Source organism: Streptomyces sp. NPDC004721 (assembly GCF_053601495.1).
On record NZ_JBSGBZ010000051.1, the window covers coordinates 1 to 56,654 of the forward strand.

The window sequence follows — 56,654 nt, forward strand, 5'->3', positions numbered from 1 at the left end:
TCGATGTCGATCGCGTCCGCGGTGACGCCGGGCAGGTCGAAGGCCACCACGTACTCGTCGCCCTCGCGGTAGGCGTCCATCGGCATCGCCGACGGCCTCGACCAGGTACCCGGGCCCATCAGCTGCTGCGCCAGCCGGTCCAGCTCACGGAAGGGGTCAGTGCGCATCAACATCGTGAAAACACCTCCAGCAGGTTCAGGCAGTAACTGCCAATGCGCCTCACTGACACCGTTGTAACATGTCATCCAATGGATGACAAACATGATGTCGTCTACATGATGACGATCCGAGGGGGGTGCCCGTGACCGCAGCCGACCAACCGCCCACGACCAGTACGAACGCCCACAGCCCGGCGTCATTCCTCGCCGCCGCGGCGGCCCTTGACGCCATAGACGACGCCCTGCGCGACGCCCAGCGAGAGTCCCCGGACACGCCCGAAGGTCCCGGTCCCGGGCCGGAGCAGGCGCTGGCCTCCCTGATGCTGCTGCGGCAGGTGCGCGAGCAGCTCGCCGGGTGGGAGACCGGCCTGATCGAAACGGCCCGGGACGCGGGAGCCAGCTGGGCCGACCTCGCCGCTCCCCTGGGTGTCGCCAGCCGCCAGGCCGCCGAGCGCCGCTATCTGCGCGGCCGTCCCGGCCCGGCCGGGACCACCGGAGAGCAACGCGTGACGGCCACCCGCCAGGCCCGGGCTGCCGAACGCAACACCGCCACCTGGGCCCGCGCCAACGCCGCTGACCTGCGCCGCCTCGCCGGCCAGATCACCGCCCTTACCGACCTTCCCCCGGCCGCCCGCCGCCCGCTCGGTGAGCTCCACGCGGCCCTCGCCCACGACGACCCCGCCGACCTCATCGCCCCCCTGACCGCTGCCCGCCCCCACCTGGCCGCCGCCCACCCCGACCTCGCCGCCCGGCTCGACACCCTCACACCCCCCTGAACCCACCCGTTGTCCCAAGGCATGGCGCGAGATCCCCCCGGGCGTCGCGTGGCACAACTCTGCGCTTCTTCACACGAGGAACTGGTGAGCAAGGATCGTTCTGTCTCTCTCCAGGCTGCCCCGTCTACCACATGGGGTGATGCTCTGGGCTGGAATCGGGGATCACCGAACGCCCCGCCGGGGCACCTGGCATTGTCGCGCGCGAGTCACGCCGATGATCCAGGAGCGGGCGGTGCCCACCAATTCTCTGAGCGAGGAACAGCGCAGGCGCTTCGGCCACTTCACCGAGGACCCGGACGAGGGACAGCTCGCCGGGTCCTTCCTGCTGGATCAGACCGCGCGCTGCAGGGCGATGGCCGCCCGTGGCGCGCGGAACCGGATCGGCTGGGCAGTCCAGCTCGGCACCATCCGCTACCTGGGCACCTTCCTGAACAACCCCGAAGAAGTACCCGCCGTGGTGTTCGCCTACGTTGCCGAGCAGCTCGGGCTGGAGCCGGCCGCGTTCGCCGGGTACGGCAGCAGCGAGGCCCGCTGGGACCACCAGGAGCAGATCCGCGCCGACTACGGGTACACGAAGTTCGAGTTCGACCAGTGGTTCGCGCTCGCCCGCTGGCTCTACCAGCGTGCCTGGATCGGCAACGAACGCCCCACCCTGCTTGGTTCGACCTTGCGACCAAACGCCTGGTGGACAAGAAGGTGGTGCTGCCCGGGGTGACCGTGCTGGAAAGGCTGGTCTCCGGCACCCGCGAGCGGGCCGAGAAACGCTTGTGGGCGACGCTGGCCGCCGCTCCCACCCCGGTGCAGGCCGAACGCCAAACCCCCACCTGCTGATCACCCAGAAGACCGCCGTCGAACTCGGCCCGGCCGCCAAACTCTGGACCACCCGGGCCACCCGCAACCTCACCGCCACCCCGGAACGGCTCCGCGTCGACCGCCAGCCCGAAGAGGCCCTCGCCCACGGTTCCGACCCACTCCACCTCGCGCTCGTCTTCGGCATCGACGAGAAGACCGCCGTCCGCTACGCGGACTCTGCGCGGGCACTGCTGGAACAGGCAGCCGAGCACTCGACAGGGCCCTCGGCAAAAGAACTTGGCCCGGAGCGCGGAGCCTTGAAGAATGACGGCCATGCGGATTCGACAGGCAGGGCCTGATGACGCCTCGGCGGTCGCTGGTGTCTACGTGCGCTCCTGGCAGGTGGCTTTTGCCGGTCTTGTTCCGCAGCACTACCTCGACGCCACGGACTCAGGCCACGAAGAGTCCGGCTGGAAGTCACGTATCGCAGAGACACGGTGGCCATCGTCGGGAATGCTCGGCGCCGAGCGGGGCGCCTTCCTTGCGTCCGGCTTGCCGGGCGGCTATTCGCCGCCCGGACTCCAACGGGGTTCTCGCGTTCCACACATGCAAGATGCGACTGGATTGGGTGCCCCCTATACCCCGGGACTGGCGGTGTCCTCGCCTGCTTCCAGGTCCCACAGGCTCGCCTGACGCCTTTCAGCGTCGAGTCCTCTCTCCGCCTTCGTGCACACCAGCGACGGAGTGTCAGTTACGAGGCATCTACAGGGGTTCATTCTCATTCACCCGCCCAGCCTTCCCCTCGCCTGTTGCGCCTTGATGGCCAAGGCACTCTTGGGCTTGAACACTCGGCTTCACACTCCGCCGTTACCAGCGACGCATGCGAGCGCGGGGATGCGGCCTGGACACAGGCCGGGGAGGCGTCTCTTTCTCCTCTTTGTGACTATTTACCTCCACTTATCATGTGCGACTTCGCGCCGCACCCTATCTCTGACCCCAGCCGCAAGGTAGCGATCAGGGTTTCGTGACTGCTGGCTTCTTGGGCTGGCTGGGCACGGTCTTGGTCTTATCGAGGTGCCCGTACACCGTCGACCGGGGGACGCCCTCCAGCACCAGGCATTCGCCGCCCTGCGCGTCTCGCCCGGCGCCCGCCGCTACTACGACAAGCAACGAGCCCGCGAAGCGGGCTACAACCCCGCCCTCCGCCAAGTCGGCAACCGCTGGGGGCGGAATGCCGCCATGGCGGTTTCACGCAACGTTCGAACCCCGCCGTTACCATGCTTTTGACGGTAGATCATCTGCATGACGTTCATTCCCCCCTCCGCCTCCGGGCGGGCGAGACCCGCTCGTGCGCGACACAGGGCTCTGCTCATAGCGACCTCGGTCGCCCTGGTGAGCGGCGCACTGCTTCCCGCGGCGGGCTCCGTGTCCGCCGCCCCGGCCCAGCCCGCGCCCACCGGCCACCAGGCCGCCACCCCCGTCAAGGAGTACGACATCACCCTGCTCACGGGCGATGTCGTGCACTACACCGACGGCGCCGGCAAGCAGGACACCGTCACCGTGGACCGCCCCGACGGCGCCGTCGGCGGCGTGCACATCCAGCAGGCCGGCGACGACATCTACGTACTGCCCGACGAGGCCACCGCGCTGCTCGCGGCCGGGAAGCTGGACCGCAGGCTGTTCAACATCTCCACGCTCGCGAAGATGGGATACGACGACAAGCGCTCGGGCGGCATCCCGGTGATCGCTACCTACCCCGCGCGCAAGGCCCGTTCGCTGCCCGCCACCCCGCACGGCGCCGAGAAGGTCCGTGACCTCGGCAGCATCCACGGCGCCGCGCTGAAGGCGGACAAGCACAAGGCCCGCACCTTCTGGAACGGCATCACCACCACCCCCGCGGCCCGCACGCTGGACGCCGGCATCACCAAGCTGTGGCTCGACGGCAAGGTGGAAGCGGCCCTCAAGGACTCCGTGCCGCAGGTCAACGCCCCGCAGGCCTGGGCCGAGGGGTACGACGGCAAGGGCACCAAGGTCGCCGTCCTGGACACCGGCATCGACGCGACGCACCCGGACGTCAAGGACCGCATCCTGGAGACCAAGAGCTTCGTGCCGGGCGAGGAGGTCACCGACCGGCACGGCCACGGCACCCACGTCGCCTCCACGATCGCCGGCTCCGGCGCGGCCTCCGCGGGCGCCAACAAGGGCGTCGCCCCGGGCGCCGGCCTGATCATCGGCAAGGTGCTCGGCGACGGGGGCTCCGGCTCCGACTCCGGCATCATCGAAGCCATGGAGTGGGCGAAGGCCGAAGGCGCCGACGTCGTCTCGATGAGCCTCGGTTCCCCCGTCCCGGACGACGGCTCCGACCCCATGTCCCAGGCGGTCGACGCCCTCTCCACCGACGGCGGTCCGCTGTTCGTGATCGCCGCGGGCAATGCGTACGACGAGGGCACCATCGGCTCGCCCGGTTCGGCGGAGAAGGCGCTCACCGTCGCCGCCGTCGACAAGAAGGACAACCGCGCGGACTTCTCCTCGATGGGCCCGCTGGTCAAGTCGTACGGACTGAAGCCCGACCTCTCCGCGCCCGGCGTGAACATCAACGCCGCCGCCTCGCAGTCGGTCCCCGGCGTCAACGGGATGTACCGGTCGATGTCCGGTACGTCGATGGCGACCCCGCATGTCGCGGGCGCGGCAGCCATTCTGAAGCAGCGCCACCCCGACTGGTCCGGCCAGCGGATCAAGGACGCGCTGATGAGCTCGTCCAAGCAACTGCCCGATTACACCCCGTACGAGCAGGGCACCGGCCGGCTCGATGTGAAGGCGGCGATCGACACCACGATCGAGGCCACCGGCTCCGTCCCGGTCGCCTCGTACAACTGGCCGCACTCCCCGTCCGACCCGGTCGCCGAGCGGACCATCACCTACCGCAACACCGGCACGGAGGACGTCACGCTCGACCTGGCGACGGACACCGACTCCGACGCCTACACCCTCTCGACGAAGCAGCTCACCGTCCCGGCCGGCTCCACCGCCGAGGCCGTGCTCTCGCTCGACCCGTCCAAGGTCGCGAACAACACGCAGTTCTCCGGCCAGGTCGTCGCCAAGAACGCGTCGGGCACCACCGTCGCCCACACCGGCTTCGCCCTGCACAAGGAGCGCGAGCTCTACGACCTGAAGCTCCAGCTCAAGGACCGCTCCGGCAAGCCGATGGACGGCCTCGTCATCATCGGTGAGCTCGGCGACCTGAACCCGGCCGGCATCCGGGTGCCGGGCGAGACCACACTCCGGCTCCCGCCGGGCAACTACACCGCGTGGGCGATTCCCGACATCACCGGTGACCGCGCGGACTCCAAGGCCGTCGCCTTCCTCGCGGCCCCCGAGATCATCCTGGACAAGGCGACCACGGTCACCCTCGATGCCTCCAAGGCCCGCAAGGTCAGTGCGCGGACGCCCAAGGAGACCGAGACCCGCCAGCTGCGCTACGACATGGCACGTACCGCACCGGACGGCTCCGTCCTGCGCGACGCGTACCAGATCCCGGTGATGTACGACCAGCTGTGGGCGAGCCCCACCGAGAAGGTCACCGAGGGCAAGTTCTCGTTCCTGACCCGCTGGCGGCAGGGCGAGAAGCTCATCGACCTGACGGTCGGCGGCAGTGATGTCCCGGTGACCGCGCAGGGCGGTGCACCGGTCGCGGAGAGCGGCACGCAGCAGCTCCCCGCCGTCTTCGCGGGCAACGGCGCCGCGGCCGACTACAAGGGCCTGGACGTCAAGGGCAAGGCGGTCGTCATCCGCCGCAGCGACGCGGTCGCTCCCGAGGACCGGGCCGCCAACGCGGTGGCCGCGGGAGCCAAGGCGCTCTTCGTCGTCAACGACGGCGACGGCGTCGACATGGACTGGTACGCCCCCTACGGCTCCGAGACCACGATCCCGGTCGCCTCGGTCCAGCGCCTCGCGGGCGAGAAGCTGATCGAGTCGGCCCGGCAGGGCTCGAAGGTGACGGTCACGCAGCGGAAGTTCGCCCGCTACGTGTACGACCTGGTCGACCGCCACGACGGCGTCATTCCGGACCGCTCGCTGGAGTACGCCCCGTCGGAGCGTCAGCTCGCGAAGGTGAAGAACACCTTCTACGGCCACAAGGACGCTCTCGGCGCCGGCTACCGCTTCGACATCCCGGAGTACGGTCCGGGGCTGGGCGGCGAGGAGTACGAGAAGTTCCCCGGCACCCGCGAGGAGTGGGTCACCCCGCTTCCGGGCGCCTCCTACTGGTACGAGAACCACTCGGTCCTCAAGGCCGACGAGAGCACCGCGCAGCAGATGCGCAGCGGCGAGCTGGACTACACGGCGGGCCGCACCTACCCGGCCCAGTGGTTCGCGCCGGTCACCCGCCCGCGTCTGGGCACCGCCTACTGGGGTCCGAACCGGTCCATCTACAACGACATCCAGTTCAACCTCACCCCGTGGACGGACTCCGGCGCGGGCCACTCCGGCGCCATGTCGGAGGACGAGTACGAGACCACCACCACGGCCGTCTACGCGGGCGACACCCTGATCAAGAAGGTGTCGGGCCGGGCGGGTGCCGCCTGGGGCGTCTCGCCCGAGAAGCTGCCGTACCGCTTCGTCCTCGACGCCACCCGGGACAGCAACGAGTGGCGGACGTCCACCCGCACCCACACCGAGTGGAGCTTTGTCTCGGGTGCCATGGACAAGAACGGCCCGTTCCTGGCCAGCATTCCGTTGCTTCAGCTGGACTACCAGGTAGACACTGACCTGGCCGGTGACGTCAAGGCCGGCCAGTGGACCGAGGTCGGGCTCTCCTCCGGTACGCAGGAGTGGCTGGACGGGGCGGTCAAGGCCACCGGGGCCTCGCTGTCGGTCAGCTACGACGACGGGAAGACCTGGGAGGCGGTGGAGCTCCGCAAGGACGCGGCCGGTTCCTGGACCGCCCGGTTCAAGACCCCGAAGAAGCCGGGCTCGTTCGTCTCGCTCAAGGCGCACGCCGAGGCGGCCGACGGGCTGGGCATCAACCAGGAGATCATCCGGGCCTTCGGCCTGAAGTGACTCGCTGAGCTTCGCTCTTGAGACGGCCGTACACCCCTGCCGGGGGTGTACGGCCGCCTCGTCTTGCTGCTGCGGGCGCACCGGGAGTCCCGCCGGTCACGCACGGCTGACCGAACCGCGATCCGTCGAACCGGGCACGCGGTGCGGGCGACGCGGCTGCCGCACTCCGGCATCCGGCAGCGGTGAACGCGTCGAGCTGCCGTTCGAGCTTCTGTCCGCCGGTCGAGACCCGCGCGTATCCGATCTTGATTTCGGTGCGGACGAGTGGCTCGGCGACGAGGAGGTCCGGCCCGTCGGCCGGTTCGAGGGCGGTCATGGCTCCGGCGGCTTGCGGCGGGTCGGTCCGGCGAACCATCGCTCCACGGGGTTCATCCAGGGGGCCACGTCGAGTTCGCGACATGGCGAGAACGCGACATCGCGAACGATTGATCGGCCAGGGTGGCGCGAGCTTTGATCTCTGGTCGTGAACAGACACTCCATCACCGTGGCGGCCGCCTTCCTGCTGCTGCCACTCGCCGTGCCCGGCAGCCCGGCCCACGCTGCCACGGACGACCTGTCCGGGCCGTCGGTCACCCGCATCGTCACGCTCGACAGCGCACCTGCCGCGCAGCAGACCTCGCCCAACAGCCGTGCTGCGGCGCGCCGCGCCGTCGCGGACTCCCAGCGAGTGCTGGTCGATGTCGCGAAGCAGGCCGGGATTACGCTGACCGTCCACCGCCACTACCGTAACGTCGTCAACGGACTTGTGGTGAAGGTCCCCGCGGCGCAGGCTGCCCGGCTCACCGCGCTTCCCGGCGTGGCCTCCGTCTCGAAGCCGGTCGTGTACGAAGCGCCGGAGGCGCCCGTCCCGGTGTCCGAAGACGTCCTCAAGAAGGCCGTCGCCCAGGCCGGCGGCACCGCCCGGTTGGCCGACGGCGCGCCGTCCGGCCGGGAAGTCGTCACCACCACGGATCTGACCGGCGTCCCCCAGGCCCATCGCCAGGGCCACACCGGCAAGGGCGTCACCGTCGGCATCGTCGACAGCGGCATCGCCTACGACCACCCGGCGCTCGGCGGCGGAGGCTTCCCCAACGGCAAGGTCCTGGGCGGCTACGACTTCGCCGACGAGGACGCCGACCCCTACGACGACACGAACACACCCGCCGCCGGGCACGGCACCCACGTGGCCGGCATCGTCGCCGGCGACGACACCCACATCAAGGGGGTCGCCCCGGAGGCGACCCTCCGTTCCTACCGGGTCTTCGGCAGCAAGAACGCCGCGACCGACGACCTCATCATCGCCGCGCTCGACCAAGCCGCCGCCGACGACGTGGACGTCGTCAACATGAGCCTGGGCTCGAAGGGCGAGCGCAGCAGCAGCGTGCTCTCCCTCGCCGTCAACAACCTCGTCGCCTCCGGCACTCCCACCGTGGTCGCCGTCGGCAACGGCTACGCGGGCCCGTTCAACGCCGCGGCACCGGCCATCGCCGACCATGCGATAGCCGTGGGCAGCACCTACAGCAACCGCTACCCGTACCTGGCCCTCACCCTCGACGACGGCTCCGCCGCCCCCGTCCCGTACCAGCCCTCCGGCCGCGGCCCGGTCCCGCCGACGACCGGCAGCAGCCCGATCACCCCCATCGCCTCCAGCTGCGACCCGCTGCCCGCCGGAAGCCTCACCGGTCGGATCGCCCTCTTCGCACCGGTCACCGACCCGGCCCAGTCCTACAAGTGCCGCCCGCTGGACATCGCCCGCACCGCGGAGGCCGCCGGGGCGGTCGGCGCGCTCTACCACAACCCGTCGTACGGCGACGACACCATCCCCGGGTCGCCTTGCTGTGACGGCACCGGCATCCCACTGGTGTCGATCCGTGAGAGCGACGCCCGGCGCATCCTCGCCGCACCGGCCGGGACCAAGCTCACCTGGGGCGCCTACGCCGGCAGCTCGCTGAACGCCGACGCCGCCGGGCTGATGGACCAGGGCTCCTCCTGGGGCCCCGGCAACGAGCTGGAGTTCAAGCCGGACATCGCCGCTCCCGGTGGCTACATCCTCTCGGCAGTGCCGCCGAAGCTCGACTGGTACGGCGTGAACTCCGGTACCTCGATGGCCGCCCCGCACGTCGCCGGTGTCGTAGCTCTGCTGCTCCAGGCCCACCCGGGCCTCACTCCGGACCAGGTGCGGACCGCTCTGCAGAACACCGCCACCCCGCTCGCCATGACCGGCGCCCACGAGCGCGGTCGGCAGCCCGTCGCCCAGCAGGGTGCCGGACGGGTCGACGCGGTCGCGGCCCTGGCTTCGGTGTCCGGCGTCCGGGCCACCGCCACCCCCTCCAAGCTGGCCCTGGGCGACCTGGAGGGACGGCAGTTGATCCGCCCCGTCACGGTCCACAACCCGACCGACCACACGGTGACGTACCGGGTCGGGCAGAGCGGTTCGGTCTCCGCCGCGCCGCCCTACACCAGCGCCTGGAAGCCCCTGGACGCCGGCGGCGACGTCCGGGTCCAGGGCGTCGACCGGCTCACCGTCGCCGCGCACAGCAGCGGCGAGGTCACGGTGCACTTCCAGCAGCCCCGCGGAGTTCCCCAGGGCACCCTGTTCGGCGGCTGGGTGGAGTTCACCCCGGTCGGTGCGGCCACCCCGGAGATCCGAGTGCCCTACCTGGGCATGGCGGGCGACTACGACGCGGTCTCCGCGATCAACCCCACCTTCACCGAAGTCAACGACAGGCTGGACAACCCAGCGCTGCGCCCCGGCTACTTCAGCTTCGGCCGGAGCGAGCCGATCACCGTCGACCTCACCGACGCGAGCACCGCCAACGACAAGGCATGGGTGATGCTGTCGCACGGCTACCCCCTGCTGGAGCGGATGCGCCTCCAGGTCCTCGACGCGCGCGGCCGGGTGGTCGCCACGCCGTACGACGCCTCCTGGGTGAGCCGCAACTCCGGTGCAGGCACCGGGATGGACTTCTACGGCTGGGACGCCGACCTGGCTGACGGCTCCCCGGCACCTGCGGGCACCTACCGGCTGCGGTTCGTCTTCGACAAGGCGCTCGCCGACCCCCAGCAGGCACCCGGCACCGAGACCTGGACCTCACCGGAGGTCACCCTGGTCCGCTGAACGCGGCGCACCTCGACGTCGGTCGGCGGGCCCGCTGTGTCCAGCGGGCCCGCCGGCCGCCCTGCCCTGACCCTGCACACCCGGACGAGCTGCGAGAATCCGCCCTGACGGACGGCACGCAAGGACCGGAAGGCGGGTTTGATGCTGGAGGATCTCGGGCTCACCCCCGAGCAGGAGTCCGCCTACCGGGTGCTGATCGCACGGCACGCCGCCACCCCCGGTGAGCTGGCGGAGGCGGCAGCCGTACCGAGTGCGCGGATCGTCACCGTGCTGGACTCCCTGGCCGCCCGCGGCCTGGTTGGCCGGCAGGGCGACGGCAGCTATGCCGCCGCGCCGCCCGCGGTCGCGCTCGGCGCGGAGCTGGCAGCGCACCGCGAACGCCTCCAGCGCGCGGAGCTCGCCGTGGCCGAGCTGGTCGAGACCTACCGCACCGGCAGCATGGGCAGGGCGCAGCGCGATCTGATGGAGCTGGTCGAGGGCCGGGACGCCGTGCAGCAGCGGTATGTCCAGCTCCAACTCGCCTCCCGGCGCAGGATCGACACCTTCGTCACAGGAGACGTCCAGGTGGTCGGCCCGGACAACACGGAGGAGCCGACCGTGCTGGCGCGCGGCCTGAAGGTGCGCGCCGTCATCGATCAGGGGTTCCTGAGCAAGCCCGGCGCGGCCGACAACGTCGACGAGTCCCTCGGCCGGGGCATGCGCGTACGGACGGTCGAGGAGATACCGCTCAAGCTCATCGTTTGCGACGGCGAGGTGGCGCTGCTGCCGCTGCGCGGTCGCGGCAGCGACGTCGACCCCAGCATCATCCTGCGCGGCGGCCTGGTGAACGTCGCCCAGGCGCTCTTCGACACGGTGTGGGAGCGGGCTCGCCCCTACGGCCTGCCGCACCACGGGCTCGACGCCCTGGACACCCGCATCCTCCGGATGCTGCTCGCCGGCCTCACCGACACCGCGGTGGCCGGGCAGCTGGACTTGTCGGCGCGCACCGTGCAGCGGCGCATCCAGGCGCTCATGGTCCAGGCCGGGGTCACCACCCGCATCCAGCTCGGGTGGTACGCCCGCCACCACGGTTGGGCGTGACGGGCGCTCGGTCCTCGGAGGTCGGCGCCGGGCGACGCGCCGGGCCGATCCCGCCCTCGCGCCGGCGCTGGCGGAGCTGCTGGTGGTGCCGGAGGGCAAGCGGGTCTCGGAGCTGGAGCGGCTGCGCACGCCGCCGGTGAAGACGACGGGCACCGCGATGGTGCGGACCATGGAGCGGGTGGAGGAGATCTCCGCGTTCGCGCTGGGCCGGGTGAACCTGTCGCAGGAGCGCGTTCTTCCACCACTCAGGCGGCTCGCCATGCCACCAGACAATGCCCCTGCTGTCTGGCTCTGCGCCTTCGATCACGCCGCCAGGAGGCTCGCCCAACTCGGCGTCGAGGATCTGGCCGACGACCCAGCTCACTGGCAAGTCGTCATCGATCCGGCGGCGCAGACCGATCGTGCCGTCTTCCCACCAGCCTTGATAGGCCACGCAGATCGTGTCTTCGCCCACAGTCCATGAGTCCAGGATTCGTAGATCGCCGTTCTCTTCGCTCGGGCGTGGAACGCCGGCCAGCACGGCCGCAAGGGCTTCCTCGGCTCGGGTCGGCGTAGGCATGGCGAGACCGTACCGCCGTGAAGGCTGCGGACGCTCCGGTCGCGGCATGTCCGGGCGCCCCGCGCACCGGAGGCTAGCGACGACCCTTCGCATAGCGGCTCGGACTTCGTCGGCCTTCGGAGTGCGCGCCCCGCGCAGGTGCGTAGGGCGCGGGCAACCTCGACCAGGTCATCGGATCGCGCGTCGCCGAGGTAGTCGTTGACCCTGAGGTGTTCTGGCGTCCCCCGGTGAAGTGGGCCGACGGGCCGCATCCGGCACGTTCCCGACCGGCATCGCGGTTGCACCTCAGCAGACAGCCCCGGCACGTGCCTGGGTGGCACGGGCCGGGGCTGGTTGGCCGAGGGTCAGCGGAGGGTTAGTTCGTGCCGCCGACCGTTACGTTCTGCTTGTTGTAGTTCTTGCCGTTGCCGTCGGGCTTGTAGTTCTGCTCGTAGTTGCCCGCGAGGTCCATGGAGAACCACTGGACGACGGTGTTCTTGTCGACCGTGATCTTCTCGGCGCCCTCGCGCATGCCCGCGGCGGCGAGCTTCGGCGAGTTCATCGTCGGGCGGCTGCCGTCGAGCGTGTAGTAGATGTTCGCCGGCTCGTCCACGGTGAAGGTGAACGTCGTCGAGGTGGCGGACGCGTCGGTCACCGCGAGCTTCGACGTGGGCTGCTGGTGGTCCTTGTCGTAGGCGCGGGCGACATCGAGGATGCCGATCTGGCCGTTGGAGAACTCCATGGCCTCCTCGTGGCCCTCGCTGAACGGGGGCTGGAAGCCGACCGCGTTGTACTTCTTGGTGGCCGGGTCGTAGAGGTCCGTGCCGACTTCGAAGTCCCAGCCGATGATGCCGTTGTTGTACCAGAACTCGTCGGCGCTGTTGCCGGCCGCCGAGTACAGCACGTCGACCACGGGGCCGGTGCGTCCCGGCTGGATGCCGGTGCCGCGCCAGTCCTGGACGGCGGACAGGATGTGGGTGGAGGCGTTCCAGAAGTAGTTCTCCGTGCCCATGTCCGTCCGCGGCAGCACCTCACGGCCGGCGGACTTGTACGCTCCCGGGGGCCACATGAAGTAGCCGCCGTAGGAGTGGGTGTTCATCGCGAACTTGATGTTCTTGAAGTTGTTCGCGAGCCACACCTCGTTGCGCGCTTCCGGCTCCGACAGCTCCGACGGACCTGAGTAGGTCTCGCCGGTGCAGCTGGTGCTGCCGCCGGTGTAGCCGTCGAAGCCACTGCCGACGGAGAAGTTGCGGTTGAGGTCGACGCCCCAGGAGTTGCGGCGTGCCGGGTCCGAGTTGTCCGCAGCGCAGTAGTTGACCATGTTCTTACGCTGCATGTTGTAGTCGTACATTGAGTAGTGGGCGCCGTCGGGGTTCATCGTCGGGATGATGAAGATGTCAAGGTCGTCCACCAGCTTCTTGGTGTTCGCGTCCTGCGCGTAGTTGCGCAGCAACCGTTCGGCGGTCTCCACGCAGGTGATCGGGGTCACCCACTCGCGCGCGTGCTCCTGGCAGTAGAGGAACACACCGGTCTTCGAGCCGTCCCGGTGCTTGCCGATCCGGATCGCCTTCATCTGGAACGGCTCACGCGAGACGCTCGCCGGCGCCTTGAGGCCGTCGGTCAGCGGGGTCGCCGGGGCCGCGGCCACCACACCGGTGCCATTGCTGGTCCGGTAGAGGCTGGCGGTCACCAGCGTCGACACCGCCGCGTTGGCGTTGATGGCGTTCACGACCTGGCCCGCGGTGCTGGTGATCGCGCCGGAGGCGTCCGTGGCCAGGTTGACCACGAATTCCTTGCCGTTGACCGCGACCGACAGCGGAGCGTTGTTCGCTCCCGGGTCCTTCAGCGTGATGCTGAGGTCGTTGCCGCCCTCACTGCCGTACGCCTTGGAGGTCACGTAGAACGTGCTCGCCAGCGCGGTCCCCGAACCCGTGCCGAACTGCGCCTGCGCCTGGCGGCGGTAGCCGTTCGTCTTGTACGGGAGATTGATGATCTCCGAGATGTTCGGGAATTCCTTGGCGAGACCGACGACCCGGTCGGTGACCTCGGTCGGGTCCATGTAGTGGTCGACGAAGTCCGACACGTAGTTCGGGCTCGGCGCCTTGACCGGGTCACCCAGCCACTTGGTCACCGGCACGGTGATCGTGCCGCCGCGGCTGCTGGTGACGGTGACCGTGGCGGGGGCCTCGGTGATCGCCAGCGGCGCGCTGAACCGGTGGTACATGTACTCGCCGGCGTCGGTGAAGCGGGACATCGTCGCCGTCCCGCCGGAGCCGGGCTCGGTGCCCTTGCCACTGTCCCAAGAGGCGGTGAGGACGGTCTGGGCGTCCGTCGCGCTGGACTTCACCTCGACCGACAGGAACCGCTGGTCGTTGAGGCTGGTGAACCACTCGGCGCGCAGGGGCGTGAGTGTGTCAGCCTCGGCCGCGTCGGCGGCCTCGATCGCGACCGCCTGCGAACGGGCGCGCATGTTCGCGTTGTAATCGCCCTGGTCCGAAATGGGGTTCTGGACGTCGAAGCCCTGGTCACGCAGGTTCTCGGTCTCATCAGGGCTGAGGACGGCGTGCACTTCGATGCCGTTGTCGACCGGCTTACTGTATTCGGCCAAATCGACACCCATGGCGTCAAGCTTGTCCACCCCCGACTTATCGGGGACGACGATGCGCATCAGTGCGACACCGTTCTGGGCGGTGCTGGAATCGCGGTCGGGTGTGACCGGTTGGCTCGTGGGGGCGCCGAGCGCCGGAAGGGCACTCATGGTGACCGCCAAGGGAATTGCGAGCAAGAGCGCGTAATGCCGCGCTCTGCGGGGACTCCTCATCGAGTTTCCTCCATCTGGCGCGCCCTCCCGAGACGGGGGTGTCAGTCGGGCGAGGCACCCAAGTTGTGGGAAGTCTGTTGGGAAAGGTAAAGCGCCGTCAAGATCTCCGCGACCCAAATTGGGACACTTCGCAACGGGGCTATTCACCCTGGGTATTCAGCGGAATTGGGCGATCTGAGAGGACGTTAAGTCCGGTTTTCCTCCGTTCGTGATCGCTCGATCGTGGGACTGTTCGTCTTACGAGCCGACCATCGGTCATGCGCATGCTGGGATGCGGGCATGGGTCGAAGACCGTATCCGAGTGACTTGTCGGACGAGCGTTGGGCGTTGATCGAGCCAATGATCACGGCCTGGAAGCAGGACAGGGTGGCACGGTCGGCGACCGGTGATGCCGGGGCCTGCGATCTGAGGGAAGTCGTGAACGCGATCTTCTATCAGAACCGGGCGGGCTGTCAGTGGCGCTACCTGCCCCACGACTTCCCGGCCTGGTCAGCGGTGTTCTATTACTTCGGCCTGTGGCGCGAAGACGGTCTTGACCAGCGGATCCAGGAACTTCTGCGCTGCCAGGTGCGGGAGAGGGCCCGGCGATTAGAGGACCCGTCCCTCGTGATCACCGATACCCAGTCCGTCCGCGCGGCCGCCGGTGTCCCGAAGACCACGACGGGACTGGACGCCAACAAGAGGTTGTCGGGCCGCAAGCGGGGACTGGCCGTCGACGTTCTGGGGCTGATCATCGGCGTCGTCGTGCTGGCCGCATCCGCCCACGACAACGCCGCCGGCACCGCCCTGCTCGACCAGGCAGCCGAGCGGTGTGGGATGCGCCTGGAGAAGGCGCTGGGGGACCAAGGCTTCAAGGACGAGGTTCTCATCCACGGTGCCCTGCTGGGCATCGACGTCGAGGTCGTCCGCCGCAACTCGGACGATCAGGGAAAAGGCTTTGTCCCGCAGCCCAAGCGGTGGGTCGTGGAGCAGGTCAACGGCACGTTGATGCTGCACCGCCGTCTGGCCCGCGAGTACGACCACCGGCTCGACACCTCCACCTCGCGCGTCTACTGGGCCTCGATTGCGAACATGGCCCGCCGACGCACCACACCGAGTCCGGCCTGGCGCGACACCCTCGGGCTGGCCGCGTGAACGTCATCGAGCTCGTCGCCGACCTCCAGGACCAACACGACGAGATCACAGCCCGGATCGGTGAACTGCGCGACCAGATTCAGTACTTGACCGCCGTCCTGGCCGAGTCCGAAGCGCGACTTGCGGACCTGGCCACCACCCGGAAGGTCATTGCCGAACTCGCACCGGCCGGAGGCGAACCCGCGCCACCCGAGATGAAAAACGCCTACCAGGACATCGTGAACACCTTCAACCAGCACCCTGATCAAGAGTTCCGAGCCCGTGAGCTGCACGAACTCCTCGGCATGCCCACCGGCGAGGCATCCGTCAACATCACCCGCAGCCGTCTCGGACGCCTCACCCGCCAAGGCTTCCTCACCCAGCCCGGACGAGGCCGTTACCAGAAACGGACTTAACGACCTCTGACGTCCCGGTAGCAGAAAGGTGCCGCTGGCCTGCAAGGATGCGAGTGTCGACGTCGTATCCGCTGCGAGAGTCAGGGCACCAATCTGGTGAGCGAGCCTACGGGGTGGGACCGGCGGTTGTCCGTGGTCGCCGACGGCAAGGGGCTGATCGGGCATGCCGGGGCGGTACTGCTGCGCCGGCTGGCCGACCGTACGGGGTTGACGGTCGCGCTGGCGGCCGTGCTGCCCGCCGGGACCGGAACCGGCTGGCGAGACCGCGCGGCCGTGGTCGTGCAACTCGCCATAGCGATCGTGCTGGGGGCGGTGAATCTGTCTGACGCCGAGCAGTTGCAGGCCCACCACCAGGGCCTGTTCGGGCCGGCGGTGTCCGACTCGACGACCCGCCGGACGCTGGAGGCGATGGAGGAGGAGGTCCTGGCGAAGATCGCTCGGGCGCGGGCTCAGGTGCGCCGGGGTGTGTGGTCGCTGCTGCATCTGCGGCCGGGCGGGTTCCCGTGGCTGACGATCGCCGGGAAGCGGCTGCACCGCTGGGTGGTGATCGACATGGACGCCACGATCATCACGGCAGCGTCGAAGAAGCAGGGTGCCGCGGCGACCTGGAAGAAGTCGTTCGGGTTTCATCCCCTGGCCGCGGTGGTGTGCGAACACCTCCGAGTGTCTGGCGATGCTGCTGCGTGCGGGCAACGCCGCTCGAACACGGTGGCCGACCACATCCGGGTGCTGCGTGAGGCGCTCGCCCAGGTCCCCGGAGCCTCGACGGCGAAGATCCTGGTGCGGGTCGACGGCGCGGGCGCCACCCATGGCCTGCACGAACACCTGCGGGATCTGAACACCATGCGGCGCACGGTCCGCTTCACCACCGGCTGGACCATCACCGACGAGGACGAGAAGGCCATCGCCCTCCTGCCCGAGACTGCCTGGGAGACCTCGATCAAGCAGGACGGCAGCCTCCAGGACGGCTACTTCGTCGCCGAGTTGACCGGGCTGAACCGCCGGGAGGGCTGGATCAAGGGGATGCGGCTGATCGTCCGCCGGGTCAAGCCGTCCGGCCGGCAGATGAAGGACTTCACGCCCTTCGAAAAGAAGACGGGCTGGAAGTACTCGATCACCGCCACCAACATCTCCAGGATGACCCGGATCGCCGGCTCCCATCAGATCCAGTGGTTGGACGCCCTGCACCGCCACCACGCGGCAGTGGAAGACCACGTCCGGACGAACAAGGCCATGGGCCTGCACAACCTGCCCGCCAAGTCCTGGACGATCAACGAGGCATGGATGTTGAGCGCAAACCTCGCCGCCGACCTGGACGCCTGGCTCCGTCTGCTCACCCTCCACGATCACCCCGACCTGGCCGACGCAGAGCCGGACACCATGCGTTTTAGGCTCTACCAGCTCCCGGCCCGCCTCGCGAAGCACGCCCGCCACCGATGGCTGCGGATCGAGACCACCTGGCCCTAGGCCGACGCCTTCACCACCAGCTGGCGACGGCTCGGCGCACTGCCCGCCGCTCCATGAACCGGGTGCCACCACCCCGACGCAGGCCAGGAAGGAGCAGCCCCACCCCGGAAACCGTGGAAGCCCGGCGCAGCCGCAGCGACACGCGAAGATCCCACCCGGCACCGGCCGGGACAAACGGGATGAACCGATCACCTCAACTGGCAGCAATCACGCCTGAAGGATCGAGGTTGGTGCCCTTTCCTCAAGATCACGCTGCCGATATCCTCTTCGCCGGTCAATCAAAATGAAAGAGGGCTAGCATGCGCAAAATAATCTCAGGAATCGCGGCAGTATTCGCTCTGTTGATCTCGGGCGTCGTTTTCGCCCCCAGCGCCGGCGCTGCCGATTACCAGGGGGAGACGGCGGAGGCCGCGTCGGCGGCCGCGCTGGCGACCACTACATACAAGGTCGCGCCGGGTGTCCAGGTCAACGTCCGCAGCGGCCCCGGCACCACGTACAGCATCGTCAAGACACTGCCGGAGGGCGCGAGCGTATCGATCGTCTGCCAGAAGCCGGGCACGACGGTGACGGGCCCCTACGGCACGACGAACCTCTGGGACTACATCGGAAGCGGGTACGTCTCGGACGCGTACGTGTACACCGGATCCTCCGGCTACGTCGCCCCGCGCTGCGCCTGATCCCGCCGACGGGCCGCCGTAACGCCGGTGCGTGCGACACGTCCGCCTGAGGCGGTGGCGGTCGGGGTCGGCTGATGACCGAGCCAGGTGTGAAGGGCGCCGGCCGCCGGGGAGGACGGCGCCTGTACGGGGCCAAGGCTTTGAGGTCTGGCCTCTACCTGATGCGGTGGATGCGCAAGAAGTTCAAGCGGCTGCGGGGACGCAAGAAAGCCCAGGACGCATGGAACCAGGCCGTCGCACGACGACCCAGGTTCCACTGGGCCTGGACCACCCACGTCCCCCAGGTCTGGTGACCAGAACGACAAGAGCCGTATGACGGGCGACCGTCACGTACGGATCTGTGAGGGCCGGGAGGTGAGACTCCTCCCGGCTACTCGGCGGCTTTAGCCACCTCCCGGGTCCGGGTCCCGAACCCGCCCCCTGACTTCCATCCGAGGGAAATCAATCTCCACCCTTATCCTCGGCGATAACGGAGCCGGGAAGTCGTCAATTACTGACGCACTTGAGTTCTGCCTGCGAGGTAAGGTCAGCAGAAGAGGGAACGCGGGGATGAAATCGCGCAGGGAAGCCCGCAACCTCTCTCCAATAGGGCGCCCCTAGTAAGCGTAGAACTCGAAGATGGTAGAAAGTACTTTCGTGGACATCCCCGATCCGGAGGGCATTATGGCGACCGATTGACTGGCTTTGCTCCTGGTTGCGCCCTCTGTCCGACCGTACTGAGCAGATCAGACTTCGAGGTTTTCTGGAAGCTCGCCCCTTCTGGGCGAATGAGGTTCTTCTTCGACTATCTCCGCGATAGCCCTTCTCATGCTGGCTACATAGCACTGGACATTGAGCGGTCCGAGATAGAGTTGAGAGAAACAAGGGCGTCACTGCTGGAACATCACACAGCAGGTCTCTGATGATTTCTCGCAAATCGCTAGACTGCCGCATATCAAGAAAATCGAAATTACAGCCTCACAGTCAGGAGGTGGGGATGGCCTCGACATTCGCACTATTCTTCCATCCGGGCGAAGAGTCGACCCAGTGCAGGTTCTGAGCGAGGGGTCCCTGGATCTCCTCGCCCTATTAATCATGCTGGGAGTTGCCCTGGAGTGTGCGAAGGGCGCCGGAAGCACCTGGGGAATGGGGCGTGTCTGGGCATCCCTGTCACTGGTCCGCGACCGTGCCTGGCTTCGCTGACGCCGGGCCGCAGCGCGAGGTCGGACCCGGCTAAACATTGGTGAACGCGAGATGCTCTACCCGAACTCGCCCTTGCGCACACCATCTCGGAAGGCTGCCCATTCTTCTGCAGTGAACCGCAGAGGCGGCAGGTCTCGATGGTCCGAGTCACGGACGGCAACAGCCCCGCCACCAAGGTCCGCCACCTCGACGCAGCCCGGCCGGCAGCCGGAGGGGCACTTACTGCTCTTGACCCAGCGTGCTTGGGTCACGTCAAGCGCGTACAGTTCAGCCTTTGCCGCTTGCATGAGAGCTCCATTTGAACTCGATCATACGTTCTACTTCCACCTTCACGCTCTCTCTCCAACCTCGCAACTGGACCACAGAGGCGGCGCGCGCCCGCGCTGTGCGCGGGCCTGGATGAGGTAGAGAAAGTCGCGCAACAGTCTTCAGGACCGAGGGGCGATCGCGCAGCTCACCCACTCTGACCTGTACGACAAGACCCGGTGAAGCGCACTTCCAGGCTTCTGGCCCACACATGGCTCCCGGTCCCTGAAAAGCCCTACTCGTCACCGCTTACGCGGCTCCATCTGCGCCGTCGCTGTGGCCGGCCGGGCACGACGGAATTGCTGGTCGGCAAGGTCCGCATGGGACGCCGTCGCCGGGCCATGGACGGCGGAATCAACTGAGACGCGGCAGTACCGGGCCAGTGGGCCGTGGCGGGGTACCGCCCTGGGGATCTCGATGATATGAGCGTTTGACCTGCAGAACCTGCGGCATCACCGCCGGAAGCCGGATCGGCGATGCGCACCCGCGATCAGCGGCCACTGCCTCCCACCGCCTATCGGCCGATGCAGGGCCCGGCGAACGGCCGGGCCGCGGTCACTGGGGCCTCGGCCTGTGGGCGGCGAGGCGTTCGCGTGCCTCGGTGTAGGTGTCGGCGTCGATTTCACCGGAGGCGAAGCGGCGGTCGAGGATCTCCTCGGGTGTCTCTCGTGGTGGCTGCCCCGGGCCTTGCCCACTGCCGCGATTCGTGGGGTGCTGCGTGAGGCGGACCACGACCCCCACGAAGAGGCCGAGCAGCACGATCCACACCAGGGGTATGAAGGCCATCCAGACCCAGCCACCACCGTGCCAGTACCACACTGTGCCCACCTCCCAGGGAGGCTTCCTCTTCCTACCTTCCCCCAGTCCCAGAGGTGGTGCCAGGGCTCTTCGGCGCGTGCACCGTGCGGGTGTCGGCGTCCCTGTCGGAGCAGACGAACTGCAGGCGTTTTTATCCCCCGGTCGGCGGCGCGGGCTGGTGATGGGCCGATGGGCTGGTCGTCAGTGGTTGGGGAGAACCCTGTCGGTCCGGGAAGGCACCTGTTCTGGCGCCGTGCCTGCGGCGGTCGGCTCGGTGAGGCGATCAGGGAAGGTTGACTGTGGGACCGACTGAGGTCAATGGAATGTCGGCGCATCCGCTGTTCGCCCATGCTGTGGTGGTTCTTGTTCCGATGGCGCTCGTTGCCGGCGCCGTGCGGGGCGCATGGCTTGCAAGGCTAGGCCTGGCCTTGCCGCTGCTCGCGGCTGTGACGGGCAGTGTGCCCCGGCGGAGACCGCGTGCCGGGGCATCCGGTCGTGTGCAGCCGCTGCGCCAAGGATGGTGAGCAGCGGTTGCACAGCGTCTACAGCTGGGACTGGCTCCACCGTGCTGCCGGGGTCTTGGATCGGGGCCGCAATACGGCTTGGGAAGGACCGCGGCGCTTGTTGTCGAACTGGCGCTTGGACGGCTGAATGGGCAAGTCAGGCCTCGTGGTGGGCTGGTGATGTCCTGCTTCGGAGGACCGGGTCGTTGCGCAGTCGGATGAACGTGACGAGCAGGGTCAGTGCCTGCAGCAGGGCGCATACCCGGATGACGTCGGTGAGATAGGGCGCTGGGGTGAGGGCGAGCAGGATGCCCGCGAGGGGGAAGGGGAGTAGCAGGAGCAGGATGGTCAGGGAGAGGGTCGTGCCGAAGGCCGCGGGTGGGATGACCTGCGAGCGGAGGGTGCGCAGGACGACGGTGAGTCCTCCGTCGGCGGCCATGAAGAGGGCCACGAGGGCGACGTAGCCGGTGTAGGAGGGGGCCTGGGGCACGGCGAGGCAGGCGGCCGCCGCGACGGTTGCGCTGATGACGCCGACCCCCCACAGGCCGAGCCGGTCGAGGCCGGCGCGGCAGCAGGCGACCGCGACCAAGGTGGCGGCCGCGGCGATGGACCAGAGCGCGCCGGCGGCGGCCGCGGAGTGGCCGAAGCGGTCCTCCACGAGGATGGGGCTGGCCGATTGCAGCAGCGCGAGCATGAGGTTGGAGCAGGCCAGTCCGGCCACGAGCCGACGCAGGGACGGCAGCGCGCGCAGGGTCTGCCATCCTTCCCATAGGCCACCGCCCGGCGCCGGTTCGTCACGGCGTGCGGCGCGCAGGGGAGTGGGCGGGGTCTGCAGGGCGAGTCCGGCGGACAGGAAGGACAGCACGCTCAGGCACGCCAGCATGCGTGTCGGGCCGGTGAGTAGCAGGACGCCGCCCAGCGCAGGGCCGACCAGGGTGGCCGTCTGGTCGATGCCGATGAGTACCGACTGCACCTTGTGGGTCTGCCCTTGGGTTTGCCGGCTCACGACGGCGCCGACCGCCTCGTTGGCGATGAAGCTGAACTGCGTCAGCGCCCCGGTCACAGCGGCCAGTGCCATGACGGTGACCGTCTCCGCCGCGCCCGGCGGCACCAGGTGAAGCGCCACACCGGCGCCCGCCACCAGCAGGGCGCGGGCGAGCGAGGCGATGAAGCAGACGATCGCCGCGCCGCTGCGGTCCACCAGGGCGCCGGCGAAGCCGAACGCGGCCACCCGGGGTATCCACTCCAGTGCGAAGGCCAGGCCCGTCAGGGACGCGGAGCCGGTGGTGGCCAGCACCACGAGCGGCATGGCATAGGTGGACATGGAGTAGGCGAGGGCGTCGCACGCGCGGGGTGTGTAGACGCGCCGGAACAGGCTGCCTGTGGGGACGGCAGCGTGCCGGCCGGCTGGCTGGACCTCAGGTAAGGAGACAGTCACGACGTGGGGGTCTTTCGCTGAGTGGGGGAAGGGACGGCCAAGGCGTTGCCCGCCGCTCACGCGGAGGAGAACGCCTCCGTCGCCGAAGCCATGGGAATGACATAACGCCGCACGTGAACTCCACTCGAAATGGCGCGAGATGAACAGAGAGCAGGCCCGCCACGGGGGGTAAACAGGTCTGCCCCTGTCCTCTGCCGCCCGCGTACCTCCCCCGGAGTGCAGGCGGCGTGACCCCGCCCGGGGGTCACTTTGTTCAGCGCGTTCCAGGTGCTGCGTGTCACAGGTGGAGGCCTATAGTGAACAAGATCACTAAGCGTGTCAACTGTGATCGCGTGTTCACATCCGGCAGCCTGGACGGCGCCGGTTCCCCGCCCGTCCGCGGCGTAGTACCCCCTGCTTCCCTGGTCTGTGGCGGCGCTCATGAGGCGGTTCCAGTCGGATGGTGCGTCGCCGTGCCGCGGTAACGCCGTGTGCTCGGTGCTCGCGGGGTGATCGGCTGGATATGTGACAGCCGGGATCCTCGGCCCTTCTGGGCAGAGCGGCTGCCGCCTTGTTCGCGGCGGCCGCAGCACTGGGAGCCTCTTTGAACTCTGACGGCACCAGCCCTACAGCCCCACAACCGCCCGCACCCACCGCCGTCCCCACCACACCCCTCACCGACCCGCCGTCATCCGTGACCGCGCCCAAGACGACGCCACCGGCGTAGCCTCACGGCGACGCCGGATATCACGACCACAGGGGCAAGGAAGGGAAGGGCGGCGGTCGAGGTGAGGACTCTGACGACTGAGCCGCAGGAAAGCTCCGCAGACGTCGCCCGCCAGGTGCACGGCGGTGCGATCGGCGGTTTCGTTCACCGGGATCTGGCCGTACATGGCCACGGCGCCGCTCAACACCCTTGCCCTCCTGGTGCCGACACGAATTTGCAAGCTCTTCGACCGCTGGGACTGGCGGATCGCGCTCGCGGCGCTGTTGCTGGTGTCAGGGGCGGAGGCCTGACGCAGGGTGGGGTAGCAGTTGATGACGGTGTCGAACTGCACGAGGCGCAGGGTGCGAATGACGGTGTCCTAGACGCCCGCCAGGCGCAGCCAACTGCTGGCCTGAGTGAGGGCCTGCTGGGCGGTGATGAGGAGGTTGATGCCGGTGGAGTCCATGAAGGGAGCCTGGCGCAGGTTGACCACGGCGCGGGGAATGGACCCAAGGCGTGAGGGGTCTAGGTCTAAACCTGACGGAGGGGCCCGGCGGTGTTGTGGTCGATGTAGCCGACCACGGTGAGCACCTGGATGCCCTCGGTGGTGGTGGAGATGACCGTCAGCCGACCGGGCACTGCTGGTTCTCCGCTGTCCGCCACTGATGGTCCTCAAGCTTCGTCATTCATATGAATGCGACCGCCGTGCTCCCACTGAGGAGGTCGGCGTGAGTGGCTTAGCGTCGGCCACCGACCCTGTTCGGCGCCGGAGGACTGGCCCGGGGGAAACACCTCCCGGGCGGTCCTCCGGCGCCGCCGTGGATCAGATGGAGACGGACGCGCCGGCCTGGTGGTACTGGCCGAGGACGCCCACGGCCTGGTTCGCGACGGCGCCGACCTGGGCCAGGGCATCGGAGTCGCTGACCGTCGTGGGGCCGGCGACGACGGTGGCGTGCGGGCTCAGGCCGCCGGAGACGTTGTCGAGCTCGGTGTCGGAGATCTCGGCGGTCTGAACCTGGGGAGCGGACATCATGAGGAATTCCCTTCGTATCATGTTCATAAGGGGAGCGGACCCGCTGGGGACATGCGCGGGCCGCGACCGCAGGAGAGCGGCGTCCGGATCCGAACAGCATCCGTCTTCAGACGATGTCCGTTTCCGGACAGCTTCGCGCGAACCGGCGGCGCTAGGGATCAAACCACGATGTTGGCCCGGCATCCATGTCAACGGCTGCTGCTGCCAGAGCTGTTGTACTCCCGGTGACTCATCTGTGTGGGTACGGACACCGCTGGGGAGCAGCTTCTCCACATGCCGTGCGGCATTGGGCGATGGCCGGCGTTGCCCTGACGGTCCGGAACAGGACACTCCGCATCAGTCGAGTGTCACCCGGCCGGGTCCTGTGCGTAATCGACGTACTGCGTGCCGCCGTTGCGCATTGAGTGTGAAGATTCACCGTCCGACTCTCCAGCTGAAAAGATGTCGGCACTTGTGGGACGTAAGCCATTCGGTTGCGGAGCTGGGACGTATTCACTGCTCCCAGGACATCGCCGACGCCTCCTGCGCGGTCAGCCGGGACGGCGGTCTGACGTACGGGCCCGCCATTCCGATGTACTCGCTGCTGGACTGCGGCGGCCTGCACGGGCATGTGAAGGTCGCCCCGGACGGCACGGTGTACGTGCCCAACAAGGGCTGCGGCGGCCATCAGGCCGTGGCCGTCTCCGAGGACAACGGGCTGAGGTGGACCGTCCGCAAGAACCCGTCCAGCACCCGCGGTGACTCGGACCCGAGCGTAGGGATCGGGGCCGGCGGGTCCGTCTACAGGGGCTACCAGAACAGCGACGGCACACCGCGTATCGCTGTCAGCCACGACAAGGGCAAGACTTGGCTGTACGACCAGAACGTCGGCGCGGCCCTCGGCATCAAGAACATCGTCTTGCCGGCCGTGACCGCGGGCGACGACAACCGCGCCGCCTTCGCCTTCCTTGGCACCACCACGGGCGGCAACTACCAGGACGCGGCCGGCTTCAAGGGCGTGTGGCACCTGTATGTGGCCACCACCTACGACGGCGGCCAGTCCTGGGTCACCGCCGACGCCACCCCCACCGACCCCGTCCAGAAGGGGTCGATCTGCACGGGCGGCACCACCTGCGGCAAGGACCGCAATCTCCTGGACTTCATCGACGTCACCATCGACGCCCAGGGCCGCGTGCTCGCCGCCTACGCCGACGGCTGCACCGGCACCTGCGCGACCGGCGGTGCGCAGAACTACGACGCGCTGGCCTCCATCGCCCGCCAGTCTTCCGGCAACACGCTGTACGGCGCGTACGACGCCGCGGTACGCGGCAAGCACAAGAAGCCCGAAGGAAGCCACTAGATGAAGCCATCGCCCTCGGCTGCCGTACTGGCAGGAGCCGTCCTCAGCCTGGCCGCGGTCACCGGATGCTCAGCGGCGAGCAAGCACGCCGAGCACCCGGAGGCGACGCCGTACGCGGCGGAGCAGGCAACCGATCCGCCGGCCGGGAATGCGGCCGGTGCCGCGCCCGGCGGCTGTCCCACTGCCGCCTCACTGCCGCTCCCCAAGGACTTCCCGGAGAACCTGCCGGTGCCCGACGGCGCGGTCGTGACCTCGGTGGAGCACCGCACCGGCGGCCGGCTCGTCGTCGCCACCGTCGTACGGGGCGGCTTCGACACCACCCTGGCGTTCCTGCACCAGCAGCTCCCCAAGGCCGGATACATCCCTGAGGAGGGCGAAGTGGAGGAGGACGACGCCGAGTCGAACTTCTCCTCCACGACCGTTCGGGGCCGCTGGACCCTGCGGAAGATGTCCGACTGCGAGGGAGGGGTGTACCTGACGTACCTGACGTCTGCCGTCTCCTGAACCCGGCCCGGGCGAGCCCTCTTCTCAGTCGGTGAAACTACAAGGGGGCCACCTTTCGTGACGAGCGGAACCACGTGCGCCGTTGACCGAAGGGTGGCCTCTCGGACTGGAAGACCCCTGGTGAACGTGTGCACCGTGAGTCTGACTGGCCGGCCTGCGGGCATGGGCCCCATCCTCGGGGCCGAATTCGTCGTCGCGGCGGGGCGACCTGGCCTCCTATACGGACGCCGGCCACCTGGCCTCGGGCTGGCGCCCGTTCCACGCGATTCCGGGCGCCGCACCGGCAACCTGCACCCGGCCCAAGCGCTACAGCCGCCGTCTGCGCAGAGTGTTCTACCTCTCAGCACAGACCAGCATCATCCGTGAACGCCCCACCCGTGCTTACTACTTGAAGAAGCGCGGCGAAGCGGTTTCCATCCTCCAGCTCGGCGTCGGCCTCACGGATGCCGCGGCATGCTGGAACCGGTGAGGTCATCCGTTCGTCCACCGCGCCCCCACAGCAACACGCTGAGCGCGACGAACCAGACGAAGCCGAGGAAGCGACCGAGCGGGATGAACACCGAGCCGCCCTCGGCGACGAGCGAGCTCATCGACAACACGCCGGCCACTCCGATCACCATGCCGCTCCAGGCGACCCAGGCGGGCAAGGCGTGGCTGGCGCGCCCCGTCGCGGCGACCAGGAAGACCGCCACGCCAAGTGCGGCGATGGCCGGGCCCGCTCCGGTGATGAAGGACAGATCCGAGACGGCCCGATACGTGGACAGCTCCGCCCTGGAGCCGATCTGGGCCAGAACCCAGCTGGTACTCGCGGAGAGCAGGAGGAGAGCTCCGGCGACGGTGGCCAGCGCGCGGACCACGCCCGCCCGGGCGTCGCTGCCGTACCTGCGTACGAACGCGGTCAGACAGGGGACGAACGCCAGCAGCGCGAGGGCGGACAGTCCCTGGAGCAGGCCGAGAACGCGGAAGAGATCCTCCAGCGTGGCTGGATCCTTCAGCCGATACGCCTGTACTTCGGCGTCGCTGGAGTACGGCGTTACCGTGCCGGACGGGCCCAGCGCTCCTGTGATGACGAGACTGGCCACGAAGAACAGGACGTACAGCACGCCTGTCAGAGCGCCAAAGTCCCGGCGCTGGGCGTTCGTGCGGGTGAGCGTGGTGGTGGTCACGGAGGCGACTCCTCCCGAGGAAAGCGGTGGCGACAGAGCCGAAGTCCCGGCCCCGGTTCCTTTACCATCACAGAGCGGCTCCTGTTGGACGTCCCGCGTGGGAAGGCCGTGGGCGTACTCCCGGGGATGTATAGATCCATCCACTGAACTTCTCGGAGCGGCGCCGACCGTACTCGCTTCTGGGGCTGACTCGCTTCCGCACAGGAGACGCAGAACTCTCTACGCGGACGGGTGGAAGGCGGACGCCACCGGCGAGGGCCTCGTCGCGATCGCCTGTCCGGCTCAGTGAAGGCCGTAGGCCGCACCCGTGCTGGCCTGGATTAGGTCCGGTCAGACCCTTCTCGACGACGGCCGAACAGCCGCCGTGGACAACCCTCCTTGGCGCAGTCACGGCATGGGCAGCGAGCTGCTGCACCGCTGAGAGCCGGTGCGGACGGCCCAGCGGTGCGGTCGGACGGGCGAGCCCTCAGACTCATCCAGGGTTGCTGGTCGACCAGGCCGCCGGTCCGTCCACATCCTGCTCACCGATCGGCCCGCGGCCGGTCACGGCACACCAGCTGCGGGCTGTGGGGCAGCCGAACGGCACCCGAAGTCGTCCTGCAAGGCTGGCTTTCGCTGCGGCAGGCCCAGGGGAAGCAGCCGTCGACCACCCCGTTCTCCAGTTCCTCCGCAGCGGTTCGGGCGTCCAGTTGCTGCTGGCGGGCGACGGTGGCAGTGACGTGGTCGGCGGGGCCTGGGCGAGTGGTTCCCGGGAGCGGTGCAGGAACGCCTGCCCGAGCAGCCGACCCGCCGCAGGAAGGCACCCCCCGGTGCGAAATACTCTCCCGATGAGTTCACGCACTTCCCCGATCAGTCAGCCGATCACGATACGGAGGGCCGTCGCGCGGGATGCCAAACGGCTCACGCGGCTCGTGCGTGGCTCAGGCGCCTACGAGGGCAAGTACGCAGCCGCAGTCGCGGGCTACCGGGTCGGTCCTGATTACATCGAGGCCCATCGCGCCTTCGTAGCCGTCGGCGCCGACGAGCATGGAGGCCGGGTCCTCGGGTTCTACTCGCTCGTCCTCGCTCCACCGGAGCTCGACCTGCTGTTCGTCGCCGACGAAGCGCAAGGACGGGGTATTGGACGACTGCTCGTCGCGCACATGCAGTCCGAGGCCCGTGCCGCCGGGCTCGACCGTGTCAAGGTTGTGTCGCATCTTCCCGCCGAGGACTTCTACCACCGCGTCGGTGCAGTGCGGAGCGGGACCGCGCTCGCGAACCCGCCCGCCGTGCTGTGGGACCGTCCCGAATTCGAGTTTCGCATTCCTTCGGAATGACGCGGTGTGCTGGTTCGCAGGGCACCGGCTTCGCCTGCATAGTGGCTGGCATGCAGGAGCCGCTGGACGCCACGCGCTCCGTGTGTGCCGTCGTCTCTGCCCTGGCGGGGGGATCGCCTGCGCCGGCGGCCTCTCCCGGCGACTCCCTGGCCTCCGGCACTCCCACCTCAGCTCGCTCCACACACGATCGAGGTCGGCCGCTGTAAATACGTAGTTTTACACAACCCTGATCTGCGAGACGAAGTGGCCACAGTCCACTGTCAGCGCTTCCTGAGCATGCGCGCGACCACGTCGAGTGACTCCACGGGCGCTGCGGTCTCCGCCGCCGCCAGTGTCCCCCAAGGTCATCGCCCTCCCGGCCAATCCCCTTTCTCCGGAGTACGAGTGGTCGGCCCACCGTCCCCGTCAGGCCCGCATACGGTCACGGTGACTCCTCGCCGCTCGTGGTGCTCAGGGTGTCGTCCCGGGCGCGCGAGGGGCCTGCGCCAAGCCCGGTGCCGGGCAGATGCTATGGCCCCACAGTGCCCTTGAACGGTATTCCCTCGGCCAAGCGCCCGATCCCTCTCACTGGCTGCTTGCTGGATCTGGTCGATGAGGTGGTGCTGTGACGCCGTCGGCGAATGTGCCCGCCTCGGTTATGCCCGGTGGTCTTGTCGCGGGTGACGGCGGCGTACAGGCGGGCGAGGTCCTGCACGCCGTCGCCTGGCGTGACCGTGACGCTCCGGCCACTCCAGAGACCGCCCCCAAGGTGGGAGGACTCCCGTTGAACTGCGGGTTTTCGCGCCTTCAGTCCTTGGGGCATGTTCCCGATGACTCATCATGTGGAGTGCGTTGCCACCCCGGCCTGCTGGGGTGGCTGCGACTCCCGTGCCCGACCTCGGTGCCGGCGGGGCCGCGACCGGAACTGGGGACTGTGCTGCCGTGCTGTGGCTCAGGCGTCGATGATGACGGGGATGATGAGGGGCTTGCGGCGGTGGGTTCGGAACGCCCAGTTCGCCACGGCGCGGGCGAGGAGCTGTTCGAGTTGGCGTGCGTCCCCGACGCCCTCCTCGGCTGCGGTGGCCAGGGTCTTCTCGATGACGGGGATGACCGGTTCGAAGGTGGTGTCGTCGTGGACGAAGCCGCGGGCCAGGAAGTCGGGAGCCTCGGCGAGGGCGCCGGTGTCCGCGTCGACGATCGCCACCACCGTGACCACGCCTTCGGCGGCGAGGGTGAGGCGGTCCTTGAGGGACGCTTCGGTGGCGCCGCCGACTTCCATGCCGTCCACGTAGACGTTGCCGGCGGGGACCTTGCCGGTGATGGACGCGCGCCCGTCGACGAGGTCGACGACGACGCCGTCCTCGGCGATGACGACCCGGTCGGGGTCGACGCCGGTACGGATGGCGAGGTCGCCGTTGGCCCGCAGGTGGCGCCATTCGCCGTGCACGGGCATGACGTTGCGGGGTTTGACGATGTTGTAGCAGTAGACGAGTTCGCCGGCGCTGGCGTGTCCGGAGACGTGCACCTTGGCGTTGCCCTTGTGGACCACGTGGGCGCCCCACCGGGTGAGTCCGTTGATCACCCGGTAGATGGCGTTCTCGTTGCCGGGGATGAGGGAGCTGGCGAGCAGGACGGTGTCGTCCTTGCCGATGCGGATCATGTGGTCGCGGTTGGCCATCCGTGACAGCGCGGCCATCGGTTCGCCTTGGGAGCCGGTGCACACCAGAGTGATCTTGTGGTCCGGGAGCTTCTCCAGCTCCTTCGTGCTCACGACCAGACCGGAGGGGACCTTCAGATAGCCCAGGTCACGGGCGATGCCCATGTTGCGGATCATCGACCGGCCGACGAAGGCGACCTTGCGGCCGTGCTGGTGGGCGGCGTCCAGGACCTGCTGGATGCGGTGCACGTGGCTGGCGAAGCTGGAGACGATGACCCGGCGCGGCGCGGTGCGCATCACCTGCTCGATCGCCGGGTTCAGCTCTCGCTCGGAGGTGGTGAAGCCGGGCACTTCGGCGTTGGTGGAGTCGGTGAGGAACAGGTCCACGCCCTCCTCGCCGAGGCGGGCGAAGGCGCGCAGATCGGTGATGCGGTCGTCGAGGGGGAACTGGTCCATCTTGAAGTCGCCGGTGTGCAGCACCATCCCGGCCCGCGTGCGGATCGCGACCGCGAGGCTGTCGGGGATGGAGTGGTTGACCGCCACGAACTCGCAGTCGAAGGGCCCGAAACCACGCCGGTCGCCCTCCCGCACCCGCACCGTGCGCGGCCGGATGCCGTGTTCCTTGAGCTTGGCCTCCAGGAACGCCAGCGTCAGCTTGGAGCCGACGACGGGAATGTCGGACCGCTCGCGCAGCAGGTACGGCACGCCGCCGATGTGGTCCTCGTGGCCGTGGGTGAGTACCACGGCCACGATGTCGTCCAGCCGGTCCCGGATCGAGGTGAAGTCCGGCAGGATCACGTCCACGCCGGGCTGGGTCTCCTCGGGGAACAGCACGCCGCAGTCGACGATGAGCAGCTTGCCCGCGTGCTCGAAGACGGTCATGTTGCGGCCGATCTCACCCAGGCCGCCCAGGGCGATGACCCGCATCCCTCCTTCGGGAAGGGGCGGGGCGGCTTTCAGCTCGGGGTGCGGATGACTCATACCCTGACGGTACCCGGACAGCGGGACAGAGTGATCCAGTGCCTGTGTGCTCCAACGAGCGCTCGATACGACCCGCCGCCGAAGACGTACCGGCGCTCAGGTCGGCATCCGTCTCATTTGCACGCTGCCCCAGCCCCAAGACAAGCGGGCAGCCGCGACCGCAGCGACCGCCGCGGGTGCCGGGATGGCTTCAGGGGTCGCGCGGGCGGTGAGCACCCCCCGCGATCACGCAGAAGAAACAGGGCGAACCGACGGCCCGGGCATGCACTCACGGCCGCTGAAGTATCGAGGTTGAACGTGATGTCGACCTTCGCGGTCCGTTGTAGTCGGCCAGAGTCGATTTCAGGGTGTTCCAGAGCTGGGATTGAGCATGTTCTGCGGGCTTGGATCGGGGGCCCTGAGTATGGGGAAAATTGGCAGGTGCTGTCCCGCGGCGGGGTCTGACTCTTGAGATCTGTGACCGGGGTCTAAAACTGACGATCATCGTTGACACCTGGGTCTCCGATCACTACGGAGCTCCACATGCCGAAGCCCACTCCTGTCACCCCGCCGCTTGACCGTGAAGCCAAGCGGCGCCTGGCCGTCATACGCCACGTCGAAGAGGTCAGCGGGAACGTCGCGATGTCCTGCCGGTACTACGGGATCAGCCGGCAGGCGTGTTACACCTGGTACCGCCGTTACCAGGCCGAGGGCGTCGAGGGACTACGCACCCGGTCCAAGGCGCCCAAGACCTCTCCGCACGCGACCCACGTCGAGGTGGTCGGGAAGATCATCTACCTGCGGCAGAACTACCACTTCGGCCCCGAGGAAATCGCCATGTACCTCAAGCGGTACCACGACGTCACCATCAGCAAATCGGGCGTCTGGCGCATCCTCGACCGCCTGGACATGGGCCGCCTGTCGGCCTCCCAGCGCTAAAAGCGCCACGACCGCAGATGGCAGCGCTACGAGAAGCAGCTGCCCGGCCACTGCGTGCAGATCGACGTGAAGTTCATCGAGCCACTCGCCTCGATGCCACAAGGCCGACGCGGCGGCCGCAACAAGTACTTCCAGTTCACCGCGATCGACGACTGCACCCGCCTGCGCGTCCTACGGATCTACCCGACGCTGAACCAGACAACCGCCATCCAGTTCCTCGACTACGTGCTGCAGCGCCTGCCGTTCCAGGTCGAGGTCATCCAGACCGACAACGGCGCCGAGTTCCAATCCGCGTTCCACTGGCACGTGCTCGACAAGGGCATCGCCCACACCTACATCAAGCCCCGCACCCCGCGGCTGAACGGCAAGGTCGAACGCTCCCACCGCATCGACGCCGAAGAGTTCTACCGACTGCTCGACGGCGTCGTCATCGACGACGCCGAGGTCTTCAACGACAAGCTGCGCGAGTGGGAGGACTACTACAACTACCATCGCCCCCACGGCGGCCTCGGCGGCCAGACGCCCTACGAACGCCTCAAGCAGAAGACCACGCCCCAGGCGTAATCGATCAACGTCAGTGGCACAGCTAGAGCGTCACGTCCCCGCACAGGTGCACCTCGATGCCCAGCTCGGCGAAGAGTGCCGCCTTGGCGCGCAGCGCCTTGTCGGCGGTTGCCGCGTTGGGGGCGTAGGCGACGTTGAGGTGGTTGGCGCGGTGGCGGGCCATGAACTGGTCGCGGGTGATGCCGTGCAGGATCGCATGCATGATCGGCCACTGGTGGTTGGTGGCCTCCAGCCGGCGCCGGGTCTCCGCCTCGGGCAGCTCGATCGAGGTGGCGCGGCCGAGGTCGACGTGCAGTCGGCCGTCCATCAGGAAGACGCGCGACCAGACGATCTCGCCCGGCTTGGAGACACCGCTGAGGGTGCCGCCGCCGAGCGGGAAGAACATCGGGGGCTGGCGCATGCTGTACGACTTGTCGTAGCCGCCGTTGTGGGAGGCGGGCACCGAGCCGGAGATCTCGAAGACCCAGACGAACCGGCCGTCGTACTCCTCGCCCCAGCGGATGTCGTGCAGCGTGGTGGCCGGGTCGAGGCCCATCGCCGTCCAGATGCGGTTGGTGACGAGGGAGTCGACGGCGACGCCCTCGTCCACCTCGTTGAAGTGGGGCAGCGGCGTGCCCGCGTAGAGCTCACGGGCGCCGTCGCGGCTGAGCACCGGCGGGCGCTGGACGTTGTTGAGCAGCCCCTCGGCGAGGTCGCTGGCCGGGACGGTGTCCTTCAGGCCCTGCTGGTACTGGATGCCGACCGCGTCGAGTCCGAAGTCGTCGGCGATGCGCAGTGCGGCGATGTACATCTTGAACTGGCTGAGCAGCTGCGCGTCGGTGAGCTCGGTGGCCTCGTCCGTGCCGGTGTGGAAGGTCATGCCTGCGTGGTCGAGCCAGACGCGGACCGCCTGTGCCTCCTCATCGGAGACCTTCTTCATCTCGGCGACCAAGGCGCTCTGCGACAGGCGCTCCTTGTAGATGCCGAGCGGGTTGAGGAACTCGTCGTCGATGATGGCGTTGTACATGCCCATGCAGCCCTCGTCGAAGACGCCGATGATCGCCTTCTCCTCGCGCAGCTGCCGGGCCAGGGCCACGCCCAGTTCGGTCTCCGGGTCCTGCGACAGGGGCGGCAGGGGCCGGACGTGGTCGGTGCCGTGGGTGAGGGTGCCCGTCTCCAGCCAGGTGCGCAAGCCCTCGCGCGCCCACTCGTCGGTGAAGTCGGCGCTCCACAGGACGGAGTAGTCGCGTCCCGCCTTGGTGAGGCTGCCGGCGAGGTTGAGCAGGCCGACCAGGCCCGGGAACTCACCGCTCCAGTTGGCCACGATCAGGATCGGGCCCTCGTGGCTGCGTAGACCGGCGAGGACGTGGTGGCTGTACTGCCATACGGCCTCGACGACGATCAGCGGAGCGTCCTTGGGCAGGGTCTTGAAAACCTCGATGCCGGCGCGCTGGCTGTCGATGAAGCCGTGGCCCTTGGCCTCGTCGACCATGTGACCGCGGTGCAGCTTCCAGCCGAGGTCCGTCACGGCCGCGGCGAGGTCGCTCTCCAGCTTCTCCTGGGTGGGCCAGCAGGTGACGTTGGCGGCAGGGCGCAGGTCGCCGCTGGCCACGGTGTAGACGGTGTGCGGCTCGGCGGCCGGCGGTCGGCGGAGCTCGGGCAGGGAGTACGTGGTCATGCGGTCTCCATAGGTTGTGCGTTCGGCCCCGGAGCGGGGCCGCTGTGTCGAGCAGTGGGTGAATCCGGTGTGAGGGCCGACCGCCGCCCCCTCGTTGGCAGGCCGGAACCGGCCTGCCGGCGAGGGCCGGGGGCGGGCGGCGACCGGCCGTCGCCGAGCGGGGGGAGAGGGAGGGCCGTCTGCGGACAGGTGGAGGCGGCCGTCTGCGGGCACGCACGAGGTGCCCGTCAGCGCTCCTGCAGTGCCGCCAGGGCATGGACGACATCCGCACTGTCCGGGTACAGCCGCCGGTAGAGGGCGTACGACGCGTCGTAGCGCGCGATGTGTTCGGCGCGCGGCGTCACCGTCTCGCGTACTGGGTTCCAGTCGTCGATGGACGCGTCCCCGACGAGCTGAGCGGCCAGCAGCGCGTCGCCGTAGCTGGCACCGATGGTGGTGGTGCGCAGTTCCTGCGGGCGGCCGGTGATGTCGGAGACGATCTGTGTCCACAGGGAGCCCTGGGTGCCGCCGCCGACGGCGACCACGCGGCGGATGTCGCCGCCGGCCTCCTCGATGACCTCGATGTTGTGGCGGACACCGAAGCCGGTGGCCTCCAGGGCGGCCCGGTAGAGGTCGCCGCGGGTGTGGGAGAGGGTCAGCCCGGCGATCACTCCGCGGGCGTCCGGGTCCATGACGGGGGTGCGCTCGCCGGAGAAGTAGGGCAGCATCAGCAGGCCGTTGGCGCCCGGGCCGGACTCGGCGGCCAGGCGGGTGAGCTCGGTGTGGTCGGTGACGTCGAACAGATCGCGCAGCCAGTTGGTGACCGCGCCGGAGGTGGCCATGCCGCCCGCCAGGTTCCGGGTCCCGGGCAGCGCGCCGACCGTGCCCCACAGGGACGGGCTGGTGAGCGGCGTGGGCACGGTGTGGACGAGGAACATGGTAGTGCCGTACATCAGCATCAGGTCGCCGGTGTTCTGCGCGCCCACGCTCAGTGCCTCGGCCCAGGCGTCGATGGTGCCGGTGGTGACGGGGATGCTCGCGGGCAGGCCGGTCTCCCGGGCGGCCTCGGCGGTGACGGTGCCGGCCACCTCCCCGGACCAGCGCAGCGGCGGCAGTTCGATGCCGGGGGCCACCTCGGCCGCCCAGGGGGCGTACCACTCGCAGGCGTGCGTGTCGTACAGCGGGGTGCACTGGCTGGCCGAGTGGTGGTCGAGGACGTAGGCGCCGGTGAGCTGCCGGACCAGCCAGGAACTGGGCATGTAGAGGCGATGGGCCCGGGCGTAGACCTCGGGCTCCTCCTCGGCGATCCAGGCGATCTTCGGCCCCGCGGCCTGGGTGGTCAGGGCCGAGCCGCCGCGCCGGATGATCTCCTTGGTGCCGAGCCGCGCCTCGATGCGTTCGATCTGGCGTACCGAGCGGGTGTCCACGCCGTAGAGGACGGCGGGGCGCAGCGGCGTGTCGTGCTCGTCGGTCAGCAGGACGCAGGGTCCCATGCCGCTGACGCCGACGGAGAGGACGATGGTGTCACCCGGGCCGGTCAGCTCGCGGGCGAGTTCGGTGAACTCGCGCCACCACACGGATGCGTCCATTTCGAAGCGGCCGGGTCCCGGCCGAGTGGGTCTGTGCTCCCGTACGGCCGAGCGGATCAGAGAACCGTCGAGGCCGACGAGGACGCCCTTGCTGCTCGACGTGCCGATGTCCACGCCGATGACTGCGTTGCGAGGCATGCCCAGGACCATCGCAGAAATCGATTTCAGGGTCAAGAGTCCACACGCGAGCCACGGTTTTTCCTGGTGAGACGCCTTGGGTGGCACGCGGCCGCCATCTCGGTGCGCCTGGGCGTCTCACCTCTTGACACCCCTGAGGACCCCCTCTACGTTGCGGTGAAATGGATTTCAGAGGTGTTTCTCCGCAGCGTCGGTGCCGCCTCGCTCTTCCCGCGCCCCACGGTGCCCGTGCCGGCCCGCGGCGCGCGCCCCGTACTCCACCATGAGGGCAAGACACGATGACGACCTTTGGACTCGACGGCATCTCCCGCAGGACACGTGCCGTCAGTCGTTCCATCAGCGCCGAGAATTTCACCGGCGCCAAATCCGGCGGCGGCCGTGCCACGGACGGCACTGGAGCGGTGGCGGCGAGCCGGCTCGGGCCGGGCTGGAAGATCTCGCCCAGTATCGACATCGCCGCCGGTGAGTCGGCGGTGCTAGCCGACATCGAGGGCCCCGGCACGCTCCGCCACCTGTGGTGCACCACCGACCCGCACACGGCGTGGCGGGGCACTCTGCTGCGGATGTACTGGGAGGACGAAGAGGAGCCTGCCGTCGAGGTGCCGCTCGGCGACTTCTTCTGCAACGGCTGGAACACGTTCAGCCAGGTCTCGTCCGTGCCGGTCGCGGCCAACCCCAACGGCGGCTTCAACGCCTACTGGCCGATGCCGTTCCGCCGCAGGGCGCGCATCACCCTGGAGAACCTGACCGCCGAGAAGGTCACGCTCTACTACCAGGTCGACTACGAACTGGACGAGGTCGGCGACGACGCCGCCTACTTCCACGCCCAGTGGCGCCGCAGTCACCCGGTCCCGTTCGGCGAGGTGCATACCCTGCTCGACGGCGTCACCGGCGCCGGCAGTTACGTCGGCACCTACATCGCCTGGGGCGTCAACAGCCCGGGCTGGTGGGGCGAGGGCGAGCTGAAGTTCTACCTCGACGGCGACGACGAGTTCCCGACGATCTGCGGCACCGGCACCGAGGACTACTTCGGCGGCGCCTGGAACTTCGACGTCCCCGGCCAGGGCTACACCGCCTACACCACTCCCTACCTGGGCCTCAACCAGATCCTGAGCCCGGACGGGCTGTACCGCAGCCAGCAGCGGTTCGGCATGTACCGTTGGCACATCCTGGACCCGATCCGCTTCTGTGAGGACCTCCGCGTCACCGTGCAGAGCCTCGGCATCGGTCCTGGCCAGGGCAACGGCCTGCCGCACCGCTACCGGCCCACCAGCGACGACATCGCCAGCACCTCGCTGTTCTACCTGGACGCTACGTCTTCCGCGTCCCGCCCGGCCACGCCGGACCTGCTGACGCTAGAAGTCGACTGACCGCTCTCCTCCCGCAGCCCCATCCCACTCCGACAGGAGCGCACGCATGCTCCAGCACGGCAACGACGCCGCGCGTCCAGCCGGACCGCTCGGCACCTCAGGCCGCGTCTGTGACACATCAGGCCTCGGCTCCGCCTCCGGCACCTCACGCCGCCGCTTCCTCACCGCGGTGGCGGGCGCCGGAGCCGCCGCGGCGTCCCCGGCCCTGCTCACCGGTTGCGGCACGGCCCAGGCGAAGGGCGGCAACCTCCAGTTCTGGAACTTCTACGGACCGCAACGCTCGCCCGACCCGGCGGTCAACGCGCAGTCCAAGTGGTTCGTCGACATGGTTGCCAAGTGGAACGCCACCCACAAGGCGCAGATCGACCTGGTCTACCTGCCGCAGCCCACCTACCTCAACGGGTTCAAGCTGCCGTCCGCCTTCGCCACCGGCGAGGGCCCGGACATCTTCCTGCTCTCCCCTGGCGACTTCCTGCGCTACTACAACGGCGGCGTGCTGGCCGACCTCACTCCGTACATGGAGAAGGAGGCCATCGGCGACTTCGGCACCGCGCTCGACAGCCGCAGGGTCGACGGCAAGGTCTACGCCCTCCCCATGGAGATCGAGCCGCTGGCCATGTTCTACGCCCAGGACGTCTGGGAGAAGGCAGGCCTGTCCGAGGCCGACATCCCCACCACCTGGGACCAGATGCTCGACATCGGCGACAAGCTGCGCACGAGAACCCGGGCCGGACTCGTCTTCGAGACCAACCCGGGCTACTACCAGAACTTCACCTGGTACCCGTGGATGTGGCAGGGCGGCGGTGACGTCCTGGACGCGCAGGGCAACGTCGCTTTCGACTCGAAGGCCACCCGCCAGGCCCTCGGGTTGTGGCAGGACGCGGTACGCCACGGCATCGCGCCGCGCACCGTGCCCGCCGCCGGCGACGTGATCGGCGGTTTCAAGGGCGGCAACGTCGCCATGTGGCAGCAGGGCATCTGGAACGTCTCCAGCTTCAAGGCGTTCGCACCCCAGTACAAGTACGGCGTCTTCAAGCTGCCGGTGCCCCCGGGCGGCAAGTACGTCACCACGCTGGGCGGCTGGTCCTTCTGCGCCAACGCGCAGGGCCGCAACCCCGAGGCGGCGGCCGAGTTCTGCGTCTGGGCGCTGGGGTCCATGAAGGACGACTCCATCAACCGGATGGTCGACTGGTGCGTCGGCGCCAAGTCCGACGTGGCGCCCCGTGCCAGCGCCCTGGAGCGCGGCGCCGCCAAGGGTGGCTACGACTCCGAGAGCATGAAGAAGTTCAAGGACGAGATCTTTCCGGGCGGCCGCGCCGAGCCGCGCTACCCCCCGGTCGTCTACAAGGCGATCTCCGACGCCATCCAGGGATCCATGCTCGCCGGCCGCGGGGTGGCCGGCGAGGCGTCCAGAGCCGCCCAGTCCATCGCGGCCTACACCAAGAGCTACAAGGGGGCGAGCCTGATATGAGCAGCGTCGCCGCACAGGAGGGCCGGCGCACCGCCGTCGCCCCGACGCAGGCACCCGCCTCGTCCGACGGGCACAGACTCAGCCGCAAGCACCGCGAGTGGCTGGCCGCAGGCCTGTTCCTCGCCCCCGACGTTCTCGGGCTGCTGGTCTTCGTCGCGATCCCGATGGTGCTCTCCATCGGCCTGAGCTTCTTCCAGGTCAGCGGCTTCGGCAGCTACGAGTGGATCGGGCTCGGCAACTACCGGCGGATGATGCACGACCCGCTGTTCTGGGACTCGATGAAGATCACCGGCGAGTACGTGGTGATCCTCGTCCCCGTCCTGTTCTGCGTGAGTCTCGGCCTCGGACTGCTGGTCAAGCAGAAGCTGCCCGGCGTCGGGGTCTACCGCACCGCGCTCTTCCTGCCGTACGTCATCAGCCTCGTGGTGGTCGGCGTGCTGTGGAAGTTCCTGCTCGACGAGCAGACGGGTGTGGTCAACCGGGCCATGCGCGCCGCCGGGTTCGACGGCGAGTCCTGGCTCGGCAGCCCGTCCCTGGCCCTCGGCTGCGTCATCGCCGTCATGGTGTGGGTGATGATGGGCTACTACATGATCATCTTCCTGGCGGGGCTCCAGGAGATCCCCAAGGAGTTCTACGAGGCCGCGAAACTCGACGGAGCGGGCCCGTGGACCACCTTCCGCACGATCACCTGGCCGCTGCTGCGCCCCACCAGCTTCTTCGTCCTGCTGATGTCGACGGTCGCCGCGATCACCGGCGGTCTCGATCTGATCTTCGTCCTGACCAACGGCGGTCCGGCCAACGGCACCTCGCTGGCGATCTTCTACATCTACCAGCAGGCCTTCGGATTCGGGGAGTACGGCTATGCGTCGGCGATGGGCTCGTTCCTGGTGCTGATCATGGTCGTCGTCTCCGTGGTGATCTTCAAGTTCACGAGAGGCGGGAGGTTCGACGATGGCGAGTGACGCCATGGCGACCCAGGCCACCCCACCGACCGGCCGGCGCCGGCCGCTCACCTCGCGTACCGGGCTGACGGCTCTGGCCGTGGTCCTGTCGCTGATCAGTATCTTCCCGGTGCTGTGGATGGTCACGGCGTCCTTCAAGACGCGGGCCACCGTCACCGACGGAAGCCTGATCCCCCGGGACTTCACGTTCGACAACTTCGTCTACGTCTTCACCGAGGTGCCGTTCGGGCGCTATCTGTGGAACAGCTTCTTCATCTCCGCGGTGATCACCGCGGCGGCGCTGTTCTTCCACTCGATGGCCGCCTACGCGCTGGCCCGGCTGCGCTTCCCGGGCCGCGAGAAGCTCTTCGGCGCGATCTTCGCGACGCTGCTGGTCACCGCGCCGGTGGTGCTGATCCCGCTGTTCCTGGTCGCCCGCGAACTGGGCCTGCTCAACAGCTACGCCGGCCTGATCATCCCGGCGATCTTCAACGCCTTCGGCATCTTCCTGCTGCGCCAGTTCTACCTGGGGCTGCCCAGGGAACTGGAGGAGGCGGCCATCGTCGACGGCTGCGGCCACTGGCGGGTCTACTGGAACATCGTCCTGCCGATGTCCCGGCCGATCCTCTCGGCCCTGGCGATCTTCTTCTTCCTCGCGAACTGGAATGCATTCGTCTGGCCGCTGGTTGCCACCAACGACCAGTCCCTGACAGTGGTCCAGCTCGGCATCGCCTCCTTCCAGACGCAGTACGGATCCAACTGGAACTACATCCTGGCGGCGGCGACGGTGGCGGCGCTGCCCATGTTGGCGCTGTTCTTCGTCTTCCAGCGGCAGATCGTGGAGTCGATCAAGACGTCGGGTATGAAGTAGGGGCACGGTAGCCAAAGGGGGCGCCGCACCGGTCGGATGACCAGTGGGGCGCCCCACGCGTGCGGTGGGCGCCGCGCCTTGTGCCCACGGGTGCGGTACGGGGACGTCCGGAGCAGTTGGGGCGCGTACGAGTGCGTACGGTGCGCGTCCGTCGTGTCCGTCAGTCCGCGACCGGCCCGGCGGTGCTCTCCCGAATCTGGAGCCTGGTGCGCAGCACCACGGTCTGCAATGGTGACGCGCTGCCTTCCATGCGCTGGAGCAGCAGGTCGGCGGCGGTGCGCCCGAGCTCGTACGAGGGCAACTCGACCGCCGTCAGCGACGGTCGCACCAGCGATGCCCAGGGGACGTCGCCGAAGGAGAGGACGCCGACGCCGGGCGGAGTGCGGCCGACCTCGTCCAGGGTGTCGAGGACGCCGATGGTCATGAGGTTGTTGGTGACGAACACCGCGTCGGGCGGCTCGGGCAGGGCCAGCAGCTCGCGCATTGCCGCCCGGCCGCCTTCGACGCGGAAGTCGGCGTGCCGGACGTAGGTGTCCTCGGCCACGGCCTCGTCTCTCCGTGCGGCGCGCAGTGCCGCACGGTAGCCGGCCAGCCGCTCCTCGGAGGTGGAGGCGCCCTCGGGTCCGGTGATGCAGGCGATCCTGCGGTAGCCGGCTTGCAGCAGATGGCGGGTGGCCACCTCACCACCGTGCTGATCGTCGACCCTGACCGCGTCCACCTCGGCGTCGTGCGGCCGTCGGTCTACGGCGACCACGGGCACGCCCCGGGCGATCAGCGGACCCAGGTCCGTGTCGTCCTGAGAGGCCGCCGCGACGATCACACCCGCCATCTGCTCACCGAGCGCGACCTCGAGGTAGCGCCGCTCCTTGCCGGTGTCCTCGTCGGAGTTGCACAGGACGACCGAGAGGCTGGTGCGCTGCGCGGCGTCCTCGACACCGCGGGCGAGCGAGGTGAAGAACGGGTTCTCGATGTCCGGGATGATCAGGGCGATCACGCTGGAGCGCTGCTTGCGCAGCGAGCGCGCCAGCCGGTTGGGCGCGAAGCCGAGGGCCTCGGCGGCCTGTTGCACAGACTGGGCGCGTTCCGGTGTGACCCTGCCGCCGTTGAACACACGCGACACGGTTGCCGGGGATACTCCGGCGGCTCGCGCCACGTCATGGATCGTCACCACCTGCGTCCGCATCCTTTCACCCGGCTTCCGGATCTCCACCCTACCTTGCTGGTGAAAAGGATTTCACCCCCGTATTGAGGGGCCCGGCACCGAGGTCACCGGCCTGCTCGCGCCCCAGTGGCAGTCAAGGGAGCAGTCGACCGGCGTCGGGTAGATCCCGGCCTGACCGGAGGCACCGAGCGTGGTGGACTCGATGAACCGGACGACGGCTTTGCCCGCGCGGGGCCTGGGATGTCACGCAGAACGCACTTGTTTCCCGCGGCAGTGCACGTCAACGTCCGATCGTGGCCGGATCAATCAGGAATTGAGAAGCGCGGACACGGAGCCACTTCCAGCCTGCTCGTTAGGGACATCACCATTCACACGAGCTTCCTGCCGCATGACGACCCGGACGCGTCGCTCGCCTTCTACCGCGACGTCCTCGGCTTCGAGGTCCGCAGCGACGTCGGGCAGGGCAGGATGCGCTGGATCACGGTCGGCCCGGCCGGTCAGTGGTCGGACCAGCGCACGCCAATCCCACTCGCCAGCACCGCAGCCGGGACGGCTTTAACCGGGACGACATCCTCATCGGCTTCGAGCACCGGCAGGTGATCTGCCCGCAGGGCCAGACCAGCCGCAGCTGGTACGGCCCATATCCGACGTCCTCACCTCAAGCGGCACCGCTCATCGTGGTCAAGTTCGCCAAGAGTGCGGACCGTGCCTGGCCCGCGGAGGCGATGGCGCGCACAGGCCGGGTTGCATGCTTGACCACGGTTCGCCCGTGAGTACGAGTCTGGCCACCCCCACGCTCTGGCAAAGAGCCATGAAGGCGCTCTCGGAACAGGAAACCGCCCAGGCCAAGAAGGTTCTGACCTGGGCGTTCGCCGGGCAGGCGACTGAGCGGGTGAGCCCACTATGGCGAACGGTGAGGAGACGGTGGGCACCTCACCGTCCATCCGGCCGGGCGGGAGCAGCGCTTGGTCCTGGGCCGAGCTGCGGTGATGAACCTCAGACGAGGACGGATCCGCCCGCGACGTCTATGACAACGCCGCTGATCCAGGAGGCCGAGTCCGCGGCGAGGAACAGGGCGGCCTGGGCGACGTCCTCGAGGGTGCCGAGGCGGCGGATCGGGTGGGACTCCACCAGGGCCCGTTGGATCTCGGCGGGGATCTGACGCTCGTTGCGCTCCGTCATGATCGTCTCGGGTGCGACGCAGTTGACCCGGATGCCGTACGGGCCGGCCTGGGCTGCGAGGCCCTTGGTGAGGAGCTCTACGCCCGCCTTGGCCGCGGCGTAGGCGAAGGGGGACTGGGGCGTGGGTCGGCGGGCCGCCGCGGAGGAGAGGGTGACGATGCTGCCGTAGCCGCGCTCCTTCATGCCGGGCAGGAAGCTCTTGACCGTCAGGAAGGTGCTCGTCAGGTTGGCGTCGATGCTTGCGTGCCAGCCCTCCTCGCTGATCTCCTCGATCGGCCCGGGCCGCACCGGGTTGCCACCGGCGTTCGTCACGAGGACGTCGACGGGTCCGAACTCGGCCTCGATGTGGGTGCGCAGAGCCTCGATCTCGTCGAAGCGGGTGAGGTCGGCGGTCAGGGCCAGGACTTCGCCGCCTGCGGCGGCGATCTTCGCGCTGACGGATTCGAGCGCGTCTGCGTCGCGGCCGTGGAGGACGACGCGTGCGCCCTCGGTGGCGAAGAGCTCGGCGATGCCGGCCCCGATGCCCCGGGAGCTGCCGGTGACGAGGGCGACGCGGTTCTGAAGCGTGTTCATGGGGCTGGTTCTCCTGGCTGGTGTCGTGCCGGTAGGTGTCGAGTGGGGTGGCTGATCAGGTCGCTGCGGCCGACGGCATCGGCGGGGTACGCAGGCTCAGGTGGATGCCAGCCAGCTTCCATCCGGGACCGCCGGTCAGGGCGAGGGTGGCGCGGAAGGCGCCGTCGGCCGGACGGCCCTGGTAGCTGCCGGACTGCTGCTGGGTGCCGATCACGTAGGCCGTGCCGGCGACCTCGCGGACCTCGAAGTCCGGTTCGAAGTCGAAGGCCGAGTACTGCAGGCCCTCCTCGAAGCGGCGCAGCCACTGCTCGCGGTCGAGCACGAAGCCGAACGGGCCGACCCCGCGGAAATCCTCGTGCAGCAGGGCGTCGAGCTCGGCTGCGTCGCCGTCACGCTCCGCGGCGGCCAAGGCGGAGAGCCAGCCGGCGAGGGGATCCGCCCCGGTTCCGGTGTTCTGGGGAATGCTGCTCATGGTTCATCTCCTGCTGATCTGCGCGGATCGCGTTCGCCTTGTTCGTGATTCCTTCGGCGCCAAGGTGTCGGGCGCCTACGGATCGTGCTCAAGCGTTGCGGCGGGTTTCTGGTCAGGGCATGGCGGGCTGGCTCTTGCTCGTGGAGTTGGTCCGGGGGCGGGTGCGGGGCAGCAGGGCGGCGACGAAGACCAGCCAGAGGGTGCCGCCGAAGCGGACGACGGGGAGCAGGTAGGAGAAGCCGGAGGACAGAAGGGTCAGCTCGGCGACCATCCCGACGATGGCCAGGGCCAGTCCGGTCCAGGTGACGGCTCGCGGCAGCAGGCCTGCCATCAGTCCGGTCACGGAGATGCCGGCGATGAACAGGGCGTACATGACCACGTAGCCGGGGCCGCCCGAGATGAAGGACAGGTCTGCGAGCGCGCGGGCGAGTGCTGGGGAGGCGTCGGCGGGCAGGCGGCCGCCGGTCCAGGTGAACATCGCGGACAGGGTGGTGGCACCGGCGGCCAGGACGCCTCCGCAGAGGGTGATCGCCGACCCGGGTGCGGTGACGCCGAGCGCCCGCAGTCGCCGGTAGAGGATCGCGGCGCACAGTGCAAGGGGCACTGCGGAGCTGAAGAGCAGCAGGGCTCCGACCTTGATGGTGGTCGCGTGGGTCTGGGCGTAGTGCAGGACCGCGGTGCCCGTGGCGTCGGGGTGCGGAGTGGAGCTGTTCACAGCAACGTAGGCCACGGTCAGCGCGGCGAAGGCGAGGACCGGGGCGAGCAGGGGCGGCCCGGACTGTGGGCGGCGGGTGCGGGCCTCCGAGCGCTGGGGGGCGGGGGCGACGGTCATGGTTCCTCCTAGGCAGCTCGTATACGAACCATAATGATTACAAAGTGGAACGATTGTCAATCGTCTATCATGTGGGCATGAGCATGAGTCGAGCGCACGAGAGCACGGAGCCCCGCGGCGGCGCCGCCTTCCTGCTAGCGCAGCTGGGGGCTCACGGCGCCCAGTTGTTCGCCCAGCGGATCGCCGAACTCGACCTGACGCCCGCGCAGGCGGGGCTCTTGCGCCTGCTGGCCAGCACCCCCGGTCGAAGTCAGCGCGAACTCGCGGACGACCTCGGGATGCCGGCCAGCCGCTTCGTGCCGTTCGCCGACAAGCTCGAGGAGCGCGGGCTCATCGAGCGCCGCCGGAACACCAGTGACCGCCGTCTGTACGCGCTGCACTTGACGGACAAGGGGTTGGACCTGTTCGCCGAGCTCCGCGAGGCGGGCGCGGCACACGAGCAGGAAATGTGCCAGGGCCTCACCCCGCAGGAGTATCAGCAGCTGGTCGAGTTGCTGGGGCGTATAGCTCGGCAGCAGCAGCTGACCCCCGGTGTGCACCCGGGCTACCGGTCGCTTCGGCGCTGACCGCCCGCGCGGCGGCGACCGAGCAGCCGGGCAGCGCGCGGCAGGCACCGCGCTGAGCGCCGGGCGTGCGCGGGTGGACCTGGTCCGGCCGCCGCGTTCGGCGTCGCGATGCCAGGACCACCCAGGGCACGCCGGCCGGGCAGCCGCGAAGCGACCCGGCACCAACGTGATCTCCACACGGCCCGGCCGGTGAGGGGCCGCCGCCGTGGCGCGCGGACCTCCGGTCGGCCCTTGCAGTCGCCATGACTGTCGTCATCGCCCCATGCGGACGTACCTGCGGGCGGAGAGGAGCATGAAGACGACGGTGATCCCGCCGCTCCAGGCGAGGGAGGTCCAGACGTGGTGCGCGGCGAGGTCGCCGAGGACGAGCGCGCGTTCCGCGTTGACCAGCGCGGTGACCGGCTGGTGGGTGCCGATGGCCTGCAGTCAGCCCGGCATCGTGTCGATCGGCACGAACGCGTTGGAGGAGAAGACCAGCAGGAACGTGATCGGCACGCCGGCGGACTCGGGGTCGCCGATCAGCAGGCCGAGGGTGACGAAGACCCAGCACAGGGCGTAGCCGAAGAGCACGACGAGGCCGAGTGCGGCGAACAGGCCCGCGGCGCTGGTGTGGACGCGGAAGCCGACCGCGAAGCCCACGCCCAGCATCACCGCGTGACCACGATGCTGCGGGCCAGGTCCGGGAGGGTGCGTCCGGCGAGCACGGCGGTGCGGGCCATGGGCAGGGTGCGCCGGCCTCATGAAGGGCCCGCCGGGTGCCCTCGGTCGGCCAGGAACACCACTGGCTATGTTCACCAGTTTCGACTCGTGAACAAAGCCATTGCGGCGTCACCCCGGGTACAGGGCCGCGTGCCGGCCCGGGCGCCGAGTGTCGAGCAGACGGAACACCGCGAAGAGCAGTCCGACCAGGGCCGACCAAAGGACGATCACCCCGCCAGGGCCGGTCCACTTGCCGGACAGTCCCGCCGCAAGGGCACAGGCCACGACAACGACTGCGCGTCTTCCTCGCCGCGCAAGGCCTGCGGGCACCCCCGTCGCGGCGTAGCCGGGTGCGCGCGCAACCGCGTGCCCGCCTTCGCGGACGACGAACAAAGCGAAGGTGATCAGGCCCAGGGCGGCGGCCGTGGTGAACCCGGGCCGTCCTTCCGGGGTGTCCTTAGAGCGCTGCGTCACACCGTCCTTGTCGACGGCGATCGCGTAGTCCCGCCACATGGTGACGGTGACCACGTCTCCGGCACGCAGGTGCCCGAGCAGCGGCTCGGCTCCTTTCATAGCCACTTCCCGGGGCACGGGGCCGGGTCCGCCGAGCTCGAGTGCGTATCGCGCGTACTGCTTGGGCCCTTTCTGGATCACGGTGTCGCGTACGGTGGCCTGGACGGAGCGCAGACAGTCCTCGGTGACTGCTCTCCCGCAAGGGCGGGCAGCCCGGTAGGCGCGCTCCTCGGCCATGTGGTCGGGCACCATGGTCAGACCGGCGCCGGCCGCGACGAGCAGGGCGACGCCGAGCAGAACGGCGCCCGCTCCCCAGCAGCGGTACCAGAGGGTGCGCAGTCGCAGCGCGGGTCGACCGTCACGTCGGTTGGTGCGTCCGTACGGCATGTCAGGTCCACCGCCGTACGCGGGAAGCGATCGTGACGGCGGCCGACCCGGTCGCCTCGGTCCACTTCACCGGCTGGTACTCGCTCACCACGTCGCCCTCCGCCCTCTCCGCCCGTCGTCGTGCCGACGGCGTTGCGTCAGCGGCATTGAGCCACACCTGTCCCCCCGGCCGCCATACCGGTTTCGCCTCAGCGCGTCAGGGACGCGAATCAGGCCGTGGTAGCGCTGCCGGTCCTGCGGCGGCGCACAACGAACACGGCACCCGCGCCGACGGCGACCGCAGCACCGCCCGCCACCGCGATCATCGGCAGCGCCGAGCTGGAGCCGGTCTCGGCGAGGTGACCCTGCGGGACGATCTTGTTGTCGCCGACGGGCTTGGGCCGGCAGCGACTTCTTGCCGCCGTTCGGCTTGGCGTCGTTCGGGGTGCCCGGGTTGGTGCCGGCGGCGAGGACGTCGAACGGGTAGTAGTCGTCATCGTTGGCGTAGACGTAGTTGCCCCGGACGGCGCCAGCTTGCCGGCACTTCTCGAGGCTCCCGATGCCCTGCCGTGGCTGGGTGAGCTTCCCGCCATCAGGACGCTGCGGTGGATCTGGGACGAGCACTACCGCCGGGAAGACTCCGGTCAGATGCGATGGCGCACGCCCAAGGAGTTACCGCCAGTTGGAGAACGGCCGGCCAGCCCCTACGACCCGGACGTCCGCGATGGCATCAAGCGCAACTCGCCGCGTTCGTCCCGGCCCCTGGCCTCGTTCTGAAACCGTGCTGACCGACACCATTGCGTCGGTGTAGCCGCGCCCACTATCTTCTGAACATGTTCACTGAACGCGTTCAGGCAACTCGCGCCGAACGAAAACGGCGGACCACCACCCGCATCATCGAGGCCGCCGAAAGACTCTTCGAGGAGCGTGGCTTCCAGGGCACAACGGTGCGGCAGATCGCGGCGGAGGCGGGTGTTTCCGTGGGTGCCGTCATGGCAGTGGGGGACAAGGAGTCTCTGTTGAGCCTTGTCTACGACCAAGCCATCGCCGCCCGCATCCCCGCGCCACCGGCGGCGGAGTCCGCAGCCTCCGCAGTCGACTACCTGGCCCATTACTTCGACCCGTTCCTCGATTTGTTCGCCGAGAACGACGAACTCGCGCGCTCGTACTTCCGGGCCCTGACCCGAGGTCAACCCGAGAACGCGGCCCTCGGCGGGCTGCGCACGCTGACCGAGGACAATCTCACTGCCGCGATGGTGAAGGCGGGAATACCCGACCCCCGCGCCCGGCAGGGTGCGCAGGTGATGTTCACCAGCTACCTGGGTGAGCTGATGCTGCTTGCCGCCGGATCCACTGACCGGCAGCAGACGGCAACCGGGATCCGGCGCACCGCCGAATTCGTCACCGTATACGAAGAGGATGACCGATGACCCTCTCTGAACTCCCGTCTCCTGTCTGGCCAATCCTGATCCTGCTCGGGATACAGGCGGGCGACGCCGCAATGATGCTCCGTCCACCGAGATTCATCGTCGACTGCCTGGACGGCGTACGGTTCCCGCGCGACTGGTGGTGGGCGCTGATCACTCTTAAGGCGGCCTCCGTAGTGGGGCTCATCGTCGGGCTCTGGGTGCCCGGCGTCGCCATGACGACCACTGCTGCGATCGTTGTCTACTTCCTGGCGGCCGCCGCATCCCACATTCGCGCGCGAGCCTTGAACTCCGCGTTCTGGGTCAACTGCCTGGGCATGCTACTGCTGTCCCTGGCTGTGCTCATGGTGAGCTTCGTGCGGCTGTAACTCACCACGGGCGCTGTCGTTGTGACAGTGTCGGGATTGCCCTCAGGCACGAAGCCACAGGGGTCGTCCATCAGTGGTTTTCGCGTTCGTCGCAGGTGGCCTGGAGTCGGTAGGACTCGGTGCCGGTCTGGAGCAGAGTGCCGCGGAAGGTGAGGCGGTCAGCGATGGCCGCGCAGAGCCGACGGTCGCCGAACGTCTTCTCCCACTCAGCGAACGGGGAGTTTGTCGCGACCCGCGTGGCCTTGCGTTCCTCCCGCTCTCGAGCCTTGTGAACCCAGCACCTCTGATGGCGGGCGGCATACGCGGGAGGAGCGTGACCTGTCGGATCGCGACTACGCTTACGTGTGGGCTGACGGCGTCCACCCGAAGGTGAGGCTTGGCCAAGCGCACTCGTGCGTGCTGGTCCTGCTCGGGGTGCGGCTGGACGGCACCAAGGAGCTGATCGCGCTGGCCCCTGACCGGCGGATGTCGGCCAGGGGCCCTGTCACGACGGTCAGGCTAGGCCGACCGGCGTACTGCGTCAGCCGTCGTTCTCGGCCGATGGGATGAACGCACCCGGCACGTCCTGAGGAGTGTAGATCTTCTTCTCACCCGGGTACGGCTTCTTCCAGTTGTGCGACTCGTACCAGGCGAAGTGGTTCATCTGCGCGGGCGGAGCGTAGTCCGGCACGGCCTGGGGACCGGTCAGCCGCTGCTTCGACTTCCACTGGTCCCACTCGTCGGCGACGTTCTTCATGTCCGCAGGCACCGAGGCCGCCGGCACGGCCGCCGCCTGCGGGTTCTGCGCCGCGGGGGTGTCCAGACCACAGGAAGGCGCGCCGTTCTTCACGCCGTCGGTCAGCGAGACCCGGTTGGGCAGCGCGTTGAACGGCGTGAAGTCCGGGCTCTGGGTGAATGCCGCGGCCATCGGGCTGGCCGCGGTGTCCTTCTGGTTCATCGGCTGGATCCCGAGGATCTGCTCGATGGTCCGCATCATGTTGATCTGCGAGTAGTAGTGGCTGTCCACCACTCCGTGCTTGGCCCAGGGGCTGATGATCTGGACCGGGGCGCGGTGGCCGTCGACGTGGTCGAGGCCGGCCTGGGAGTCGTCCTCGACGACGAAGATCGCCGAGTCCTTCCAGTACTTGCTGTGCGAGATCTCGTCAACGATCTTGCCGACGGCGAGGTCGTTGTCCGCGACCTGGGCGGCACCGCTCACCGGGCCACCGGTGTGGTCGCTGGAGAGCCAGAACATGTTCAGGTTCGCCGGACCGTTCTTCTCGAAGTCCTTCTTCCAGATCTCGGCGCGGTAGACGTCCGGGACGCTGGTGTCGAACTTCGGGAAGCCGTGCACCGATACGTCGTTGAGCGACGGGATCGGCGAGGTCGAGTTCAGCGGGTAGGCGGTGTCCTGACCGGTCGCCGCCATGTTCTTGCTGTCGCAGTACAGGTTCTGCCAGCTCGCGCCCGACGGCTTGGTCAGGAACTGCTGGAACTCACCGAAGTTCCGCACGGACTTGCCGGCGTCCTGCGCACCGGTCCAGATGAAGCCGGTCCGCTGGTGGCCGAGGGCGTCGTCCTCGGTGTCGTAGCTGCGGGTGTACTCACCGGCGGAGGACTCGGTGTACTCCGGGTTGTCCGACTGCATCAGCCAGTTGTGGCCCTCGGCGGAGTTCGTGCCGATGTCGTACGTGTTGTCGAACAGGCCGAACTGCCGGGCCAGGGCGTGCTGGTTCGGCGTGACGTTCTCGCCGTATTGCGTCAGCGACGGGTCGCCGTTGCCCTGCGGGATGTCACCGAAGACCTGGTCGTAGGTCCGGTTCTCCTTGACGAGCAGGAAGACGTGCTTGATCGTCGAGGGGTCGCCGAGCTTGACCGGGACCGGCACCGGCTTGGCCGGGGAGCCGTCGGACTTCTTGAGCGACTCGCCGTTCCAGCCGTTCTGCTTGAAGACCTTGCCGGTGTAGGACTTGATCACGCTGTCGTCGGGCAGCGTGAACTTCTGCACGCTCGACGTCGTGTCGTGGGTGCCGTGACCGCTGGCCTTACGGCGGGCGTCGATACCACGGGTGTTGGAGACGTAGACCTGGTCGCCGACGGTGGTGATCTCCGAGGGGAAGTAGTCCGTCGGGAGCAGGCCGACGTAGGAGACCGGCTCCTGGGCGGAGGTGTACTTGTAGACGGCGACCGCATTGGCACGGCCGAGGGTCACCAGCAGGTGGCCGTCGTCGGTGAGGGTCACCGCGTCGGGCTCGTAACCCACCGAGGACTCGGCCCACGGCCGGGTGGCGATGGTCTGGACGACCTTGTCCTTCGCCGTGTCGATGACCGACACGTCGTTGGTCGCGGTGTTGGTGACGAACAGCGCCCCGTTCTTGGCGTACAGGGCGGTCGGGTGCAGACCGACGTCGATGCTCGAGACGGCGGCGTCCTGGTTCGCCAGGTCGATGACGCTGACCGTGCCGGTGGTGGTGGCAGCGGTCTTCTGGTCGGCGAGTACCTGCGTGCCGTACGAGTTGATCGTTGGCTCGCCGGGCTTGGCCGGGCGACCACCCTCGTTGCTGATGTAGAGCTTGTTGCCGACGACGATCATGTCGCGCGGGGCGTTGCCCACGGACCAGCTCTGCTTGATGGTCCCGGTTGCCGCGTCGATGGAGACGACCCGGTTCTGGCCGTTGACCGCGGAGTACACGGTCTTGCCGTCGGCCGAGAACACCGCCTCGCCCACCAGGGCCTTCTTGGAACCCTGTGCCGGGATGGTGACGGTCCTCGGGCTGGAGACGCTGCCGTCCGCGTTCACGGTGAACACGGTGTAGCCGTCCGGCTGGCCCAGCCACAGCTGCTTGCCGTCGGGCGAGTACGTCGGGCCTTCCTGGCCCACGTTGTTGCTGCTGATGCGGGGGTTGGACGACGCGGCGTTGCTGACGAGCTGCTGTGTCTTCCAGTCCTTCAGGTCCACGATGGCCAGGGCCGCGCCACCGTCGGTGACCGAGGCGGCCATGTGCGTGCCGTCCGGGCTGACCGAGGACGACATGATCTTGCCCTGGTTGATGACAAGACGGTCGCCGTACGGGGCGATGTACTGGTTGCCGGAGACGACCTGGCCGTCGGCAGTGACCTGACCGACCTGGTCCGTGCCGAACTGGTGGGTCTGCGCGAACGCCGTGCCGGCGGCCACGAGGGCGACAGCGGTGGTGCCCGCCGTCAACAGCGGTATCCGGCGCCCGATGCGTCTACCGAGGAGATTGATCCGAGATTCCTCGACGAGCTTGCGGCGGCGAGTTACCTGCATTGAGTGTTATCCCTTCGGGGTGGTGTCGAGCAGCTCGACGTTGCCGTCGAACTGCCACAGCGGGTTCGGTGCGTCCCCTTCGGGGGTCCGCACCAGGAAGTAGCCGTTCACTTCCTTCGGTCCATCGCCATCGGCCATGAACCGCCCGTCCGGAGTGACGTCGAGTTGGTAGATCGCCTGTCCTGTGGCCTCGACGCCGGGAAGATGCCAGGTCACGACGCAGCGCCAGTCGTTGCCCGGGCCTTGCGCTGCGACCCTGGTGCTTCCCTTGTCGCACGTCGCCGCGGCCTTCAACTGGGCCTCGGTGACGGCGGGTCGGTGGAGTTGGTCGGTCTGCATGCGGTACAGGTGCGCGAACGCCGTGGCGACCGAGCGCTGCACCTTGTCCTGCTCGATCCCGGAGCCCGTCGCCGAGGTCGTCGCGGCGACGACCGCGAACGACACGGCGGCCACCCCGACGAGCGGCAGGACTCCGACGGTGATGGCGCGGCGGCCCGAACCGTCGTGGGTCGGGTTGGTGAATTCGCGCCGTACGAAGAGCACATAGGCCAGCGCCGTCGCGACCGCGGCCCACACGAGGCTGACGATGATGCCGATCAGCAGCGGGGCGAGTTGTTGCGGGCTGGTGAACAGTCCGTTCCAGGAGATGAAGGCGTAGCTGGGCAGGGCGACGCGGACGGCCACGGGGAGTGGCAGCATCTGGGCGACCGCCATCGCGAGCGAGACGAGTACGGGCACCAGCAGCCCCATCGGGGACCGTCCCAGGGTGACCGACCCGAGGAAGCCGAGTGCGGCGAGCGCCAGGGTCGGAGCGAGGACGCAGATCCAGGAGAGCAGGACCTGAACGGCGGCGTCCGACGGTGCCAGGAGGTGGCCGTCGAGGCCGACCAGCGGCTGGTCGCCGACCGCGAGGAGGCCGCCGACCGTGCTGGAGACCGCGAGCCCGGCCACGAGCAGCAGCAGGACGGTGAGGCTGGCGACCACCTTCGCCACGAAGATCCGCCGAGGCGAGCGGACCGCCACGAGCAGTTGGCGCCAGGTTCCGAGGCGGTCCTCGGAGGCGAACACGTCGCCGGCCACGACCGAGGTCAGCAGCGGGAGCGCCCAGGTCCCCGCGAAACCGAGCATGACCAGCGGTCCGGCCCACCCGGTGGCGTGCATCCAGCCGCCGAAGAGGGTGTCGACGGGGAGCGTGGCCTGCTGGCTCACGCCGGCGACGAAGAGGGCAGGAACGATCCAGCAGGCGAGGACCAGCAGGCGGATCCGCCATTGGGAGATGAGCTTGACGAGCTCGAAGCGACAGGCGCGGGTGACGGGGATACGAGGGCCCCGGGTCTCCTGTTCCCGTTCCGGGGTCTGGGTGAGGGCCGCGGTCATCGGTCGGCCTCCTGCTGCTCGGTGAGGGCGAGGAACGCGGCTTCGAGCGGCGACACCACGGGAGTGAGCTCGCGCAGCGCGACGCCCTCCTCCACGAGCCGCACCACGAGGTCGTCCAGGGCGGGTACCAGGGCGCGGACGACGAGCAGTTCGGCGTCCTGTCGTACCCCGGAGTCGTCGACGACCCGGACTCCGGGCGCCTCGTCGGCCACCCGGCGGGCGGCCTGCGGATCGGAGATGAGCAGCCGGTAGTCGAGTTCACGGTTGTCGGTGGCCAGCTTGCTCAGCGGGCCGGAGAAAACGACGCGTCCGGTGGCGAGGATGGTCACCTCGGAGCACAGCGCTTCTAGGTCATCCATGTTGTGGCTTGAGAGCACGACGGCGGTCCCGTCGGCCGTGAGCCGGTTGAGGACACCGTGCACGTGCTTCTTGCCCGCCGGATCAAGGCCGTTGGACGGTTCGTCGAGCACGAGCAGCCGAGGCTTGGTCAGCAGGGCGGCGGCGAGTCCGAGCCGCTGGCGCATGCCGAGGGAGAAGCCGCGGGTGCGGTCGTCGGCGACGCCGGTGAGGCCGACCTCGGCGAGTATGTCGTCGATTCCCGCCGTGCGCGCGTCGTGGCCGCGGAGTGCGGCCAGCGCTGCGAGGTTCTGCCGTGGGGTGAGCGAGGGATAGAGCGCGGGACCGTCCACGAAGCCGGCGACACCGTCGGGAGCATCGAGTGCCCGTCCGACCGGTGTCCCCAGGACCTCGAGGCGACCGCTGTCGGCGACCGAGAGCCCCAGCAGGAGGCCGAGCAGGGTCGTCTTCCCGGCACCGTTCGGTCCGACCAGGCCGTGGATCTGCCCCTGTGTCACATCGAGATCGATGTCGTCGAGGGCGACGACGTCACCGAAACTCTTCGTGATGCCGCGAGCCCGGATTGCGGGGAGTTGTTCCATGGGTCCCTTCCTTCAACAGCCTCAAGGACCATAGGGATTGCCCATGCCGCTCACAGGGATCGGGAGTTGAATGTTGATGGAACATGAAACGACTTGGCATTCGCGACGTCACCACCAGGCGGGAGCCGTCCACGCTTCGACCAGCGACTTTTGTGATTGTCTGATCAAGAGTGCGGGAGTGAATGCAGAAGTTGTGCGATCGCGAACGACACTCGTTACTGGGGGGTTGACTGAGAAGTAACCCGGCTGGATGGACGGAGGGTTGCGGCGAGCGGTATTGGCGAGCGGTCAGTCACCGAGTCGGGGATGGCCACTCGGTGTCACCATTCAGGCGGGACCGACCCCCGCACAGCCCCGCAGCCGGACAGCGAGGAGCATGAACCCCTCGACGAGCGCCCCGGTCGGCGAGGGCGCGCAGCAGGCCGTCGGCGCAGGTTCGTACCTGGGTGTCCGGGTGGCCGACGGGTCCGGTCGGTGTGGGCGACTAGTCCGTGGTCACCACGAACACCTCCATGCCCGTGAACAGTTCATCGAGGACCGTGTTGCGCCGGCAACCCCGACGTCGTGGCGGAGAAGCAGGGGCGGATGGGCCGTTATCGGGCTCCATACGCTCCGGTCGGCAGGGTCCTCCGGTCCGTCACAGCTACGTCGGTAACAGTGACGGACCGGAGCCCTCCGTCACTTCATGTGCAGCGCCGTCATGACGGCCACTCAGCTCGGTCTCGACGAGCAGGGCCGCCCGCCCGCCGGCAGTCGGTTCGTCTCCCGCGCCATGCCCTCAGGAACAACCCTCCGCACCTACAGCGGCAGCACCGCCGACGTGGACGTCTGGTGTTCCACGCTGTTCGGCCTCACCGGCAAGGGTGCCAGCAAGGAAGTCCCCGTCTCAGCGGGATGTCTCACCATGACCATGTCGCTCCACGCTGTACGCACAGGCACTTGACACGATGGCCCCGGCGCGGACGTGACCGCTACGGGCAGCGATAATCCACACACCACAGCGACAGAGTCGAGGGAGAACCTGTGAACAGACCGCTCTCGCGCTGCGTCACGGTCCTGTATGCGATATCCGCGACCTGCGCCGCCATAGGCGTGCTGCTGTGGGTGCGCGGCCAGACCAGCGCGCCCCCCAGGGTCTACGGGGCCTTCCTGGCGGCCGACGGCTACACCCCGTCGGCCTGGCGGGTGTGGTCACCGGCAGTGCCCGAAGAACATCTTGGCCTGTACCTCATCGCGGCCGGGCTGGTGCTGGTTGTGGCGGCGCGCTTGTTCTCCATCCGACGTGGCTGAGCAGCGCAACATCGTCATCGGTCACGGTGAGCACCACGACCCGTCAGGTCGACGCCTGCACCCGCCCCGGCCGGTTCGATGCCGCCACCGAGGCCCGGCTCGCCGACATCGACCGGGACGCCACCCCGATCACGTCGACGCGCGGCGTCCGCGAATGGCTTTGTTCACGAGAACCGGTTCTGGCTCAAGCTCTGTGGTCCATCCACCTGCGTGACTGTTGATCTTCGTTCACATCAAGATGATCAAGCGCCAAATGTACGGTCGAGCCGGCTTCAACCTGCTGCGCAAGCGAGTCCCGTTGGCAGGCTGAACGCCGCGTCACTACATACTGACCCAGCAGTACAACCGGTGGCCGCGAACGAGCGCCCTCTCTGCAAGTGCAGCGAGACCTTCCAAGAAGCCCGTGAGCCCACTCAGCTCCGACTGAGCGCTGAAGACGCTCGACGCAGACCAACCACGGGCCACTTCGCCCAGTTGCTTCCGGTCGAAACGGGCGAGGGAGTCACGAAAGGAATCCGTAAGCGACAGCGTGACGACTTCTCCGTCACCCACCATCCCGACCAAATGCCCATGCCGCGAATCAGCCTCGACAGCATCGGCAGTTCGCCCAGTAACGAGCACCTCGGCCGGCAGCAGCTCGACCACCGGATCGACGCCCTTCACGACGAACGAGTCATACCCCGTTCCCATCGGCTGTCCGTCCTCACGGACCACAGCTCGAACGGCGTCTTCGTCATCAGCAGCGACGTAGTAGCCGAAGAGAGCTCCCATACGCACGATCATGACACCCAGCCAACGGCCGAACCCAACCGTGATCGACCACGCAGCGTCACCGATCACAAATGTGTGCCAGAACCCGAGAACCGACAGCACCTGGACACGAGATTGGGCAGCAACCGAGGCACCGCGGAAATCGAACAATTCATGGCTTCGGGCGGCGCGGGCCCCCACCGACTGGGCAGGGACCCGCGGCATAACAGCAGAGGGGCGCCGGGAGCTGCCCTCGATGAGCAGCATCCTGGCCAACACGGCTTACCGTCTGGTGGTGGCCCGGCGGGCCGGCCTCACTTCAGATGCCGAGCGAAGAACTGGGCCGCGTCCTCCCCTGCGAACCGCGGGACACCGGTGTGCCCGCCCATATTGGCGTGCAGGGACTTCTGCTTGGAGCTGAAGGCGTCAAACAGGTCCAGGGCCGCCTGCCGGTCGTTCCCCTCGTCGTCCCACTGCAGCAGGACGTGCA

Annotated in this window: 50 protein-coding genes and 6 pseudogenes (1 of these 56 running past the window's edge); 32 read left to right on the forward strand and 24 right to left on the reverse strand. The window is 68.5% G+C overall.

Annotated features, from left to right (window positions below; translation table 11 throughout):
* A pseudogene (locus tag ACWEK3_RS32820) lies at positions 1-173 on the reverse strand (Hsp20/alpha crystallin family protein); the annotation flags it as partial.
* A 128-nt stretch (positions 174-301) separates the two neighbouring features.
* Here ACWEK3_RS32820 and ACWEK3_RS32825 point away from each other — a divergent pair.
* The 7 genes from ACWEK3_RS32825 to ACWEK3_RS32855 all read left to right on the forward strand — a co-directional run bounded on the left by ACWEK3_RS32825 (position 302) and on the right by ACWEK3_RS32855 (position 11,424).
* Positions 302-934: a type III effector protein gene (locus ACWEK3_RS32825; RefSeq protein ID WP_453251292.1), complete on the forward strand. Its 633-nt coding sequence runs from the start codon at positions 302-304 to the stop codon at positions 932-934.
* Between the two features lie 232 nt (positions 935-1,166).
* A complete protein-coding gene (locus ACWEK3_RS32830) occupies positions 1,167-1,649 on the forward strand; it encodes a DUF4158 domain-containing protein (protein ID WP_453251293.1) in 483 nt (160 codons plus the stop codon).
* Between the two features lie 52 nt (positions 1,650-1,701).
* Positions 1,702-2,085, forward strand: a complete 384-nt coding sequence (locus tag ACWEK3_RS32835) for a hypothetical protein (RefSeq protein WP_453251294.1) — start codon at positions 1,702-1,704, stop codon at positions 2,083-2,085.
* A 943-nt stretch (positions 2,086-3,028) separates the two neighbouring features.
* On the forward strand, positions 3,029-6,784 hold the full coding sequence (locus ACWEK3_RS32840) for a S8 family peptidase (RefSeq protein ID WP_453251295.1): 3,756 nt from the start codon (positions 3,029-3,031) through the stop codon (positions 6,782-6,784).
* A gap of 463 nt (positions 6,785-7,247) precedes the next feature.
* On the forward strand, positions 7,248-9,881 hold the full coding sequence (locus ACWEK3_RS32845) for a S8 family serine peptidase (protein WP_453251296.1): 2,634 nt from the start codon (positions 7,248-7,250) through the stop codon (positions 9,879-9,881).
* A gap of 141 nt (positions 9,882-10,022) precedes the next feature.
* A complete protein-coding gene (locus tag ACWEK3_RS32850; RefSeq protein WP_453251297.1) occupies positions 10,023-10,961 on the forward strand; it encodes a helix-turn-helix domain-containing protein in 939 nt (312 codons plus the stop codon).
* 82 nt (positions 10,962-11,043) lie between these two features.
* Complete coding sequence (locus tag ACWEK3_RS32855; RefSeq protein ID WP_453251298.1) at positions 11,044-11,424, forward strand: hypothetical protein; 381 nt, start codon at positions 11,044-11,046, stop codon at positions 11,422-11,424.
* A gap of 451 nt (positions 11,425-11,875) precedes the next feature.
* On the opposite strand, the gene ACWEK3_RS32860 is transcribed toward ACWEK3_RS32855, so the two are convergent.
* Positions 11,876-14,257 (reverse strand): M14 family metallopeptidase, encoded by a 2,382-nt coding sequence (locus ACWEK3_RS32860; RefSeq protein WP_453251299.1) that lies wholly within the window; start codon positions 14,255-14,257, stop codon positions 11,876-11,878.
* Positions 14,258-14,599: 342 nt separating this feature from the next.
* On the opposite strand from ACWEK3_RS32860, the gene ACWEK3_RS32865 reads away from it, so the two are divergent.
* The 6 genes from ACWEK3_RS32865 (at position 14,600) to ACWEK3_RS32890 (ending at position 18,593) form a co-directional block, all read left to right on the forward strand.
* Positions 14,600-15,454: an IS5 family transposase gene (locus ACWEK3_RS32865; RefSeq protein WP_453251300.1), complete on the forward strand. Its 855-nt coding sequence runs from the start codon at positions 14,600-14,602 to the stop codon at positions 15,452-15,454.
* The gene (locus tag ACWEK3_RS32870; protein ID WP_453251301.1) at positions 15,451-15,849 is read left to right on the forward strand and encodes a hypothetical protein; all 399 of its coding nucleotides are present in this window, start codon (positions 15,451-15,453) and stop codon (positions 15,847-15,849) included. Before ACWEK3_RS32865 ends, ACWEK3_RS32870 begins: the two co-directional genes overlap by 4 nt.
* Before the next feature lie 96 nt (positions 15,850-15,945).
* Positions 15,946-17,316 (forward strand): IS1380 family transposase, encoded by a 1,371-nt coding sequence (locus tag ACWEK3_RS32875; RefSeq protein ID WP_453251302.1) that lies wholly within the window; start codon positions 15,946-15,948, stop codon positions 17,314-17,316.
* Positions 17,317-17,615: 299 nt separating this feature from the next.
* On the forward strand, positions 17,616-17,993 hold the full coding sequence (locus ACWEK3_RS32880) for an SH3 domain-containing protein (RefSeq protein ID WP_365436902.1): 378 nt from the start codon (positions 17,616-17,618) through the stop codon (positions 17,991-17,993).
* A gap of 74 nt (positions 17,994-18,067) precedes the next feature.
* Positions 18,068-18,286, forward strand: a complete 219-nt coding sequence (locus ACWEK3_RS32885; RefSeq protein ID WP_453251303.1) for a hypothetical protein — start codon at positions 18,068-18,070, stop codon at positions 18,284-18,286.
* Between the two features lie 151 nt (positions 18,287-18,437).
* Positions 18,438-18,593 carry an ATP-binding protein gene (locus ACWEK3_RS32890; RefSeq protein WP_453251323.1) on the forward strand — a complete coding sequence of 52 codons (156 nt, stop codon included), beginning with the start codon at positions 18,438-18,440 and terminating at the stop codon, positions 18,591-18,593.
* 638 nt (positions 18,594-19,231) lie between these two features.
* On the opposite strand, the gene ACWEK3_RS32895 is transcribed toward ACWEK3_RS32890, so the two are convergent.
* From ACWEK3_RS32895 to ACWEK3_RS32905, 3 genes are all read right to left on the reverse strand, one after another.
* Positions 19,232-19,462, reverse strand: a complete 231-nt coding sequence (locus ACWEK3_RS32895; protein ID WP_453251304.1) for a DUF397 domain-containing protein — start codon at positions 19,460-19,462, stop codon at positions 19,232-19,234.
* A 574-nt stretch (positions 19,463-20,036) separates the two neighbouring features.
* A complete protein-coding gene (locus tag ACWEK3_RS32900) occupies positions 20,037-20,267 on the reverse strand; it encodes an SHOCT domain-containing protein (RefSeq protein WP_384089443.1) in 231 nt (76 codons plus the stop codon).
* 672 nt (positions 20,268-20,939) lie between these two features.
* Positions 20,940-22,220 (reverse strand): MFS transporter, encoded by a 1,281-nt coding sequence (locus tag ACWEK3_RS32905; RefSeq protein WP_450546482.1) that lies wholly within the window; start codon positions 22,218-22,220, stop codon positions 20,940-20,942.
* A gap of 831 nt (positions 22,221-23,051) precedes the next feature.
* On the opposite strand from ACWEK3_RS32905, the gene ACWEK3_RS32910 reads away from it, so the two are divergent.
* Positions 23,052-23,216: a hypothetical protein gene (locus tag ACWEK3_RS32910; protein WP_453251305.1), complete on the forward strand. Its 165-nt coding sequence runs from the start codon at positions 23,052-23,054 to the stop codon at positions 23,214-23,216.
* Between the two features lie 220 nt (positions 23,217-23,436).
* On the opposite strand, the gene ACWEK3_RS32915 is transcribed toward ACWEK3_RS32910, so the two are convergent.
* Positions 23,437-23,568 carry a hypothetical protein gene (locus tag ACWEK3_RS32915; protein ID WP_388730107.1) on the reverse strand — a complete coding sequence of 44 codons (132 nt, stop codon included), beginning with the start codon at positions 23,566-23,568 and terminating at the stop codon, positions 23,437-23,439.
* A gap of 160 nt (positions 23,569-23,728) precedes the next feature.
* Positions 23,729-23,938: a hypothetical protein gene (locus ACWEK3_RS32920; protein WP_384441454.1), complete on the reverse strand. Its 210-nt coding sequence runs from the start codon at positions 23,936-23,938 to the stop codon at positions 23,729-23,731.
* Positions 23,939-24,389: 451 nt separating this feature from the next.
* On the opposite strand from ACWEK3_RS32920, the gene ACWEK3_RS32925 reads away from it, so the two are divergent.
* From ACWEK3_RS32925 to ACWEK3_RS32935, 3 genes and pseudogenes are all read left to right on the forward strand, one after another.
* The gene (locus ACWEK3_RS32925; protein WP_453251306.1) at positions 24,390-25,277 is read left to right on the forward strand and encodes a sialidase family protein; all 888 of its coding nucleotides are present in this window, start codon (positions 24,390-24,392) and stop codon (positions 25,275-25,277) included.
* On the forward strand, positions 25,278-25,781 hold the full coding sequence (locus tag ACWEK3_RS32930; protein ID WP_453251307.1) for a hypothetical protein: 504 nt from the start codon (positions 25,278-25,280) through the stop codon (positions 25,779-25,781).
* Positions 25,782-25,940: 159 nt separating this feature from the next.
* A pseudogene (locus ACWEK3_RS32935) lies at positions 25,941-26,187 on the forward strand (transposase); the annotation flags it as partial.
* A 31-nt stretch (positions 26,188-26,218) separates the two neighbouring features.
* Here ACWEK3_RS32935 and ACWEK3_RS32940 read toward each other — a convergent pair.
* The gene (locus ACWEK3_RS32940; protein ID WP_450539517.1) at positions 26,219-26,947 is read right to left on the reverse strand and encodes a hypothetical protein; all 729 of its coding nucleotides are present in this window, start codon (positions 26,945-26,947) and stop codon (positions 26,219-26,221) included.
* Between the two features lie 827 nt (positions 26,948-27,774).
* Here ACWEK3_RS32940 and ACWEK3_RS32945 point away from each other — a divergent pair.
* Positions 27,775-28,263, forward strand: a complete 489-nt coding sequence (locus ACWEK3_RS32945; protein ID WP_376546806.1) for a GNAT family N-acetyltransferase — start codon at positions 27,775-27,777, stop codon at positions 28,261-28,263.
* A 931-nt stretch (positions 28,264-29,194) separates the two neighbouring features.
* Here ACWEK3_RS32945 and ACWEK3_RS32950 read toward each other — a convergent pair.
* Entirely contained in the window at positions 29,195-30,880 is a 1,686-nt protein-coding gene (locus tag ACWEK3_RS32950) for a ribonuclease J (protein WP_450539514.1), read from the reverse strand.
* A 522-nt stretch (positions 30,881-31,402) separates the two neighbouring features.
* Between ACWEK3_RS32950 and ACWEK3_RS32955 the strand changes: the two are divergent.
* A pseudogene (locus ACWEK3_RS32955) lies at positions 31,403-32,362 on the forward strand (IS481 family transposase).
* A gap of 22 nt (positions 32,363-32,384) precedes the next feature.
* Here ACWEK3_RS32955 and ACWEK3_RS32960 read toward each other — a convergent pair.
* Positions 32,385-34,019 (reverse strand): fucose isomerase, encoded by a 1,635-nt coding sequence (locus ACWEK3_RS32960; RefSeq protein WP_450539512.1) that lies wholly within the window; start codon positions 34,017-34,019, stop codon positions 32,385-32,387.
* A 227-nt stretch (positions 34,020-34,246) separates the two neighbouring features.
* Positions 34,247-35,725 (reverse strand): FGGY-family carbohydrate kinase, encoded by a 1,479-nt coding sequence (locus ACWEK3_RS32965; protein ID WP_450539510.1) that lies wholly within the window; start codon positions 35,723-35,725, stop codon positions 34,247-34,249.
* Positions 35,726-36,003: 278 nt separating this feature from the next.
* Between ACWEK3_RS32965 and ACWEK3_RS32970 the strand changes: the two genes are divergently transcribed.
* From ACWEK3_RS32970 to ACWEK3_RS32985, 4 genes are read left to right on the forward strand one after another with little or no spacing between them, the layout of a single operon-like run.
* Positions 36,004-37,095 (forward strand): glycoside hydrolase family 172 protein, encoded by a 1,092-nt coding sequence (locus tag ACWEK3_RS32970; RefSeq protein ID WP_450539508.1) that lies wholly within the window; start codon positions 36,004-36,006, stop codon positions 37,093-37,095.
* A 46-nt stretch (positions 37,096-37,141) separates the two neighbouring features.
* Entirely contained in the window at positions 37,142-38,566 is a 1,425-nt protein-coding gene (locus ACWEK3_RS32975) for an ABC transporter substrate-binding protein (protein WP_453251308.1), read from the forward strand.
* Positions 38,563-39,528, forward strand: a complete 966-nt coding sequence (locus ACWEK3_RS32980) for a carbohydrate ABC transporter permease (RefSeq protein ID WP_450539504.1) — start codon at positions 38,563-38,565, stop codon at positions 39,526-39,528. The genes ACWEK3_RS32975 and ACWEK3_RS32980 overlap by 4 nt, the downstream gene beginning before the upstream one ends.
* Positions 39,518-40,378 (forward strand): carbohydrate ABC transporter permease, encoded by an 861-nt coding sequence (locus tag ACWEK3_RS32985; protein WP_450539502.1) that lies wholly within the window; start codon positions 39,518-39,520, stop codon positions 40,376-40,378. Before ACWEK3_RS32980 ends, ACWEK3_RS32985 begins: the two co-directional genes overlap by 11 nt.
* A gap of 160 nt (positions 40,379-40,538) precedes the next feature.
* Here the strand turns inward: ACWEK3_RS32985 and ACWEK3_RS32990 are convergent, their stop codons facing one another.
* On the reverse strand, positions 40,539-41,561 hold the full coding sequence (locus ACWEK3_RS32990) for a LacI family DNA-binding transcriptional regulator (RefSeq protein ID WP_453251309.1): 1,023 nt from the start codon (positions 41,559-41,561) through the stop codon (positions 40,539-40,541).
* A 324-nt stretch (positions 41,562-41,885) separates the two neighbouring features.
* On the opposite strand from ACWEK3_RS32990, the pseudogene ACWEK3_RS32995 reads away from it, so the two are divergent.
* A pseudogene (locus ACWEK3_RS32995) lies at positions 41,886-42,101 on the forward strand (VOC family protein); the annotation flags it as partial.
* 435 nt (positions 42,102-42,536) lie between these two features.
* Here ACWEK3_RS32995 and ACWEK3_RS33000 read toward each other — a convergent pair.
* The 3 genes from ACWEK3_RS33000 to ACWEK3_RS33010 form a co-directional block, all read right to left on the reverse strand.
* Complete coding sequence (locus ACWEK3_RS33000; RefSeq protein WP_453251310.1) at positions 42,537-43,295, reverse strand: SDR family NAD(P)-dependent oxidoreductase; 759 nt, start codon at positions 43,293-43,295, stop codon at positions 42,537-42,539.
* A gap of 55 nt (positions 43,296-43,350) precedes the next feature.
* Positions 43,351-43,767: a nuclear transport factor 2 family protein gene (locus ACWEK3_RS33005; protein ID WP_453251311.1), complete on the reverse strand. Its 417-nt coding sequence runs from the start codon at positions 43,765-43,767 to the stop codon at positions 43,351-43,353.
* A 112-nt stretch (positions 43,768-43,879) separates the two neighbouring features.
* On the reverse strand, positions 43,880-44,599 hold the full coding sequence (locus tag ACWEK3_RS33010) for a DUF4386 domain-containing protein (RefSeq protein WP_453251312.1): 720 nt from the start codon (positions 44,597-44,599) through the stop codon (positions 43,880-43,882).
* Positions 44,600-44,676: 77 nt separating this feature from the next.
* On the opposite strand from ACWEK3_RS33010, the gene ACWEK3_RS33015 reads away from it, so the two are divergent.
* Positions 44,677-45,165 carry a MarR family winged helix-turn-helix transcriptional regulator gene (locus tag ACWEK3_RS33015; RefSeq protein WP_453251313.1) on the forward strand — a complete coding sequence of 163 codons (489 nt, stop codon included), beginning with the start codon at positions 44,677-44,679 and terminating at the stop codon, positions 45,163-45,165.
* Positions 45,166-45,591: 426 nt separating this feature from the next.
* Here the strand turns inward: ACWEK3_RS33015 and ACWEK3_RS33020 are convergent, their stop codons facing one another.
* From ACWEK3_RS33020 to ACWEK3_RS33030, 3 genes are all read right to left on the reverse strand, one after another.
* The gene (locus ACWEK3_RS33020) at positions 45,592-45,816 is read right to left on the reverse strand and encodes a hypothetical protein (protein ID WP_453251314.1); all 225 of its coding nucleotides are present in this window, start codon (positions 45,814-45,816) and stop codon (positions 45,592-45,594) included.
* Positions 45,817-45,993: 177 nt separating this feature from the next.
* Complete coding sequence (locus ACWEK3_RS33025) at positions 45,994-46,764, reverse strand: hypothetical protein (protein ID WP_453251315.1); 771 nt, start codon at positions 46,762-46,764, stop codon at positions 45,994-45,996.
* Positions 46,765-46,973: 209 nt separating this feature from the next.
* Positions 46,974-47,336, reverse strand: a complete 363-nt coding sequence (locus tag ACWEK3_RS33030) for an LAETG motif-containing sortase-dependent surface protein (protein ID WP_453251316.1) — start codon at positions 47,334-47,336, stop codon at positions 46,974-46,976.
* Here ACWEK3_RS33030 and ACWEK3_RS33035 point away from each other — a divergent pair.
* The 3 genes from ACWEK3_RS33035 to ACWEK3_RS33045 are packed head-to-tail and all read left to right on the forward strand — an operon-like array spanning position 47,278 to position 48,538.
* Entirely contained in the window at positions 47,278-47,520 is a 243-nt protein-coding gene (locus ACWEK3_RS33035) for a hypothetical protein (RefSeq protein WP_453251324.1), read from the forward strand. The two genes, ACWEK3_RS33030 and ACWEK3_RS33035, sit on opposite strands and share 59 nt — an antisense overlap.
* A 56-nt stretch (positions 47,521-47,576) precedes the next feature.
* Complete coding sequence (locus ACWEK3_RS33040; protein ID WP_453251317.1) at positions 47,577-48,173, forward strand: TetR/AcrR family transcriptional regulator; 597 nt, start codon at positions 47,577-47,579, stop codon at positions 48,171-48,173.
* Positions 48,170-48,538 (forward strand): DoxX family protein, encoded by a 369-nt coding sequence (locus ACWEK3_RS33045; protein ID WP_365777966.1) that lies wholly within the window; start codon positions 48,170-48,172, stop codon positions 48,536-48,538. Before ACWEK3_RS33040 ends, ACWEK3_RS33045 begins: the two co-directional genes overlap by 4 nt.
* Positions 48,539-48,608: 70 nt before the next feature.
* On the opposite strand, the pseudogene ACWEK3_RS33050 reads toward ACWEK3_RS33045, so the two are convergent.
* Positions 48,609-48,797 (reverse strand): annotated as a pseudogene (locus tag ACWEK3_RS33050) (ATP-binding protein); the annotation flags it as partial.
* 47 nt (positions 48,798-48,844) lie between these two features.
* Between ACWEK3_RS33050 and ACWEK3_RS33055 the strand changes: the two are divergent.
* Positions 48,845-49,009: pseudogene (locus tag ACWEK3_RS33055) on the forward strand (transposase); the annotation flags it as partial.
* Positions 49,010-49,058: 49 nt separating this feature from the next.
* Here ACWEK3_RS33055 and ACWEK3_RS33060 read toward each other — a convergent pair.
* Genes ACWEK3_RS33060 through ACWEK3_RS33070 form a run of 3 tightly spaced genes read right to left on the reverse strand, consistent with a single transcriptional unit; the run spans position 49,059 to position 54,124 of the window.
* Complete coding sequence (locus ACWEK3_RS33060; RefSeq protein ID WP_453251318.1) at positions 49,059-51,809, reverse strand: alkaline phosphatase family protein; 2,751 nt, start codon at positions 51,807-51,809, stop codon at positions 49,059-49,061.
* A 6-nt stretch (positions 51,810-51,815) separates the two neighbouring features.
* Positions 51,816-53,186 carry an ABC transporter permease gene (locus tag ACWEK3_RS33065; RefSeq protein WP_453251319.1) on the reverse strand — a complete coding sequence of 457 codons (1,371 nt, stop codon included), beginning with the start codon at positions 53,184-53,186 and terminating at the stop codon, positions 51,816-51,818.
* On the reverse strand, positions 53,183-54,124 hold the full coding sequence (locus ACWEK3_RS33070; RefSeq protein WP_453251320.1) for an ABC transporter ATP-binding protein: 942 nt from the start codon (positions 54,122-54,124) through the stop codon (positions 53,183-53,185). The genes ACWEK3_RS33065 and ACWEK3_RS33070 overlap by 4 nt, the downstream gene beginning before the upstream one ends.
* Before the next feature lie 700 nt (positions 54,125-54,824).
* Here ACWEK3_RS33070 and ACWEK3_RS33075 point away from each other — a divergent pair.
* The 3 genes from ACWEK3_RS33075 to ACWEK3_RS33085 all read left to right on the forward strand — a co-directional run bounded on the left by ACWEK3_RS33075 (position 54,825) and on the right by ACWEK3_RS33085 (position 55,635).
* A complete protein-coding gene (locus ACWEK3_RS33075) occupies positions 54,825-55,067 on the forward strand; it encodes a hypothetical protein (RefSeq protein ID WP_450539477.1) in 243 nt (80 codons plus the stop codon).
* 80 nt (positions 55,068-55,147) lie between these two features.
* Entirely contained in the window at positions 55,148-55,414 is a 267-nt protein-coding gene (locus ACWEK3_RS33080; protein WP_450539475.1) for a hypothetical protein, read from the forward strand.
* A 26-nt stretch (positions 55,415-55,440) separates the two neighbouring features.
* Positions 55,441-55,635: a hypothetical protein gene (locus tag ACWEK3_RS33085; RefSeq protein ID WP_450539473.1), complete on the forward strand. Its 195-nt coding sequence runs from the start codon at positions 55,441-55,443 to the stop codon at positions 55,633-55,635.
* A 100-nt stretch (positions 55,636-55,735) separates the two neighbouring features.
* Here ACWEK3_RS33085 and ACWEK3_RS33090 read toward each other — a convergent pair whose 3' ends face one another.
* Complete coding sequence (locus ACWEK3_RS33090) at positions 55,736-56,431, reverse strand: hypothetical protein (RefSeq protein WP_453251321.1); 696 nt, start codon at positions 56,429-56,431, stop codon at positions 55,736-55,738.
* Positions 56,432-56,478: 47 nt separating this feature from the next.
* Positions 56,479-56,654 carry part of the coding region annotated (locus ACWEK3_RS33095) for an alpha/beta hydrolase (RefSeq protein ID WP_453251322.1) on the reverse strand (this coding region is incomplete at its 5' end). 364 nt of the annotated region lie beyond the right edge of the window, so 176 of the 540 annotated nt are shown.

Bases quoted from the DNA above. Each gene is read 5' to 3' on its own strand.
- ACWEK3_RS32840 (WP_453251295.1), top strand. From the start codon at position 3,029: ATGACGTTCATTCCCCCCTCCGCCTCCGGGCGGGCGAGACCCGCTCGT.
- ACWEK3_RS32850 (WP_453251297.1), top strand. From the start codon at position 10,023: ATGCTGGAGGATCTCGGGCTCACCCCCGAGCAGGAGTCCGCCTACCGG.
- ACWEK3_RS32860 (WP_453251299.1), bottom strand. From the start codon at position 14,257: ATGAGTGCCCTTCCGGCGCTCGGCGCCCCCACGAGCCAACCGGTCACA.
- ACWEK3_RS32865 (WP_453251300.1), top strand. From the start codon at position 14,600: ATGGGTCGAAGACCGTATCCGAGTGACTTGTCGGACGAGCGTTGGGCG.
- ACWEK3_RS32880 (WP_365436902.1), top strand. From the start codon at position 17,616: ATGCGCAAAATAATCTCAGGAATCGCGGCAGTATTCGCTCTGTTGATC.
- ACWEK3_RS32885 (WP_453251303.1), top strand. From the start codon at position 18,068: ATGACCGAGCCAGGTGTGAAGGGCGCCGGCCGCCGGGGAGGACGGCGC.
- ACWEK3_RS32895 (WP_453251304.1), bottom strand. From the start codon at position 19,462: ATGCAAGCGGCAAAGGCTGAACTGTACGCGCTTGACGTGACCCAAGCA.
- ACWEK3_RS32900 (WP_384089443.1), bottom strand. From the start codon at position 20,267: ATGGCCTTCATACCCCTGGTGTGGATCGTGCTGCTCGGCCTCTTCGTG.
- ACWEK3_RS32920 (WP_384441454.1), bottom strand. From the start codon at position 23,938: ATGATGTCCGCTCCCCAGGTTCAGACCGCCGAGATCTCCGACACCGAG.
- ACWEK3_RS32930 (WP_453251307.1), top strand. From the start codon at position 25,278: ATGAAGCCATCGCCCTCGGCTGCCGTACTGGCAGGAGCCGTCCTCAGC.
- ACWEK3_RS32945 (WP_376546806.1), top strand. From the start codon at position 27,775: ATGAGTTCACGCACTTCCCCGATCAGTCAGCCGATCACGATACGGAGG.
- ACWEK3_RS32950 (WP_450539514.1), bottom strand. From the start codon at position 30,880: ATGAGTCATCCGCACCCCGAGCTGAAAGCCGCCCCGCCCCTTCCCGAA.
- ACWEK3_RS32960 (WP_450539512.1), bottom strand. From the start codon at position 34,019: ATGACCACGTACTCCCTGCCCGAGCTCCGCCGACCGCCGGCCGCCGAG.
- ACWEK3_RS32965 (WP_450539510.1), bottom strand. From the start codon at position 35,725: ATGCCTCGCAACGCAGTCATCGGCGTGGACATCGGCACGTCGAGCAGC.
- ACWEK3_RS32970 (WP_450539508.1), top strand. From the start codon at position 36,004: ATGACGACCTTTGGACTCGACGGCATCTCCCGCAGGACACGTGCCGTC.
- ACWEK3_RS32975 (WP_453251308.1), top strand. From the start codon at position 37,142: ATGCTCCAGCACGGCAACGACGCCGCGCGTCCAGCCGGACCGCTCGGC.
- ACWEK3_RS32980 (WP_450539504.1), top strand. From the start codon at position 38,563: ATGAGCAGCGTCGCCGCACAGGAGGGCCGGCGCACCGCCGTCGCCCCG.
- ACWEK3_RS32985 (WP_450539502.1), top strand. From the start codon at position 39,518: ATGGCGAGTGACGCCATGGCGACCCAGGCCACCCCACCGACCGGCCGG.
- ACWEK3_RS32990 (WP_453251309.1), bottom strand. From the start codon at position 41,561: ATGCGGACGCAGGTGGTGACGATCCATGACGTGGCGCGAGCCGCCGGA.
- ACWEK3_RS33000 (WP_453251310.1), bottom strand. From the start codon at position 43,295: ATGAACACGCTTCAGAACCGCGTCGCCCTCGTCACCGGCAGCTCCCGG.
- ACWEK3_RS33005 (WP_453251311.1), bottom strand. From the start codon at position 43,767: ATGAGCAGCATTCCCCAGAACACCGGAACCGGGGCGGATCCCCTCGCC.
- ACWEK3_RS33010 (WP_453251312.1), bottom strand. From the start codon at position 44,599: ATGACCGTCGCCCCCGCCCCCCAGCGCTCGGAGGCCCGCACCCGCCGC.
- ACWEK3_RS33015 (WP_453251313.1), top strand. From the start codon at position 44,677: ATGAGCATGAGTCGAGCGCACGAGAGCACGGAGCCCCGCGGCGGCGCC.
- ACWEK3_RS33025 (WP_453251315.1), bottom strand. From the start codon at position 46,764: ATGCCGTACGGACGCACCAACCGACGTGACGGTCGACCCGCGCTGCGA.
- ACWEK3_RS33030 (WP_453251316.1), bottom strand. From the start codon at position 47,336: ATGGCGGGAAGCTCACCCAGCCACGGCAGGGCATCGGGAGCCTCGAGA.
- ACWEK3_RS33040 (WP_453251317.1), top strand. From the start codon at position 47,577: ATGTTCACTGAACGCGTTCAGGCAACTCGCGCCGAACGAAAACGGCGG.
- ACWEK3_RS33045 (WP_365777966.1), top strand. From the start codon at position 48,170: ATGACCCTCTCTGAACTCCCGTCTCCTGTCTGGCCAATCCTGATCCTG.
- ACWEK3_RS33060 (WP_453251318.1), bottom strand. From the start codon at position 51,809: ATGCAGGTAACTCGCCGCCGCAAGCTCGTCGAGGAATCTCGGATCAAT.
- ACWEK3_RS33065 (WP_453251319.1), bottom strand. From the start codon at position 53,186: ATGACCGCGGCCCTCACCCAGACCCCGGAACGGGAACAGGAGACCCGG.
- ACWEK3_RS33070 (WP_453251320.1), bottom strand. From the start codon at position 54,124: ATGGAACAACTCCCCGCAATCCGGGCTCGCGGCATCACGAAGAGTTTC.
- ACWEK3_RS33075 (WP_450539477.1), top strand. From the start codon at position 54,825: ATGACGGCCACTCAGCTCGGTCTCGACGAGCAGGGCCGCCCGCCCGCC.
- ACWEK3_RS33090 (WP_453251321.1), bottom strand. From the start codon at position 56,431: ATGCTGCTCATCGAGGGCAGCTCCCGGCGCCCCTCTGCTGTTATGCCG.